General features: G+C 39.3%; 58 protein-coding genes, 1 other RNA gene and 1 pseudogene (1 of these 60 running past the window's edge). 23 read left to right on the top strand and 37 right to left on the bottom strand.

What is annotated here, in order from left to right; translation table 11 throughout:
- Positions 1–297: the start of a metalloprotease PmbA gene (gene pmbA, locus A9500_RS06645; protein ID WP_049371542.1), read on the bottom strand. Its footprint begins 1,059 nt before the window's first position; only the first 297 of its 1,356 coding nucleotides appear in the window; the start codon lies at positions 295–297; its stop codon lies beyond the left edge, outside the window.
- Positions 298–385: 88 nt separating this feature from the next.
- Between pmbA and yjgA the strand changes: the two genes are divergently transcribed.
- The 6 genes from yjgA (at position 386) to rapZ (ending at position 4,242) form a co-directional block, all read left to right on the top strand.
- Positions 386–922: a ribosome biogenesis factor YjgA gene (yjgA, locus tag A9500_RS06640; RefSeq protein WP_005696467.1), complete on the top strand. Its 537-nt coding sequence runs from the start codon at positions 386–388 to the stop codon at positions 920–922.
- Positions 923–1,003: 81 nt separating this feature from the next.
- Positions 1,004–1,612 carry an LPS export ABC transporter periplasmic protein LptC gene (gene lptC, locus A9500_RS06635; RefSeq protein WP_032822692.1) on the top strand — a complete coding sequence of 203 codons (609 nt, stop codon included), beginning with the start codon at positions 1,004–1,006 and terminating at the stop codon, positions 1,610–1,612.
- Positions 1,593–2,111 carry a lipopolysaccharide transport periplasmic protein LptA gene (gene lptA, locus A9500_RS06630; RefSeq protein WP_005696469.1) on the top strand — a complete coding sequence of 173 codons (519 nt, stop codon included), beginning with the start codon at positions 1,593–1,595 and terminating at the stop codon, positions 2,109–2,111. The genes lptC and lptA overlap by 20 nt, the downstream gene beginning before the upstream one ends.
- Positions 2,112–2,114: 3 nt before the next feature.
- Positions 2,115–2,840: an LPS export ABC transporter ATP-binding protein gene (gene lptB, locus A9500_RS06625; RefSeq protein WP_005696470.1), complete on the top strand. Its 726-nt coding sequence runs from the start codon at positions 2,115–2,117 to the stop codon at positions 2,838–2,840.
- 3 nt (positions 2,841–2,843) lie between these two features.
- The gene (ptsN, locus tag A9500_RS06620; protein ID WP_005696471.1) at positions 2,844–3,362 is read left to right on the top strand and encodes a PTS IIA-like nitrogen regulatory protein PtsN; all 519 of its coding nucleotides are present in this window, start codon (positions 2,844–2,846) and stop codon (positions 3,360–3,362) included.
- Positions 3,363–3,393: 31 nt separating this feature from the next.
- Entirely contained in the window at positions 3,394–4,242 is an 849-nt protein-coding gene (rapZ, locus tag A9500_RS06615; RefSeq protein ID WP_005696472.1) for an RNase adapter RapZ, read from the top strand.
- A 39-nt stretch (positions 4,243–4,281) separates the two neighbouring features.
- Here rapZ and A9500_RS06610 read toward each other — a convergent pair whose 3' ends face one another.
- The 10 genes from A9500_RS06610 to A9500_RS06565 all read right to left on the bottom strand — a co-directional run bounded on the left by A9500_RS06610 (position 4,282) and on the right by A9500_RS06565 (position 12,810).
- Positions 4,282–4,962 carry a M15 family metallopeptidase gene (locus tag A9500_RS06610; RefSeq protein ID WP_005696474.1) on the bottom strand — a complete coding sequence of 227 codons (681 nt, stop codon included), beginning with the start codon at positions 4,960–4,962 and terminating at the stop codon, positions 4,282–4,284.
- A 1-nt stretch (position 4,963) separates the two neighbouring features.
- Positions 4,964–6,097, bottom strand: coding sequence for a succinyl-diaminopimelate desuccinylase (dapE, locus tag A9500_RS06605; protein ID WP_005696475.1), 1,134 nt, complete (start codon positions 6,095–6,097; stop codon positions 4,964–4,966).
- Between the two features lie 119 nt (positions 6,098–6,216).
- Positions 6,217–8,172: a TonB-dependent copper receptor gene (locus tag A9500_RS06600; protein WP_065244330.1), complete on the bottom strand. Its 1,956-nt coding sequence runs from the start codon at positions 8,170–8,172 to the stop codon at positions 6,217–6,219.
- A 170-nt stretch (positions 8,173–8,342) separates the two neighbouring features.
- Entirely contained in the window at positions 8,343–8,744 is a 402-nt protein-coding gene (locus A9500_RS06595) for a hypothetical protein (protein WP_049375766.1), read from the bottom strand.
- A gap of 86 nt (positions 8,745–8,830) precedes the next feature.
- Complete coding sequence (locus A9500_RS06590) at positions 8,831–9,277, bottom strand: hypothetical protein (protein WP_032822690.1); 447 nt, start codon at positions 9,275–9,277, stop codon at positions 8,831–8,833.
- Between the two features lie 69 nt (positions 9,278–9,346).
- The gene (locus A9500_RS06585; RefSeq protein ID WP_049375765.1) at positions 9,347–9,691 is read right to left on the bottom strand and encodes an ArsC family reductase; all 345 of its coding nucleotides are present in this window, start codon (positions 9,689–9,691) and stop codon (positions 9,347–9,349) included.
- Positions 9,692–9,847: 156 nt separating this feature from the next.
- The gene (locus A9500_RS06580) at positions 9,848–10,366 is read right to left on the bottom strand and encodes an opacity family porin (protein ID WP_005696480.1); all 519 of its coding nucleotides are present in this window, start codon (positions 10,364–10,366) and stop codon (positions 9,848–9,850) included.
- Positions 10,367–10,419: 53 nt separating this feature from the next.
- Positions 10,420–10,932, bottom strand: a complete 513-nt coding sequence (locus A9500_RS06575; protein ID WP_005696481.1) for a SprT family zinc-dependent metalloprotease — start codon at positions 10,930–10,932, stop codon at positions 10,420–10,422.
- Positions 10,933–10,988: 56 nt separating this feature from the next.
- Positions 10,989–12,143: a methionine adenosyltransferase gene (gene metK / locus A9500_RS06570; protein WP_005696483.1), complete on the bottom strand. Its 1,155-nt coding sequence runs from the start codon at positions 12,141–12,143 to the stop codon at positions 10,989–10,991.
- 76 nt (positions 12,144–12,219) lie between these two features.
- Positions 12,220–12,810 carry an anthranilate synthase component II gene (locus tag A9500_RS06565; RefSeq protein ID WP_005697717.1) on the bottom strand — a complete coding sequence of 197 codons (591 nt, stop codon included), beginning with the start codon at positions 12,808–12,810 and terminating at the stop codon, positions 12,220–12,222.
- Positions 12,811–12,886: 76 nt separating this feature from the next.
- Between A9500_RS06565 and A9500_RS06560 the strand changes: the two genes are divergently transcribed.
- Both A9500_RS06560 and A9500_RS06555 read left to right on the top strand, forming a co-directional pair.
- Positions 12,887–13,861: an aminodeoxychorismate synthase component I gene (locus A9500_RS06560; protein WP_005699850.1), complete on the top strand. Its 975-nt coding sequence runs from the start codon at positions 12,887–12,889 to the stop codon at positions 13,859–13,861.
- Positions 13,861–14,427 carry an aminotransferase class IV family protein gene (locus A9500_RS06555; RefSeq protein WP_005696486.1) on the top strand — a complete coding sequence of 189 codons (567 nt, stop codon included), beginning with the start codon at positions 13,861–13,863 and terminating at the stop codon, positions 14,425–14,427. Before A9500_RS06560 ends, A9500_RS06555 begins: the two co-directional genes overlap by 1 nt.
- A gap of 23 nt (positions 14,428–14,450) precedes the next feature.
- Here the strand turns inward: A9500_RS06555 and recN are convergent, their stop codons facing one another.
- Both recN and A9500_RS06545 read right to left on the bottom strand, forming a co-directional pair.
- The gene (gene recN / locus A9500_RS06550) at positions 14,451–16,127 is read right to left on the bottom strand and encodes a DNA repair protein RecN (RefSeq protein ID WP_065244329.1); all 1,677 of its coding nucleotides are present in this window, start codon (positions 16,125–16,127) and stop codon (positions 14,451–14,453) included.
- A gap of 76 nt (positions 16,128–16,203) precedes the next feature.
- A complete protein-coding gene (locus tag A9500_RS06545) occupies positions 16,204–17,094 on the bottom strand; it encodes an NAD(+) kinase (RefSeq protein WP_065244328.1) in 891 nt (296 codons plus the stop codon).
- Positions 17,095–17,224: 130 nt separating this feature from the next.
- Between A9500_RS06545 and grpE the strand changes: the two genes are divergently transcribed.
- The 9 genes from grpE (at position 17,225) to cydC (ending at position 29,492) form a co-directional block, all read left to right on the top strand.
- Positions 17,225–17,794 (top strand): nucleotide exchange factor GrpE, encoded by a 570-nt coding sequence (grpE, locus tag A9500_RS06540; protein WP_083180361.1) that lies wholly within the window; start codon positions 17,225–17,227, stop codon positions 17,792–17,794.
- A 264-nt stretch (positions 17,795–18,058) separates the two neighbouring features.
- Positions 18,059–20,185 carry an anaerobic ribonucleoside-triphosphate reductase gene (nrdD, locus tag A9500_RS06535; protein ID WP_065244326.1) on the top strand — a complete coding sequence of 709 codons (2,127 nt, stop codon included), beginning with the start codon at positions 18,059–18,061 and terminating at the stop codon, positions 20,183–20,185.
- A 74-nt stretch (positions 20,186–20,259) separates the two neighbouring features.
- Positions 20,260–20,841, top strand: coding sequence for a uracil-DNA glycosylase family protein (locus A9500_RS06530; RefSeq protein ID WP_065244325.1), 582 nt, complete (start codon positions 20,260–20,262; stop codon positions 20,839–20,841).
- 158 nt (positions 20,842–20,999) lie between these two features.
- Positions 21,000–22,397: a DASS family sodium-coupled anion symporter gene (locus A9500_RS06525; protein ID WP_065244324.1), complete on the top strand. Its 1,398-nt coding sequence runs from the start codon at positions 21,000–21,002 to the stop codon at positions 22,395–22,397.
- 133 nt (positions 22,398–22,530) lie between these two features.
- Positions 22,531–23,841, top strand: coding sequence for a nucleobase:cation symporter-2 family protein (locus A9500_RS06520; protein WP_065244323.1), 1,311 nt, complete (start codon positions 22,531–22,533; stop codon positions 23,839–23,841).
- A 113-nt stretch (positions 23,842–23,954) separates the two neighbouring features.
- Complete coding sequence (locus tag A9500_RS06515) at positions 23,955–24,812, top strand: co-chaperone YbbN (protein ID WP_065244322.1); 858 nt, start codon at positions 23,955–23,957, stop codon at positions 24,810–24,812.
- 89 nt (positions 24,813–24,901) lie between these two features.
- Positions 24,902–25,855, top strand: a complete 954-nt coding sequence (gene trxB / locus A9500_RS06510; RefSeq protein ID WP_065244321.1) for a thioredoxin-disulfide reductase — start codon at positions 24,902–24,904, stop codon at positions 25,853–25,855.
- Positions 25,856–26,001: 146 nt separating this feature from the next.
- Positions 26,002–27,762: a cysteine/glutathione ABC transporter permease/ATP-binding protein CydD gene (gene cydD / locus A9500_RS06505; RefSeq protein WP_065244320.1), complete on the top strand. Its 1,761-nt coding sequence runs from the start codon at positions 26,002–26,004 to the stop codon at positions 27,760–27,762.
- Positions 27,762–29,492 (top strand): cysteine/glutathione ABC transporter ATP-binding protein/permease CydC, encoded by a 1,731-nt coding sequence (gene cydC, locus A9500_RS06500; RefSeq protein ID WP_065244319.1) that lies wholly within the window; start codon positions 27,762–27,764, stop codon positions 29,490–29,492. Before cydD ends, cydC begins: the two co-directional genes overlap by 1 nt.
- A gap of 26 nt (positions 29,493–29,518) precedes the next feature.
- Here the strand turns inward: cydC and ffs are convergent.
- Positions 29,519–29,617: signal recognition particle sRNA small type (gene ffs, locus A9500_RS06495), an RNA gene on the bottom strand.
- Positions 29,618–29,744: 127 nt separating this feature from the next.
- On the opposite strand from ffs, the gene nrdG reads away from it, so the two are divergent.
- A complete protein-coding gene (nrdG, locus tag A9500_RS06490) occupies positions 29,745–30,212 on the top strand; it encodes an anaerobic ribonucleoside-triphosphate reductase-activating protein (protein WP_005696501.1) in 468 nt (155 codons plus the stop codon).
- Here nrdG and A9500_RS06485 read toward each other — a convergent pair.
- Positions 30,209–30,997 (bottom strand): TatD family hydrolase, encoded by a 789-nt coding sequence (locus A9500_RS06485; protein WP_065244318.1) that lies wholly within the window; start codon positions 30,995–30,997, stop codon positions 30,209–30,211. The genes nrdG and A9500_RS06485 overlap by 4 nt on opposite strands.
- Before the next feature lie 58 nt (positions 30,998–31,055).
- Entirely contained in the window at positions 31,056–31,565 is a 510-nt protein-coding gene (locus tag A9500_RS06480) for a peptidylprolyl isomerase (protein ID WP_005699853.1), read from the bottom strand.
- 111 nt (positions 31,566–31,676) lie between these two features.
- Between A9500_RS06480 and cysS the strand changes: the two genes are divergently transcribed.
- Together cysS and A9500_RS06470 are read left to right on the top strand one after the other, a co-directional pair.
- Positions 31,677–33,056: a cysteine--tRNA ligase gene (gene cysS / locus A9500_RS06475; RefSeq protein WP_065244317.1), complete on the top strand. Its 1,380-nt coding sequence runs from the start codon at positions 31,677–31,679 to the stop codon at positions 33,054–33,056.
- 71 nt (positions 33,057–33,127) lie between these two features.
- Positions 33,128–33,595, top strand: a pseudogene (locus tag A9500_RS06470) (DALR domain-containing protein); the annotation flags it as partial.
- 62 nt (positions 33,596–33,657) lie between these two features.
- Here the strand turns inward: A9500_RS06470 and A9500_RS06465 are convergent.
- Positions 33,658–33,999 carry a hypothetical protein gene (locus A9500_RS06465; protein ID WP_065244316.1) on the bottom strand — a complete coding sequence of 114 codons (342 nt, stop codon included), beginning with the start codon at positions 33,997–33,999 and terminating at the stop codon, positions 33,658–33,660.
- A 112-nt stretch (positions 34,000–34,111) separates the two neighbouring features.
- On the opposite strand from A9500_RS06465, the gene A9500_RS06460 reads away from it, so the two are divergent.
- Both A9500_RS06460 and A9500_RS06455 read left to right on the top strand, forming a co-directional pair.
- On the top strand, positions 34,112–34,660 hold the full coding sequence (locus tag A9500_RS06460; protein ID WP_049366227.1) for a sigma-70 family RNA polymerase sigma factor: 549 nt from the start codon (positions 34,112–34,114) through the stop codon (positions 34,658–34,660).
- Between the two features lie 11 nt (positions 34,661–34,671).
- Positions 34,672–34,839 (top strand): zf-HC2 domain-containing protein, encoded by a 168-nt coding sequence (locus A9500_RS06455; protein WP_049366225.1) that lies wholly within the window; start codon positions 34,672–34,674, stop codon positions 34,837–34,839.
- A 33-nt stretch (positions 34,840–34,872) separates the two neighbouring features.
- Here the strand turns inward: A9500_RS06455 and A9500_RS06450 are convergent, their stop codons facing one another.
- Positions 34,873–35,433: a YtfJ family protein gene (locus tag A9500_RS06450; protein ID WP_049366223.1), complete on the bottom strand. Its 561-nt coding sequence runs from the start codon at positions 35,431–35,433 to the stop codon at positions 34,873–34,875.
- A gap of 110 nt (positions 35,434–35,543) precedes the next feature.
- Between A9500_RS06450 and A9500_RS06445 the strand changes: the two genes are divergently transcribed.
- A complete protein-coding gene (locus tag A9500_RS06445; protein ID WP_049371882.1) occupies positions 35,544–35,870 on the top strand; it encodes a zinc ribbon domain-containing protein YjdM in 327 nt (108 codons plus the stop codon).
- Positions 35,871–35,938: 68 nt separating this feature from the next.
- On the opposite strand, the gene pheA is transcribed toward A9500_RS06445, so the two are convergent.
- From pheA to A9500_RS10735, 19 genes are all read right to left on the bottom strand, one after another.
- Positions 35,939–37,096: a prephenate dehydratase gene (gene pheA, locus A9500_RS06440; RefSeq protein ID WP_065244315.1), complete on the bottom strand. Its 1,158-nt coding sequence runs from the start codon at positions 37,094–37,096 to the stop codon at positions 35,939–35,941.
- A gap of 8 nt (positions 37,097–37,104) precedes the next feature.
- On the bottom strand, positions 37,105–38,745 hold the full coding sequence (gene ushA / locus A9500_RS06435; RefSeq protein ID WP_065244314.1) for a bifunctional UDP-sugar hydrolase/5'-nucleotidase UshA: 1,641 nt from the start codon (positions 38,743–38,745) through the stop codon (positions 37,105–37,107).
- Positions 38,746–38,867: 122 nt separating this feature from the next.
- Positions 38,868–39,785: a UDP-3-O-acyl-N-acetylglucosamine deacetylase gene (gene lpxC, locus A9500_RS06430; RefSeq protein ID WP_065244313.1), complete on the bottom strand. Its 918-nt coding sequence runs from the start codon at positions 39,783–39,785 to the stop codon at positions 38,868–38,870.
- Positions 39,786–39,826: 41 nt separating this feature from the next.
- A complete protein-coding gene (gene ftsZ / locus A9500_RS06425) occupies positions 39,827–41,134 on the bottom strand; it encodes a cell division protein FtsZ (RefSeq protein ID WP_014065037.1) in 1,308 nt (435 codons plus the stop codon).
- A gap of 86 nt (positions 41,135–41,220) precedes the next feature.
- On the bottom strand, positions 41,221–42,495 hold the full coding sequence (gene ftsA / locus A9500_RS06420) for a cell division protein FtsA (RefSeq protein ID WP_065244312.1): 1,275 nt from the start codon (positions 42,493–42,495) through the stop codon (positions 41,221–41,223).
- Between the two features lie 27 nt (positions 42,496–42,522).
- Positions 42,523–43,308 (bottom strand): cell division protein FtsQ/DivIB, encoded by a 786-nt coding sequence (locus A9500_RS06415; protein ID WP_065244311.1) that lies wholly within the window; start codon positions 43,306–43,308, stop codon positions 42,523–42,525.
- On the bottom strand, positions 43,308–44,228 hold the full coding sequence (locus A9500_RS06410) for a D-alanine--D-alanine ligase (protein WP_065244310.1): 921 nt from the start codon (positions 44,226–44,228) through the stop codon (positions 43,308–43,310). Before A9500_RS06410 ends, A9500_RS06415 begins: the two co-directional genes overlap by 1 nt.
- Before the next feature lie 59 nt (positions 44,229–44,287).
- A complete protein-coding gene (gene murC / locus A9500_RS06405) occupies positions 44,288–45,715 on the bottom strand; it encodes a UDP-N-acetylmuramate--L-alanine ligase (RefSeq protein WP_065244309.1) in 1,428 nt (475 codons plus the stop codon).
- A 72-nt stretch (positions 45,716–45,787) separates the two neighbouring features.
- The gene (gene murG, locus A9500_RS06400) at positions 45,788–46,840 is read right to left on the bottom strand and encodes an undecaprenyldiphospho-muramoylpentapeptide beta-N-acetylglucosaminyltransferase (protein WP_065244308.1); all 1,053 of its coding nucleotides are present in this window, start codon (positions 46,838–46,840) and stop codon (positions 45,788–45,790) included.
- 8 nt (positions 46,841–46,848) lie between these two features.
- Positions 46,849–48,033, bottom strand: coding sequence for a putative lipid II flippase FtsW (ftsW, locus tag A9500_RS06395; RefSeq protein WP_065244307.1), 1,185 nt, complete (start codon positions 48,031–48,033; stop codon positions 46,849–46,851).
- Positions 48,034–48,048: 15 nt separating this feature from the next.
- Positions 48,049–49,362: a UDP-N-acetylmuramoyl-L-alanine--D-glutamate ligase gene (gene murD / locus A9500_RS06390; protein WP_065244306.1), complete on the bottom strand. Its 1,314-nt coding sequence runs from the start codon at positions 49,360–49,362 to the stop codon at positions 48,049–48,051.
- Positions 49,363–49,423: 61 nt separating this feature from the next.
- Complete coding sequence (gene mraY / locus A9500_RS06385; RefSeq protein ID WP_065244305.1) at positions 49,424–50,506, bottom strand: phospho-N-acetylmuramoyl-pentapeptide-transferase; 1,083 nt, start codon at positions 50,504–50,506, stop codon at positions 49,424–49,426.
- Positions 50,500–51,870 (bottom strand): UDP-N-acetylmuramoyl-tripeptide--D-alanyl-D-alanine ligase, encoded by a 1,371-nt coding sequence (gene murF, locus A9500_RS06380; RefSeq protein WP_065244304.1) that lies wholly within the window; start codon positions 51,868–51,870, stop codon positions 50,500–50,502. The genes mraY and murF overlap by 7 nt, the downstream gene beginning before the upstream one ends.
- Before the next feature lie 8 nt (positions 51,871–51,878).
- Positions 51,879–53,348 carry a UDP-N-acetylmuramoyl-L-alanyl-D-glutamate--2,6-diaminopimelate ligase gene (murE, locus tag A9500_RS06375; protein WP_065244303.1) on the bottom strand — a complete coding sequence of 490 codons (1,470 nt, stop codon included), beginning with the start codon at positions 53,346–53,348 and terminating at the stop codon, positions 51,879–51,881.
- Positions 53,349–53,362: 14 nt separating this feature from the next.
- On the bottom strand, positions 53,363–55,183 hold the full coding sequence (locus A9500_RS06370; RefSeq protein ID WP_014065026.1) for a penicillin-binding transpeptidase domain-containing protein: 1,821 nt from the start codon (positions 55,181–55,183) through the stop codon (positions 53,363–53,365).
- 14 nt (positions 55,184–55,197) lie between these two features.
- On the bottom strand, positions 55,198–55,518 hold the full coding sequence (gene ftsL / locus A9500_RS06365) for a cell division protein FtsL (RefSeq protein WP_005696538.1): 321 nt from the start codon (positions 55,516–55,518) through the stop codon (positions 55,198–55,200).
- A 1-nt stretch (position 55,519) separates the two neighbouring features.
- A complete protein-coding gene (gene rsmH / locus A9500_RS06360; RefSeq protein WP_065244302.1) occupies positions 55,520–56,488 on the bottom strand; it encodes a 16S rRNA (cytosine(1402)-N(4))-methyltransferase RsmH in 969 nt (322 codons plus the stop codon).
- 37 nt (positions 56,489–56,525) lie between these two features.
- Positions 56,526–56,981, bottom strand: a complete 456-nt coding sequence (gene mraZ, locus A9500_RS06355; protein ID WP_005630337.1) for a division/cell wall cluster transcriptional repressor MraZ — start codon at positions 56,979–56,981, stop codon at positions 56,526–56,528.
- 219 nt (positions 56,982–57,200) lie between these two features.
- Positions 57,201–57,671: YadA C-terminal domain-containing protein (locus tag A9500_RS10735; RefSeq protein ID WP_179854561.1), on the bottom strand; the 471-nt coding region annotated here is incomplete at its 5' end.

Genomic DNA, 57,671 nt, shown 5'->3' with positions numbered 1-57,671 from the left:
AATAGCGAGCGCGGCTTCAACGGTGTTTTTAATCGCTTCTTCACTTAAATCTGAAGTAGAGGCATTACCTTTTTGTTGGCCTAAATAAACGGAAATACCTAATGCCCCATCGTTAGTAAATTCAACATTTTCAATCTCTTGCAGACGGGTTGAAACCGATAAACCACTCACTTTTGTAACGCCAACTTCTGCGGTGGCTCCCGCTTTCTGGGCGGTTTCAATCGCAAAACTGACTGCATCACGCAATGTTTGCTCTTGAGATTTTAAAAGTGCGGTTAAATTTTCTGCTGTTTTCATGGTGATAATCCTATTAAAAATTTGCGCCATTTTATCTTATTTTGAAAGTTTATGCTAAAATGCACCAAATTTTTCATAAGGTAACAGAATGGCAAAACGGAAGAAAAAAGAAGCCTTTGATTGGGAAGATGAAGACCAAGAAGAGATTATTTGGGTAAGCAAAAGTGAAATCAAACGCGATGCTGAGGATTTAAAACAGCTCGGCGAGAAATTGGTGAACTTAACCAAAGCAAATCTGACTAAGGTTCCACTAGACGATAGCTTGAAAGATGCCATTGAATTAGCACAACGCCTGCAAAAAGAGGCGCGTCGTCGCCAATTGCAATACATCGGTAAGCTCTTACGCTCAATTGATGCAGAGCCTATTCGTGAAGCTTTAGAAAAAATTGAAAACAAACATAATCAGCAACAAGCTATGCTGCATAAGTTGGAAATCTTACGTGATGAATTGATTGCAAAAGGTGATGCGGCTCTGACTGATTTGTTAAATGAACATCCTTCTGCAGATCGCCAACAATTACGTAATTTGATTCGTGCAGCACAAAAAGAGAAGGAACAAAATAAGCCGTCAAAAGCTTATCGCGAGATTTATCAGATCTTAAAAACACTCATTTTAGAAGACTAAAATACCGCTATTTTTGACCGCACATTGTGTCAAAAAAGTGCTATGATTGGCTACCCTTTTAGAAAGGAAAAAACGTTATTTATGAATATTCGTTGGAATATTATTTTAGGTGTCATCGCCCTCGCTTTATTAGGCTGGTATTATTCGCTTAATCAAGATCATAGCGATTTACAAAGCCTCATTAAAAAGCCTGATAGCCCAGAATACGTCGGTAATAAAATGGAAACCACTGTATTCTCACCTGAAGGTAAAAAACAGTATCTCGCGATTTCCGACAAAGTGGAATATTACACGCAAGACGGCCATACGGATTTTATTTCGCCGTTAGTCTATCTTTTTGATGTCTCTTTGGACAATAAAGATAAAGAAGCGAAAACCGATAAAATTCAATTAGAAAAACAAAATTGGAAACTTAGCGCGAAAAAGGCAAAATTAACGAAAGATCAAATGCTCTATCTTGAAGGTGGCGTGATTGCCGAGAGCCTTGATCCGTTATCTCGCCTACAACGTGTTGAGACTGAAGCCGCAGTAATTAATTTAAAAACACAAGACATTACTTCCAATACACAAGTAAAAATTAACGGATTAAACTTTAACTCGAGTGGATTGAACCTCGTCGGAAATTTACGTCAGCAAGTTGCAACTCTAAAGGAACAGGTAAAAACATATTATGAAATCAACAAACAATAAAATTCTGCTTTTAACGGCGTTAATGATGACTTCTTTGTCTGCTTTTGCGTTAAAAGACGATACCAATAAACCGATTAATATTGTCTCAGATAATCAATCTTTAGATATGGAGAACAGCGTAGTAACCTTTACGGATAACGTTGTGATTACGCAAGGTTCCATTTTGATTAAAGCCAATAAAGTAGTCATTACTCGCCCACCAGAAAATTCAGGTAAAAAAGAAACTGTTGAAGCATTTGGTAGCCCTGTTACCTTCCACCAACAACTTGATGATGGTAAGCCTGTTGACGGTAGAGCGAATAAAGTTCACTACGATTTAGGCACTGAATTCTTAACATTGACCGGTAATGCTGAATTAAAACAATTAGATAGCAAAATTAACGGTGAACGCATCACTTATGATGTGAAAAAACAACAGTTAAAAGCCAATGGTAATGGAAAATCACGTGTGCAAACCGTCTTAATTCCGACCCAATTACAACAAAAAGGTAAAAAATAACCGATGTCTGTATTACAAGCTGAATTTCTCGCAAAAAGTTATAAGAGCCGAAAAGTGGTTTCTGATGTGAGTTTGACCGTAAACTCCAATGAAATTGTTGGCCTACTTGGTCCAAATGGTGCAGGTAAAACCACTACTTTCTACATGGTCGTCGGTTTAGTGCGTCATGATCAGGGAAAAATCACCATTGATGGCGATGATATTAGCGTATTACCTATGCATGAACGTGCTCGTCGAGGAATTGGCTATTTACCACAAGAAGCCTCTATTTTCCGTCGTTTAACGGTGTATGAAAATCTTATGGCGGTATTAGAAATTCGCAAAGATCTCACTGCAGAACAACGCAGAGAGAGAGCGGATGAGTTAATTGATGAATTCAACATTGGACATATTCGTGATAGCCTGGGACAATCGCTTTCTGGTGGTGAACGTCGTCGTGTGGAAATTGCACGCGCCTTAGCGGCAAATCCTAAATTCATTTTACTAGATGAACCTTTTGCGGGTGTTGACCCTATTTCGGTGACGGATATTAAGAAAATCATCACGGATCTCCGTAATCGTGGCTTAGGCGTGTTAATTACCGACCATAACGTACGCGAAACCCTTGATGTTTGTGAACGCGCTTACATTGTTGGTGAAGGGAAAATTATCGCGACCGGCACACCGGAAGAAGTCATGAATGATGAGCACGTCAAACGTGTCTATTTAGGCGAACAATTTAAACTATAACCGATGAAATTTACAACATTGCTCTCCCCTGATGATATTCGTCAGGGGGTTGCTTTTTCTAGCAAGAAACGATTATTTGAATCTATTGCCGCTTTCGTTGTTGAAAAACTTCAATGCGAAAATGGTGAACAGGCCTGTTTTGAATGTTTATTTGAGCGGGAAAAATTAGGTAATTCAGGATTGGGCAATGGTGTTGCCATGCCTAAAGCCAAGTTACCTGCTACTGTGTCAGATAAAATCCTAACGGTATTTATGCAATTAGAAACGCCTGTTGAATATGATGCGGCTGATAATAAACCGGTGGATATCGTTTTTGCTGTGCTTGTACCTGAAAATCTCTGCCAAGAATATATTCCTGTTCTCGCAGAACTCAATGAAAAATTAACGGATAAAAACTTAATTAAACAACTTCGTTCAGCACAAAGTGCGGATGAAATTTGGCAAATTTTTGAATGTGCCGATCATTCAGAGGAATCTGAAGACGACACAAATTTAGATAATATTGAACCTCAAGAGGTATAACCTAACCGACTAACCATAAGGAATCACGCAGATGGAAATTATTATTATCAGCGGTCGCTCTGGTGCGGGGAAATCTGTCGCATTACGAGCTTTGGAAGATATGGGCTATTATTGCGTGGATAATCTCCCTCTCGATTTACTTCCTCAACTCACCAATATTCTCGCCAAAACTCAAACAGCTGTTGCCATCAGTCTTGATATTCGAAATCTTCCTCATTCAAGTGCTGATTTAGACAAGATTCTGACAGATATTCAAGCCACTTATTCTGTCAAAATCATCTTTCTGGACAGCGATCGTAGTACACTTATTCGTCGTTACAGCGATTCACGTCGTCTTCATCCACTTTCAGCACAAGATCTCCCACTTGAATCAGCGATTGATTTAGAATATCAGCAACTTGAACCGTTAATTCAACATGCTAATTTTATTATTGATACCGCACCTCTTTCTACTCATTCGTTATCTGAACGTTTAAGAGAGGTTTTACGGGGTAATACAGATAAAGAGCTTAAAATCGTGGTTGAATCGTTTGGCTTTAAATATGGCATTCCGCTTGATGCCGATTATGTCTTTGATGTGCGTTTTCTACCTAACCCGCACTGGGATCCAGAACTTCGTCCAATGACAGGGCTTGATGAACCCGTTGCACAATTTTTACTTGCACATGATGAAGTGAATAATTTTATCTACCAAACGCGTAATTACATTGAAACGTGGTTACCGATGTTAGAGCAAAATAATCGAAGCTATTTAACCATTGCCATTGGTTGTACGGGTGGCAAACATCGTTCTGTTTACATCGCTCAACAAATTGGTGAATATTTCCAAGCCAAAGGCAAGAATGTGAAAATTCAACATAAATCCTTGGAAAAGAATTAATCAAACCATAAAAAAACGCAGCGACTTGCTGCGTTTTTATTAAACCACATACTGCTCAAAAATCTCAGGCAAATGTGCAATTAACGTTTCTTTTCCAGCCACGGTTTCATGCTGCCAAACCTGCAATAGCACATCTGGCGTAAATAATCGTGATGCCTGCTCTGCCAACGGTAAATAGCTAATATGCCAAGGCTCTCGGCCAATTTTTTTACCTTCTGGCTGACTGATAAATGGCAAAGCAAAATCAAAGTGCGGTAGATTTTCAGTAAGAAATTCACTAAGTTCAAAAAAATAACCACCCTTTTCATATTCCCAAGGTTCAAGTTGTAAAGATTGACCTTGAAGCAAAAGATCAGGATCAAAAATATCGATTTCTGTTCCCCAATGATGACGACTTCCCCCTGGGAGCGCTGACCAACGTAAAATGGCCTGTGCTTTTTGCCAATCATCTAACAACGCTAAATCTAATGGATTTCCCGCATCATCATGAACCTTGCGTTCACCGTTAAATTTACCGTTCCAAATGAGTTGTTGACGTTCAAAATCACGAAAGCTACTCGCGGGTTGCAAATTAAAGCCATTTTTGACCGCACTTTGCTGCAATCCTTGAAACGCTTTCATTGCCTCTGCTTGCAAAAAATGATTCGGAGAATGAGGTGTAGGCAAATTAATCAAATGTTCACGAGATTTGCCAGTTAACATTTCAGGCGTTAATTTCATCTTACTTGTCCAATAAATTCACTAACATTTGATGATAAATCTGACCGCACTTGGCAAGATCATCAACGTTTACACATTCATTCACTTTATGAATCGTCGCATTAAGCGGCCCAAACTCCACCACTTCAGCGCCCATTAACGCAATAAAACGCCCATCAGAGGTGCCACCGCCTGTTTCTGCTTGTGGTGCAATACCGGTTGTTTGCTCAATAGCCGTCGTTAATGCATCTAATAATTTGCCTGGTTTCGTTAAAAATGGTTTACCCGATAAATTCCAATCAATACGGTATTTCAAATCATGTTTTTCAAGCATTTCCGCCACTTTCTGCTTAATGCCTTCATCGGTCACTTCCGTACAATAACGTAAATTGAATTGCACATAAAGCTCACCAGGGATGACATTATTACTCCCTGTTCCTGCATGAATATTCGCAATTTGTAAACTAGTTGGCGGGAAAAATTCATTACCATTATCCCATTGATAGGTGGTTAATTCCTGCAAGAAAGGTGCGGCTTTGTGAATTGGATTTTCCGCTAAATGAGGATAAGCCACATGGCCTTGAATACCTTGAATGTAGAGGTTACCAGTAATCGAACCGCGACGGCCATTTTTGACTACATCGCCTAATGTTTTTGAACTAGATGGCTCGCCTACCATGCAATAAGTGATTTTCTCACCGCGCGCCATTAAGGTTTCGACAACACGTACCGTGCCATCTTTCGCGGCAGCCTCTTCGTCAGAAGTAATCAACAAAGCAATCGTTCCTTTATGATTCAGATTAGCTTTCACATATTCTTCTGCCGCCACAATCATTGCTGCTAATGAGCCTTTCATATCTGCCGCACCACGACCATAAAGCACATCATCTACAATTTCGGCAGAAAACGGCGGATAAGTCCAGTGCGCTTCATCTCCTGTCGGCACCACATCGGTATGCCCTGCAAAGGCAATAACAGGCTCACCAGCACCATGCTTCGCCCATAAATTTAACGTATCGTTGAAAGGCATCCATTCAATTTGAAAGCCGAGTTTTTCCAAACGCTCAGCAATCAATTGCTGACAGCCCTCATCATTTGGGCTAATAGAGGGACGACGAATTAATGCTTGTGCAAGCTCAATAGTTTTTTGTTTCATAATATTTGTTTATGACTAAAAGTGCGGTCTAATTTAACAAAATTTTCCTTTAATTTAAATCTGTTCAAATAAAAAACGGACAACCTCGTTATCCGTTTTTTATTAGTTTATGAAGAATCCTAGAATTGAACTTGCAAACGTAACCAATATTGACGTCCTGGCTCATTCACTCGAACAGTTTGAAGCCCCGCTGAAGGATCTGCGCCTTTACTTACAAATTCTGCATAGGATTTATTAAATAAGTTATCAATTCCGCCCTGCAAAGTGGCATATTTATTAATTTTCCACCCAGTATTAAAGGATAACGTTCCAAAGCCAGCGGAAGCACCGATGTCCTGCCCAATAATGTTGCCTTGTCCCGTTGCATAGCGTTTTTGGGCCGAAACCAATCGCCATAAAACTCCTGCACTCAAGGTTTCATTATCCCAAGTTAATGAGTTTTTCCATTCTAATGGTGGAGTTTGAGCGAGTGGACGGTCGTCCGTGCGATTTTTACCATAAGTATAAGCAAGACTACTACCGATTTCCCAGTGACGAGCAAATCTCCATTTGCCTTCAATTTCGCCGCCTAATCGAGTTGCCTTGATGTTACGAGCTGAGACATTTTTACCTACCCGTTCTAACATGATAAAATCGTGAATATCACTACCAAATAACGATACAGAAAAATCAAAGGCATCATTTTTCCAAATTAATCCCGTATCAATTTGACGGTTTTGTTCTTTATTCAACACTTGACTTGCACGGCGCTCCCAATAATCCGGTGCACGCTCTGCAACACCAAGACCAGCATAATATTTAATGCCATTAATCTCTTCTTCCCAACGGAAGAAGCCCGCATGTAAATCATAAGTACGTTTTTTATTCGGATGATTTGTCATTAAGGTGTCATATTCAGCCTTTACTTCATCATAACGATAACCTGCAATGAATTTACGGCTATCATTTATCGTCCATGCTCCTTCTGCAAATCCGCCCCATTGGGTGAAGTTTTGTTGCGGTTGATAAGGTTTATGCGTGTAACCTTCCCCTTTCATTTCCATACGCGCAAGGTGTTTGTCACGCATATAATCAATGCCAATCTGTAAATTAATATCCGGCCAATCAAAAGTTGCCTTTAAGTGTCCCGTATTTGTTTCACGTTTTGGGTTCATGGCTTTTTTAACTTGATTTCCCATCATGCTTAAATAACGCATACTATAAGTATCCATCACGTGATCTATCTTACTTTGACCGTAGCGTAATTCAAGTTCAGTGAACCATGGTGTAATATTTCGTTGTACAAATCGAACATTCCACGCATCACGATCAAACTTACTCCCATCCATCATTCGATCTGCATAAGCTGCTTCGCCTCTACTCCGTTCATAAGTTTCTGTCAATAAGGTATTTTCTGTCGGTGTGAAACCAAGCTGTAACATTTGATTACGGCGTTCAAAAGAGGAATGAACTCGATTGCCATCGCCATCTTTGTAATTTCCTGCCTCATTGTGTGACATACTCGTACGTAAATAACCATATTTACCACCAGCCATCGCATCAAAATAAGCATCACGGCGTTTATTTCCACCAAGGGTTACACTGCCATTTAAATAAGTGTTTTGCGTATCAAATTCAGGTTCTTTACGAACAAAATGTACTGCTCCAGCCACTAGACCCGTGCCTTGTGTGACTGTTTGAGGTCCTTTAGTAACAACTACTTCATCATAAGCGGATGGGAAAATATAAGCAGTTGGAGGATCCATACGATTGCTACATCCTCCATAAATAAATTGATCATCCGCTTGAATACTTAAACGAGATCCCCCCAATCCTCTAAAGAGCGGATCTCCAGAACTTCCCCCTTTGCGAATCACGCTCATATTTGCTACTGATTGTAGTAAATCGGCTCCATCACCAGCAGGTAAAGGTTGAAGCGTTGTTTTAGGATTAAGTTTGACTGAATTAGCATTCGTCTGAGTAACACCGGTGACCACAATAGGATCCAACAATGTTACAGGCTGTGCATCTTCAGCAAAAGCATTAGATAAGAAAAATGGAAGTGGAAGGAGAGCAAAATAAGATTTGTTATGCATAATCAATCCTTTGTTTGGCAATTAATTAAGAAAAGTTACAATTCAATCACATAAACAATTCCAAACAAATAACCAACTGCTATGAAATATTTATCACATCAGTGATTGAATTTGCAATAACACTGTAATGAATCTTATTCTTATTAAAAACAAAATGCAAGGTGAAAAGATTACACTTTACGATGCATTTCTGGCAAACATACGACAGCTAACACCAATTGAACTATCCCTAAAATAGCGCAAGGAAGACCTAATAAAAAATAAGCACCTATAATGGTGTCAACAGTGCTATTCCAATCTAAATCAACAAAATGCAAAGATAATCCGACGATAATAGGGATTAAAAAAGGCATAAAAAATGCCACCAATAAATACCGCCCATAGTAGCGACTTGCTTTTTCCCGAGTAACAAAAAAGATAAGTGTTGTCATCACCCCTGGTATAAATGAAATAAGAAAAGAAAGAAAAAATGCATCTCCAACAAACTCAGAAATAATGACTGCACATAATAATGCAATAAAAAAACTCCCAATAAAAAAACGTGGTATAGTCTTTTGTAATGCATTATTCATCTTTATATTTCCTTTCAAATAAAATTAATAACTCTAATAAGCAGATAAGAAAGCCTCCAGCTTTAATAAAGAACAAGGTTAAGAGGTTACTGTGTGTCCCATATTTTTATAAAACACGCTTGTGCTAACACCAGTTGAGCTACTCCCAATATACAAGCCAAAATACCGTGCGTTAGATAATACTCTACAAGCGTATCAATAGCATCATGCCAACTGTTTAAATAAATCAAATCGAATAATGTGGTCAGGATCGGAATTAAAAAGGGTGGCATCAAAAATGCCAGTAACAAATACCGCGAATAGTAGCTACTTGCTTTTTCCTGAGTGATGTAAAAAACAAACGTTGTAATCGCACTAGGTATAAATACGATAAAAAAAGTATAAAAAAATACCCATACCACGTCATCTGAGCCGTGATCCATTGAAGCAAGAAATAAATCAACGACAGCAGCGCACAATAATGCAATAAAAAAACTCCCAATAAAAAAACGTCGTATAGCTTTTTGCTGTTCACTTTGTTGTTCATTATTCATTTTTATATTTTCTTTTTTAATCAAAATTAGTAGTTCTAATAAGTAGATAAACAGTAAAAATAAATCCTTCTACTTAAATGCTGCGATATATTCTTTTTCGTTAAAGCCAATCAATGCCTTTTCATCTTGTAAAATAATCGGGCGTTTAATTAACGTTGGATTTTTAGCTAATACGGAAAGTGCGGTAGATTTTGATAGCGTATTTTTCACTTTTTCATCAAGATTACGCCACGTTGTGCTACGTTTATTGACTAAATTGTCCCAACCAAATTGTGCTTCTGCTTGTTGCAAGAACTGAGCATCTAATCCATCAACTCGGTAATCATGTAATTTATGTTCAATATTATGTTCAGTTAACCACTTCAACGCTTTTTTCACTGTATCGCAGTTTTTAATACCATAAACGATAATCATATTCTCACCTCTAAAAATAAAAAATCCTCGATTTCATTTAGAACGAGGATTTTAACTGCTACATGAATTAATCACAAATAGATTAACACGATACAAACTTTTATACCCAAAAGAAAAAAGTACGGTGAAAATCAACCGCACTTTTCAAAAGGGAAATTAGAATTCGTAACCTACACCTACTTTAGCGCCATAGTTATTCACTTTAGTATCATCAAAGCTACCTAAACGGTTATATTCTAAACCACCGTTTGCATACACTTTGTCTGCTAATTTATATTTAGCACCCGCAACTACACCATAACCCACTTTGGTTTCAGAAGAGCTTTTATAACGTTGTTCTGCGCGGTCTTCAAATTTGAAACGGTTAGCCGCAAGACGAGCACCAACATAAGGTTCAATTTGAGAGTTGGTATCGAAGTCATAGAATACTGTCGCGCCTAAACCTTGAACTTTAGTGCCTTGGAAGTTACCGTGATGAGTATAATCACCTGCTACACGTACATTACCTAATTTGTAACCTACTGCAACACGTGGCTCAATTTTAGTTTTGCTTGAACCACCATTGGTTAATTTAGTTCTTGAAAGACCAAGATCGCCTTCTGCATATAAACCTGCATTTGCAGTTGAAGCAACCGCTAATGCTCCGACAACGATAGCTAATAATGATTTTTTCATTGGATAACCCCTGTTATTTGATTGAAAACACTAAAAATATACCATACTGCTTATTAATTTTCACTATGAAAAACCAATTTTTCGTAACATTTTCGGCATAAATAAGCAATTTTATCGCGTTGAATACGATTATGCCGCCGAATCGTTAAGTAATGAGTCTGACATTCACATTGATAAGCAAACATTTTGCCTTGTACATTCTCTACATCAAATTGATGGCAAGTATCAGCCGGGAGATTAAATAACTGTGTCATCACCGATTGCCATTCCTGTCCATGCGGTTTCACCTGACCAAATACTTGATACACAATAAGATGAGCTAATTCGTGTGGAACTACCTGACGAATAAATTCATCTGAATTCTCAAGTAGCAAAGTGCGGTTAAATTTAATCTCATTTTTCTGTAAATAGGCAACACCAGCCTTAACTCCTCGCAATTCATAACTAATTGTCGGAACAGAAAATGTTCGTTGAAAGTGATTTTCAGCCAATTGTAATGTCTCTGCAAGTTTGCGCTGCACCTGCATTTTTAAATGCCGAAACTGAGTTTGAGATGACATCATCATGTTCAGTAAACAAAAACCGCTAAATTAGCGGTTTTTATCATATACATTTAATTTACTTATTTTAGACCAGCTGCTGCACGTAATTCTTCTGCACGATCTACTTTTTCCCATGGGAATTGTTCACGACCGAAGTGTCCATACGCGGCAGTTTGGCGATAGATTGGTTGAATTAAATTTAACATTTTAATTAAACCATAAGGACGTAAATCAAAGAATTCACGCACTAATTTAACCAATACTTCGTTTGATACTTTTCCTGTACCAAAGGTTTCTACCATGATCGACGTTGGCTCTGCCACACCAATTGCATAAGAAAGTTGAATTTCACAACGATCTGCAAGACCTGCTGCAACAATATTTTTGGCCACATAACGCGCGGCATAAGCGGCTGAACGGTCTACTTTTGATGGATCTTTACCCGAGAAGGCACCACCACCATGACGAGCTGCACCGCCGTATGTATCAACAATGATTTTACGACCCGTTAAACCACAGTCACCCATTGGACCACCAATCACAAAACGACCGGTTGGGTTAATGAAATATTTTGTTTGTTGAGATAACCATTCGCTTGGCAGAATTGGCTTGATGATTTCTTCCATCACGCCTTCATAAATTTCTTTTTGTGAGACTTCTTCACTATGTTGTGTAGAAAGCACTACTGCATCCACACCCACAATTTTGTTATCTTCATATTTTAAAGTCACTTGGCTTTTCGCATCTGGGCGTAACCAGGCCAGTTTTCCGCTTTTACGTACTTCTGCTTGTTTTTCCATTAAACGATGCGCATAAGTAATCGCCGCAGGCATCAAGACTTCGGTTTCATTTGTCGCATAACCAAACATGATCCCTTGGTCACCCGCACCTTGATCTAATGGATTCTCACGATCCACACCTTGGTTAATATCAGATGATTGCTTACCAATCGCATTTAATACCGCACAAGAATTACCATCAAACCCCATCTCTGAGTGTTTGTAACCAATATCACAAATCACTTGGCGAGTGAGATTTTCAATATCAACCCATGCTGATGTCGTAATTTCACCACCGACTAACGCCATCCCTGTTTTTACATAGGTTTCGCAAGCCACACGAGCTTTAGGATCTTGTTTTAAAATTTCATCAAGTACCGCATCAGAAATTTGATCGGCAATCTTATCTGGATGTCCTTCTGAAACCGATTCAGAAGTAAATAAATAGCTAGACATAAGTTCTCTTCTTTTGGATGTATTGACGTATAGACGGCTATAATACGCTTTTTTGACTAATAAGCAAGCATTCCTATCAAGTATTTTTGAAATTTAACCAATTTTGTAACACTTGTTCGCCGAATTCTGACATGTAAGACTCAGGATGAAATTGCACAGAAAAAATAGGTAAATTTTTGTGCTGTGTTGCCATCACGATTTCATCATCACAAACGGCTGTAATTTCTAATGTCTCTGGCATACTTTCTGTTTGTACTGCCCAGGAATGATAAAGACCTATTTCAAATTCGGCTGGAAGCCCTAAAAATAAGCCTGAATTTGACCGCACTTTTAAGCGGCGTTTCTGTCCATGGCGCACACTTGGCAAATTATAGATTTCTCCGCCAAAGAATTCACAAAGGGTTTGATGTCCTAAGCAAACCCCTAGAATGGACTTTGTTTGATAAAATCGTTCTAACATCGCAAATAATTGTGGATACATGCTTGGAACATCTGGTCCTGGAGAAATTAAAATATGTGTATAACCTTCTACACAATCTAATGATAAATCTTCAACACTTACAACATCAAAACGCACCTGTAATTGGCGAATGAGATCCACTAAATTATAAGTAAAAGAATCATGGTTATTGATAACTAAAATTTTTTTCATACGGGCTAGTGCCATAATTCGGTGACTAAATTCATTTCAACATTATAGCGATTCTGCGTTAAAATCCTTTTTATTTTTTTATCTACAAGCCATGCAAACATTTATTCAGCAAGCTAATACTTATGGTGCATTACGCCAACCTTTTTTCTTCTTAATTGATTTTGAACAGAAGAAACCGCTTATTTGTTCTTTTGATGAAAGCACTGAAAAAGGGCTGATTTGGGATATTCAAGGCGTAAAAAATATCACTGAAAATCAACCGCACTTTGCTTTGTCTATCATTGATAAAAAACCCATTACATTACATCAATATGAACAAGGATTTCATCTTGTTCAACACGAATTACAAAAAGGTAATTCCTATTTACTCAATCTCACTTATCCTACCGAAATCAAATTAAATGGGGATTTAATCCAAATTTTCCATTCAGTTGAGGCGCCTTATAAATTACTTTTTAAGGAGCAATTTGTCTGCTTTTCACCTGAATCCTTTGTGCAAATTCGACAAAACAAAATTTACACCTATCCTATGAAAGGAACGATTGATGCGAGCCAGCCTAATGCCAAAGCTAATTTGTTAAAGGATGAAAAAGAGCAACGAGAACATTACACCATTGTCGATTTAATGCGTAATGATCTTGCAATGGTTGCCCAAAATATCAAAGTATCTCGTTTTCGCTACATCGATAGTATTTACACAGAACAAGGCGAAATACTACAAACCAGTTCAGAAATTTACGGTGAATTAGAAGATAATTGGCAAAATAAAATTGGCTCAATATTAGCCACACTTTTACCTGCAGGCTCAATCAGCGGAGCGCCTAAAGAAAAAACGGTTTCCATTATACAACAAGCTGAAAAGCAAGAACGAGGTTATTACACAGGAATTTTCGGTATTTTTGATGGCGAAAACCTAAATAGTGCCGTCGCAATTCGCTTTATTGAACAAAGAGGTGATAAATTTTATTTTCGTAGTGGTGGTGGCATTACCATTCAAAGCCAACTTGAAGACGAATATCAAGAGCTGATTGCCAAAGTTTACCTTCCAATCCAAAAGGAAAAGTAATGTTCCCTTTATTTGAAACCATCGCCATTGAAAATGGCAAAATTAAAAATATTGCTCTGCATCAAGCACGCTATGAGCATAGCCTTATCACTTATTATGGAAAAAGTGCGATCACTTTTTTTAATCTTTTAGATCTAATTCAAGTACCTAAGAAGCTACATAATAAGCTTGTTCGCTGTCGAATTGACTACAACGCTCATCAAACCAAAATTTTATACGTTGAATATACACCTAAAACACATCGTGTATTCAAGTCCATAGTCTGTAATGAAATTGATTATTCGCTCAAATATGCTGACCGTGAACTTATCAATACCTTATTTGCACAAAAGGGAGAGGCTGATGAAATCATTATTATTAAAGAGGGATTTGTCACAGACTGCTCTATTGGTAATCTCGCCTTTAGAAACGGAACTCAATGGTTCACACCGAATACCCCTTTATTAAAAGGCACACAAAGGGAATATTTACTACAATCCGGTCAACTTCAAGAAATTGAAATTAGACAAGAACAACTTGAGCAGTTTGACGAAATTCGAGTTATTAATGCATTGAATGAACTATAAAACGCCCATTCATTTGCCTCATTTTACTTGACTAAATCCAACATCTCTTGTGCATTCGCTAAAGCAAGATCCGTAATTTCACTGCCACCGAGTAATCTTGCAAGAGCAGGAACGCGTTCTTCTTGAGAAAGTGCGGTCATTTTGGTTTCTGTTTTATCATCAACAGTAAATTTTTCAACATTAAATTGATGATGCCCATGACACGCCACTTGTGGTAAATGGGTCACACACAGTACTTGGCACTTATCGCCTAATTGACGCAACAATTTACCCACTACACTCGCGGTTTTACCGCTAATACCGACATCAACTTCATCAAAGATCAGCGTTGGAATTGCCGATTGATCGGACGTTAATACTTGGATCGCTAATGAAATACGAGAAAGCTCACCACCTGATGCCACTTTTGCTAGCGGTTGTGCCTGCTGTCCTAGATTACTGCGTAAAGTAAAGACGATATTATCTGCCCCATTTGCCGTCACTTTAGTTAAATCTGAATTCACTTCAATGAAAAACTCGGCATTCTCCATTGCAAGCCCTTTGATAGAATGTGTAACCTGCTGTGCTAATTTCCCTGCAGCTTGGCAACGGCTTTCATGTAATTGTTTTGCCGTATGTTGCATTTTCTCAAAGGCGGCTTTTTCTTCTAAAATCAGGCGCTCTTCACTTTCTGAAAAATCTAAAAGTGCGGTCAATTCTGCTTTTAATTTTTGATGCCACTCCACCAATTCTTCTGGTTTCACATTGTGCTTACGTGCAAGTTGTAAAGCTTGCCCTAAACGTTGCTCAATCTCTTGTAATAACATCGGATCTTGCTCAATATGAGAAGCAAGATGCTGCACTTCACTTGTCGCCTCTTGCACTTGAATAAGTGCATCATTCAACATTGTTTGGACGGAAGCATAGCGAGGATCTAACTCACTTAATTCATCAATATACTGTGTCGCACGATAAAGCATAGAATCGATACTCACGGTCTCATTTTCACTGAGTAGCTGTAAGGCTGATTGTGATAACTGTGTCAGCTGTTCGCTATTTGATAGACGACGTTGATCTTCTTCTAATTCTAAATATTCATTTGGACGAAGTGCAAACTCATCCAATTCCTCTACCTGATATTGTAAAAGTTGTTTCTTCGCTTCATTTTCGGCAACTTTTTGTTGGAAATTTTTAACTTGCGTTTGAAGATTTTTCCATGCTCGATAATCTTCTCGCATTTGTGCGAGTAAATCATTGTGATGCGCAAATGTATCCACCAACTGAAGCTGATAATCATTTTTCAATAATAATTGTGAAGCGTGCTGCCCATTAATATGAATAAGATATTGTCCTATTTCTTTTAATTGGGAAGCCGATACGGGCGTGCTATTGATAAAGGCTTTAGAACGCCCATCTGCATTAATGACGCGGCGTAGAATACAATCGGAGGGATTATCTGGATCTTGTAATTCTTGCTCTTGCAACCATTGATAAGCAGGATTGGTTGGTTCAATAAAAAACGTGGCACAGATTTCAGCTCTTTCCTGCCCTTCTCGAACCATAGAAGTTTCAATACGCTGCCCCAAGCATAATCCCAACGCATCAATAGCAATAGATTTTCCTGCGCCGGTTTCCCCCGTGATCACAGACATTCCTTTCGCCAATTCAATCTCTAATTGACGAACAATTGCAAAATTATTGATGGTAAGTTGGGTTAGCATAAAAAATCTCCTTAACTGTATATCCATATATTATAACTGATATAATATACAGTAAAGAGATTTTTAACTTTTTGGATTAGAAATTTTTAAGCCAGCCTAATTTTGTGCTTAATACATTGTAATAATTATAATTTTTCAGGTGTAATAAACGCAATTTATGCGGGCTTTTTTCAATATGCACCACATCATCTGGGCAAAAATCGAGTGCAATTTGACTATCACAGCCTAATTCCAACTGTGAAGTGTTATGTTCTGCAAAGCGAATTGAAATTTTACTGTCTCCATCAATTACTAATGGTCGAGAAGAAAGTGTGTGTGGGAACATCGGCACAAGAGCAATCGCATTTAAATTTGGCGTTAAAATCGGGCCACCAGCGGAAAGCGAATAAGCCGTTGAACCTGTTGGAGTGGAAACAATCAAGCCATCTGAACGTTGAGAAAAGGCAAATTTATCATTGATATAAACATGGAAATCAATCATGTGCGCAATTTTAGCCGGGTGAATCACCGCCTCATTTACAGCATTACCGCTAGAAATAATTTCGCCATTGCGTTCAATTTTTGCTTCCAACAAGAAACGCTCTTCGACAAAAAACTCGCCGCGTTCCAAACAAGCTTCAAGCTGTGCATAAGCATTTTTCGGGTCAATATCAGTCAAAAAGCCCAAGTTACCTCGGTTAATACCAATCATTGGAATATGATATTTAGCCAAAATGCGAGCTCGCCCTAGCATATTGCCATCACCACCAATCACAATCACAAGTTGTGCTTTCTCACCGATTTGTTCAACTGTCGCTAAAACCTCTTCTGGTAAACCAAATTTTTCACCAACGTCTTTTTCCACTAAAACTTGATACCCTCGCTCTTTCAGCCATTGATACAAGTTTTTATGCATTTGCAAATTAATATCGCGACGTGGTTTTCCCATTAAAGCGATGGTTTTAAATGATTTAACTAATTCATCCATAACTATGATTACTCCCAAGTGCAAACTCACCGATTTCTGACCGCACTTGAATTTAAAATTTTAGCCATTATATTACATAGCAATTCAGTTTTGCTAAAATAGCACTAATTTTTGATAAATGGAGAAAAAGATGTCAGAACAAGCACAAAACTTAAATGAAGAACTTGTTGAAGAAGTGCAGCAAGAAACCACTTCAACGGAAGATCCGTTAGAAGAAGCTATCGCTCGTGTACAAGAGCTTGAAGAACAATTAAAAGCACAAGTAGAAGAAACCTCTAAAAAAGAACAAGATTTATTGCTTCGTACTCGTGCAGAAATTGACAATATGCGTCGCCGTAGCGAACAAGATATTGAAAAAGCGCATAAATTTGCATTAGAAAAATTTTCAAAAGACATTTTAAATACCATTGATAACTTAGAGCGCGCGCTTTCAACACCTGCTAATAAGGAAGATGAAAGCATCAAAGCGTTATTCGATGGAGTGGAACTAACCTTAAAAGAGTTACTCTCAACGGTGGCTCGCTTTGGTGTTGAACCTGTTGGTGCAGTGGGTGAAACCTTTAACCCGGATCTCCACCAAGCCATCTCTATGCAATCAGCTGAAGGGTTTGAAAGCAACCAAATCACCACCGTTTTACAAAAAGGCTATACCTTAAATGGTCGTGTGATTCGCCCAGCTATGGTAATGGTTGCAGCTTAATTTCTTTTCTATGACTTAAAGAGCGGACGATTTTTCGTCCGTTTTTTATTGCCAAAAAACTTGATTCAGGTCAAATTTATTAAAAAATAATTTGAGAATAATTCTCAACAAAAACACTCTTGCTTTCCAGATTTATCAAGGTTTCAACTCAATTTTAACCATCAAAAAACATAAAATAACACTACATATTGTGCGTTGATCTATTAAGTAAAACTATATATAGTGCTTTCAATTTTTTCATAGCTACCTTACAGGAGTCGTAAAATGAACGCTTTCTTCGTGATTAAGCGTGATGGTTCACGAATTGGGTTTGACCTACAACGTATTACTAATGCAATCAAAAAAGCAGCAAGTGCGGTCAATATTGTTGATGAAATTTATATCCATGATCTGAGCCAGCAGATTAATACTGAAATTTTTAGTCATTATCAGCATGAAATTGATATCAACCAGATTCAAAAAATCGTTGAAGATCACTTAATGACAAGCAAGTATCCACAAATTGCACGTGCTTATATTGAATATCGTCACGATCGTGATCTTGCACGTGAAAAACGCAGCCAATTAACCAAAGAAATTGAAGGACTGATTGAGCAAAGCAATGTGGAATTGCTTAATGAAAACGCAAATAAAGATGCGAAAGTTATCCCTACCCAACGTGATTTACTGGCGGGTATTGTGGCAAAACATTATGCCAAACGTCATATTCTGCCAAGAGATGTCGTTGAAGCCCATGAAAAAGGGGAAATCCACTATCACGACTTAGATTACGCACCATTTTTCCCGATGTTTAACTGCATGCTCGTTGATCTAAAAGGCATGCTTTCGCATGGCTTTAAAATGGGTAATGCCGAAATTGAACCACCGAAATCTATCGGCACAGCAACAGCGGTTACCGCACAAATTATTGCTCAAGTAGCCAGCCATATTTATGGCGGTACAACCATTAATCGCATTGATGAAGTGCTTGCACCTTATGTTCAACTCAGCTTTGAAAAACATTTGAAAAATGCCGCCCAATGGCAAATTCCGGATGCTGAAGGTTATGCAAAAGCGTTGATTGAAAAAGAATGTTTTGATGCGTTTCAATCCCTTGAATATGAAGTTAATACGCTCCATACGTCCAATGGTCAAACGCCGTTTGTTACCTTTGGTTTTGGCTTAGGCACAAGTTGGCAAGAACGTTTAATTCAGCAATCAATCTTGAAAAACCGTATTCGTGGCTTGGGTAAAAATCATAAAACACCGGTCTTCCCTAAACTGGTCTTTACCATTAAAAAAGGTGTGAACCAAAACGAACGAGATCCGAACTATGACATTAAAAAACTGGCATTAGAATGCGCTTCAAAACGCATGTATCCAGATATTTTAAACTATGATCAAGTGGTTAAAGTCACAGGCTCATTCAAAGCCCCAATGGGTTGTCGTAGCTTCTTAGGTGCCTATGAAGAAAACGAGCATGAAGTGCATGATGGTCGCAATAATTTAGGCGTCGTAAGTCTGAATCTGCCTCGCATTGCCCTTGAAGCACAAGGAAATGAAGAAAAATTCTACCGCACTTTAGATGAACGCTTAGCCCTCGCGAAGAAAGCCTTACTTACCCGTATTGCGCGCTTAGAAAATACCAAAGCGCGTGTCGCGCCAATTCTCTATATGGAAGGCGCTTGCGGCGTTCGACTAAAAGCCGATGATAATGTTGCGGATATTTTCAAAAATGGACGAGCATCAATTTCTTTAGGCTATATTGGTATTCACGAAACCATCAATGCACTGTATAAAAAAGGGCATATTTTTGACGATGAACAACTGCGTGAAAAAGGCATCGCGATTGTGCGTCGTTTAAATGAAGCGGTAAAACAATGGCAGAAAGAAACGGGTTATGCATTTAGCCTTTATTCCACACCAAGTGAAAACTTGTGCGATCGTTTCTGCCGTTTAGATACCAAACAATTTGGTGTCATTGACGGCGTTACCGATAAAGGCTACTACACTAACAGCTATCACTTAGATGTAGAGAAAAAAGTGAATCCATACGATAAATTAGACTTTGAAATGCCTTATCCTGAATTAGCGAGTGGCGGCTTTATCTGTTATGGCGAATACCCAAATATTCAACATAACCTGAAAGCACTCGAAGATGTATGGGATTATAGCTACGATCGCGTGCCTTATTACGGCACTAATACGCCAATTGATGAATGTTATGAATGTGGTTTTACAGGAGAGTTTAATTGCACAAGTAAAGGCTTTGTCTGTCCGAAATGCGGTAATCATGACAGTGCAAAAGTCTCCGTAACCCGACGGGTTTGTGGTTATCTCGGCAGCCCTGACGCTCGTCCATTCAATGCGGGCAAGCAAGAAGAAGTAAAACGTCGAGTAAAACACCTATAATGTCGCGATATTAATTATGATAAAATAGCTCATCAAAAGTGAGCTATTTTTATTTCAATAAATAAGGAAGTACTATGCCAACACTTATACAAATCACTCAATCCATCATGCAAGATCCCGATAATCGATCGTTCACCGAAAAAGGCATTGAACCGCTTTTTGCTGCACCAACGACAGCTCGTATTAATATCGTCGGACAAGCCCCAGGAATTAAAGCTCAAGAAAGTCGTTTATATTGGAATGATAAAAGCGGTGATCGCCTACGTGAATGGCTGGGTGTGGATCGTGATACCTTTTACCATTCAGGTATGTTTGCTGTCATTCCGATGGATTTTTATTACCCAGGCAAAGGAAAATCGGGTGATTTACCACCACGCAAAGATTTTGCGGAAAAATGGCATCCAGCAATTCTCGCTAATTTACCAAATATCGAGCTGACGATTCTCATTGGACAATATGCACAAAAATACTATTTGCCAGAAAATAACCTTAATGTAACCGAGACTGTTTACCATTTCCGTGATTTTCTCCCTCACTTTCTCCCGCTCGTTCACCCTTCTCCACGCAACCAAATTTGGCTCAAGAAAAATCCATGGTTTGAACAAGAGATAGTTCCAACATTACAAAAACAAGTGAAAGCGATTTTATCTCGTTAATTTATCTCACTAAATTGATATTTAATTATGAAGTGCGGTCAAAAAGCATCCAGTTTTGACTGCACTTTCTTTTATTATAATCAATTTTTAGTATGCATTATTTCCTGACTGAGGCCTGTTATGCTAAAATCGCCGGCCTTAAAAATATAGGAAAAAATATGCAAGTAATATCTGTCACAAACTCTCAACGAAAAGCATGGAATAAACAAACTATTATATTCCTTTCTGATGTAGCTCTCTTTTTTATTCTACTCAATACACTTCCTTTTGCCCCTGCTGAGAATAAAGGATTATCTTTACTCGCATTTGTGGCCATTCTATGGCTCACCGAAGCAGTTAGTGTAACCATCACTGCATTATTCGTTCCAATTCTATCTGTTCTATTAGGATTAGCTGATAGTCGCGAAGCCCTCGTAGCCTTTGCAGATCCAACTATCTTTTTATTCTTCGGTGGTTTTGCACTTGCAACAGCATTAAATGTGCAAAAGATCGACCAAATGATCGCTAATAAAATCATGCAGTTAGCGCGGGGTCGGTTATCTGTTGCTGTACTCTATTTATTCGTCGCAACAGCATTTTTGTCCATGTGGATGAGCAATACCGCTACTGCTGCAATGATGATTCCACTTTCAATGACTATTTTAAGTCAGTTAGACCGTAATAAAGATCACAATACTTATGTATTCGTATTATTAGGCATTGCTTATAGTGCTACCATCGGTGGTATGGGAACCCTTGTAGGTAGCCCACCGAATGCCATTGCAGCATCTCAACTTCATCTAGGTTTTGCAGACTGGTTAATGTATGGCACTCCAGTCATGCTGATTTTATTCCCTGTAATTATTGGTTGGTTATACCTTGTTTTTAAACCCAAACTTGGCCTTCGTTTTGATGCGGAATTTGCCAAAATTCACATGACGAAAAAACGTATTTTAACCTTAACTATCTTTGTGACCGTGGCAATTCTTTGGATTTTTGGTGGTTACATCAATCCAATTCTTTCTCAATTATTAGGGCTACCAAAACCCATTGGCAGTTTTGACAGTATGGTTGCTCTATCGGCTGCAATCATCATTTGTGTAACTGGTATCACAAGCTGGAAAGAAGTACAAGACAATACGGAATGGGGAGTGTTATTCCTTTTTGGTGGCGGCTTAACCTTAAGTTCTGTGCTTACCCATTCTGGTGCAAGCAAAATCATGTCGGATGGTATCGTCTTCATCATTGAAGGCGGACACTACTATGTGATGGCATTAATTGTTGCAGCCTTTATTGTCTGCTTGACTGAATTTACGTCAAACACAGCAAGTGCGGCCTTACTTGTCCCAATCTTTATTTCCATCGCACAAGCACTGAATATGCCACCACTTGGCTTTGCGATGATTATCGGCCTAGGTGCATCTTGTGCCTTTATGATGCCGGTTGGTACACCACCGAATGCAATTGTGTACTCCACTGGTTTCGTTAAACAATCCGAAATGATCCGCGTGGGTAAATTTATTGATTTAACTTGTATGGTCATTATCGCAACCATTGCTTATCTATTCTGGATGTAGCCTTTAAATCAAACAAGTGCGGTTGAAAATCACGTAATTTTTAACCGCACTTTTTTATTTTCTTTACGCAAACGTTTGCGGTAAATAAAAATTAACGTATAATTCGCACAATTTTTTTACTTAGGGAAACCAAATGAATAACAACCTGCTTTATACGGTGGAAGGCAAACCACCTTTCGGATTGAGTTTACTCCTTGCGGCACAACATTTACTTGCTGCTCTTGGGGGAATTATTGCTGTACCATTGGTCATTGGTAACGTTTTAAAATTACCTACCGAAGACACCATTACGCTAGTAAATGCTGCACTCTTGATTTCTGGTGTAGTCACGGTTATCCAGTGTAAAGGCTTAGGACCTGTGGGCATTCGTTTACCAAGTGTGATGGGAACCAGTTTTACTTTCGTTGCCGCAGCACTTGCCATTGGTTTTAGTGAATATGGTATTGCCGGTATTTTAGGGGCTTCTCTTGTTGGTTCACTAGTGATGATTATCGGCAGTTTCTTTATGCCGTATATTCGTAAATTGTTCCCACCGATTGTGACTGGTACTGTCGTTATGATGATCGGTTTAAGCCTGATTCCTGTTGCTGTTGACTGGTTCGCGGGTGGTCAACGTGGTGATGCGAATTATGCTACGCCAGAAAACTTAATAATGGCGAGCTTTGTGTTGGTGATCGTGGTTGCGCTCGTTCAATGGGGAAAGGGTATTTTCTCCGCTGCTGCGATCGTTATTGGGATGATGACAGGTTATATTGTTTGTTTGGCGATGGGCTGGGTGAGCTTTGAAGGCGTAAAACAAGCGCAAACTTTCGCAATTCCACAACCACTACACTTTGGCTTAGCCTTCCCAATTTCAGGCATTATCGGCATGTCCATTGCGTATTTAGTCACAATCGTTGAATCAAGCGGTAACTTCTTAGCACTGGGTAATGCGACTCAAACAGAAATAACCGGTAAACATTTACGCGGTGGAGTTTTAGCCGACGGCTTAGGATCTGCCCTAGCTGCCATTATGTCCACCACACCATTCTCTTCATTCTCACAAAACATTGGTGTCATTTCACTAACGGGCGTGGCAAGCCGTCACGTGGTTGCGCTAACCGGTGTACTTCTAGCGCTAGCGGGCTTATTCCCTGTATTTGGTGCATTAATTGTATCAATTCCATTACCAGTATTAGGCGGTGCAGGCTTAATGATGTTCGCGATGATTATCGCTGCAGGTATCCAAATGTTGGATAAAGTGGCACGTAGCAAACGTAATGGTTTAATTATCGCGATTTCCATTGGCTGTGGCTTAGCCGTGACGACTCGTCCAGAATTGCTTGATAAATTACCCCACTTTTTCAAAGAAGTACTCGGTTCAGGCATTACCGTAGGCTCATTACTTGCCTTAATTCTTAATCTCGTGCTTCCTGAAGATAAAGTGGAAGAAACAAAAGAATAGATAGTAAATAAGGGCAGATTAACACTGCCCTTTTCTTTTCCTGTAAAACATTTCTAAAACTGACCGCACTTTGTTAAAATCATGCATCATTTTCCATTTATCAAGGAATAAAAATGGCAGATTTACCTTTTTTAGTTGAACTCAACGAACAAAACCTTACCGAAACGTTGCAACGTTCGGTGGAAACCCCGCTTGTCATTAACTTTTATGCACCAAGCCATAAAGAATCGGCTGATTTTGCCAATGTATTACAACGCGTAGCAGAACAACACCAAGGACAATTTATTCTCGGCTTAGTCAATTGTGAAACGGAGCAAATGATTGCTGCACAATTTCGTATTCAAGCGTTGCCTACAACTTATCTTTTTAAAGCGGCACAAGCATTAGATGCGTTTCCAGGTGCATTAGATGAAACCAGCTTATTACAACGTTTAAGCGCCATTTTGCCAAAAGAAGAAGATTTAAAATTCCAAAAAGCCTTGGATTTTTTACAAGTGGAAGATTACGACTCTGCCCTTCCATTACTGAAAGAAGCCTGGGAGCTTTCAGATAAGAAAAACAGCGATGTGGCATTACTTTATGCGGAAACCTATATTGCCATGAAGAAAACGGAGCCAGCGACGGATATTTTGGCACAAATTCCAATTCAGGATCGCGACAGCCGTTGGCATGGCTTACAAGCGCAGATTGAGCTTTTAATTAAAGCGGCTGATACACCAGAAATTCAGCAATTACAAGCAGATTATGCGAAAAATCCAACGCCTGAAATTGCGTTGAAATTGGCAGTTCAGCTACATCAAGCCAATCGAAACGAAGAAGCATTAGACTTATTATTTAGCATTCTTAAACAAGATCTTTCTGCAGAAAATGGTGAAGTGAAACAACAGTTTTTATCTATTTTATCAGCCATTGGCAATGCAGATCCTATCACCAATAAATATCGCCGATTGCTGTATTCATTGCTTTACTAATACGATCAACTATTTTTTTATGCATGAAGGCTTTATAATGAACGAATTCCAAAAGCCTCATGCTTTATTTTATAAACAAAGGATTCTTTATGTCAGACGTTAAACACAGCAAATTATTAATTTTAGGTTCAGGCCCTGCAGGCTATACCGCCGCTATTTATGCCGCACGTGCAAACTTAAAACCTGTTTTAGTGACCGGTCTTCAACAGGGCGGGCAACTTACCACTACTGATGAAATTGAAAACTGGCCGGGTGATTTTGAAATGACCACTGGTCCAGGTTTAATGCAACGTATGTTGCAACATGCCGAAAAATTTGAAACGGAAATCGTGTTTGATCATATCAATAAAGTCGATTTATCTTCTCGCCCATTCAAACTTTATGGTGATATGCAAACTTTCACATGTGATGCATTAATCATCGCAACAGGGGCATCAGCACGTTATATCGGATTAGAATCTGAAACCGCTTATAAAGGCCGTGGCGTTTCAGCTTGCGCAACCTGTGATGGTTTCTTCTATCGTAATAAACCAGTTGCCGTTGTCGGTGGCGGAAATACCGCCGTTGAAGAAGCACTTTACTTGGCTAATATTGCTTCTGAAGTACATTTAATCCACCGTCGCGATAGTTTCCGCGCAGAAAAAATCTTAATCGATCGCTTATACAAAAAAGTCGAAGAAGGCAAAATCGTGCTTCATACTGACCGCACTTTGAATGAAGTGTTAGGCGATAACATGGGCGTAACTGGTGTACGTTTAGAAAACGTGAAAACCGGCAAAAAAGAGGACATCAAATTAGACGGTTTATTTATTGCCATCGGTCATGCGCCAAACACTGAAATCTTCCAAGGTCAGCTTGAACTTAACAACGGTTATATCGTTGTTAAATCTGGTCTTGAAGGCAATGCAACAGCGACCTCTGTGCAAGGCGTATTTGCTGCGGGAGATGTGATGGATCACAACTATCGCCAAGCCATTACTTCAGCGGGTACCGGCTGTATGGCTGCATTAGATGCTGAACGTTATTTAGATGCACAAGAATAAATAAATTTCCTTATTTATTTTCCCCCTCTTTAGCCAAGAGGGGTTAAGGGAGATTTTAAAGAATCAATTTTGTATCAATAAACTCGCCCTTCAAGCTCCCTCTCAATAGAGAGGGAGAACTTTTTAAATACTAACTCTACAAATCTATGGACAAACTTCGCCAAAAATATTTACAAAAATGGCTTCGTGCGCAGCAACAACCTGTTAAAAAATTAATGCGCACCAATATTGCCCTTGCCACACTTTCTTCCTTAATTCTTGTGGCTCAAACCTATTTTCTTGCGACATTGCTCGACAAGCTGATTATGCAAAATGTCGATCGCACTGAACTGGCTCCATATTTTATTGCATTAATCATTACTTTTGCTTTGCGTGCGGTTATTTTATGGCTACGCGAAAAAATTGGCTTTAAAGCAGGTCGATTACTGCGCAACCATATGCGCCAAAAGATCTTAGACAAAATCCATCAAGTTGGTCCCGCAACCATCAATAACAAACCCGCCGGAAGCTGGGCAAGTATCATGCTTGAACAAGTGGAAAATCTGCATAACTTCTATGCGCGTTTCTTACCACAGCAAAGTTTGTCTGCCATTGTACCAATGGTGATTTTAATTGCCGTATTCCCGCTCAACTGGGCGGCAGGACTGATTTTGATGGTGACCGCACCACTTGTGCCAATTTTTATGATTCTGGTAGGGATTGCGGCAGCAGATAGCAGCCAAAAAAATATGGCGACCCTTTCTCGCTTAAGTGCACAATTCTTGGATCGCTTACGCGGTTTAGAAACCTTGCGTCTTTTCAATCGCACTTCAGAACAAACTCAACATATTGAAAATACAACGGAAGACTTCCGTGAAACAACCATGACTGTACTTAAAATGGCGTTTCTCTCTTCTGCTGTATTAGAGTTTTTCACCTCCATTTCCATTGCTTTAATGGCGGTGTATTTTGGTTTTAGCTATTTAGGCCAAGTCGAATTTGGCACTTATGGCACCACGCTGACCTTATTTACTGGCTTTTTCTGCTTAATTCTGGCACCAGAGTTTTATCAACCATTGCGTGATCTCGGGACTTATTATCACGATCGTGCAGCCGGTATTGGCGCCGCTGATGCCATTGTCGATTTCTTAGAAGCTGATTATTTAATTGCACATCAAGGCAATGAACAAATTCCAGTACAAAGTGCGGTCGAAATTCAGGCTGAAAATTTAGTAGCGCTTTCGCCACAAGGCCAACCATTAACGAAGCCTCTTTCATTCCATATTCCGAAAGAAAGCCATATTGCCCTTGTGGGCCAAAGTGGTGCAGGAAAAACCTCTTTAATCAATGTATTACTCGGTTTCTTACCTTATGAAGGCAGCTTAAAAATTAATGGTGTTGAACTGAATCAAAGCCGTTTAAGCGACTGGCGCAAACAAATTGCGTGGGTAGGTCAAAACCCATTACTACTACAAGGTAGCATCAAAGAAAATCTACTTTTAGGTGATATTCAAGCAACTGATGCTCAAATTGAGCAAGACTTGATTTCCGCTCAAGCGAAAGAATTTACCGATAAATTAGGCTTGGATAGCGAAATTAAAGATGGTGGGATAGGGGTATCCGTAGGCCAAGCGCAACGCTTAGCGATCGCTCGCGCTTTACTACGCAAAGGCAATTTATTATTACTCGATGAGCCAACGGCTAGCCTGGATGCTCAGTCTGAAAATCTGGTACTTGCTGCCCTTGCAGAAATGAGCCATAACCAAACGACCTTAATGATCACACACCGTATTGAAGATCTAAAACAATGTGACAATATTTTTGTGATGCAAGAAGGTGAAATTGTTCAACAAGGGCATTTCAACCAATTAAAAGATCAAGGCTTCTTTGCCGAATTATTGGCTCAACGAAAAGAGGATATTCAATAATGCGTGCTTTACTTCCCTTTTTACGTTTATTTAAATTCGCCAAGTTGCCTTTATTTTTAGGCTTGATTTTAATGATTACAGGCCTTGCATCTAGCATTGGCTTGCTGACCACATCGGGTTGGTTTTTAGCCGCAACAGCTATTGCTGGTCTTGGCACGTTATTTAATTTCTTCTATCCATCTGCTTCTGTGCGTGGGCTTGCTATTAGCCGCACTCTTTTCCGCTATTTTGAAAAGTTGGTGACGCACGATGCGACTTTCCGCATTTTGGCTAAATTACGGGTACAAGTTTTTGAGAAAATTATTCCATTAAGCCCTGCGGTGTTAAATCGCTACCGTAACAGCGATTTGCTAAACCGCTTAGTGTCTGATGTAGATACCCTTGATAGCCTTTATCTTCGCTTAATTGCGCCATTTATTACGGCTATTTTTGTGATTCTAGCTATGTGTATTGGCCTCAGTTTCGTCAATGCCACTTTAGCCTTAGGTCTAGGTGCGAGCCTGCTTTTATTAGTATTCGTCATTCCAACCGTTTTTTACCAACTGGGTAAAAAATTTGGTGATAAACTCGTGCATTCACGTGCACTTTACCGCACACAATTCTTAGAATTTATCCAAGCACAAGCTGAATTATTACTCTTTAATGCTGAAGATAAATTAAAAGATAACATGGCAAAAACCGAAGCTAACTGGCAAGCAGACCAGCAAAAAGAAGCTAATTTAAGCGGATTTTCAACCGCCCTTTCACTCTTTTTAAATGGTTTGATTATTGCCGCAATGTTGTGGTTTAGCTCACAAGCGGAGTTTGGTAACGATGAATATCGTATGGCGTTTATTGCGCTCTTCACTTTTGCCGCTTTAGGCTCATTTGAAATCTTAATGCCATTAGGTTCAGCATTCTTACATATCGGGCAAGTGATTGCGTCAGCTGAACGCGTGACAGATATTATCGAACAACAACCATTAGTAGCTTTTAATGGCAAAGCGGAGTTCGATCAAAACGCGACTACATTAATTGAAGCAGAAGATCTTTCTTTTACTTATCCTGAACGTCAAAATCGTGCTTTAGAAAACCTGAATTTAACCATTCAAAAAGGCCAAAAAGTTGCGATTCTAGGTAAAACAGGTAGCGGAAAATCCACGTTATTACAGCTTTTAGTGCGTAATTATGATGCTAATCAAGGAGATTTATTCCTTGCTGGCAAGCCAATTGCTGATTATGCAGAAGACACATTACGCAGCCAATTCTGCTTTTTAACACAACGTGTTCATGTATTTAGCGATACACTTCGTCAAAATCTGCAATTTGCAAGTGCGGTCAATATTTCAGATGAAAAAATGATCGAGGTGTTAAATCAAGTGGGTTTAGGAAAGTTGTTGGAACAAGAACAAGGTTTAGATATTTGGCTAGGTGATGGTGGTCGTCCACTTTCTGGTGGAGAACAACGTCGTTTGGGCTTAGCGCGTATTTTGCTTAATGATGCGCCAATTTTATTATTAGATGAGCCAACTGAAGGTTTAGATCGCGAAACTGAACGACAAATTCTGCGTTTAATTCTTGCCCATGCTGAAAATAAAACCTTAATTATGGTAACTCACCGCTTAACGGCGATTGAGCAATTTGATGAGCTTTGTGTGATTGATGAAGCGAAGCTAATTGAAAAAGGCACTTATTCAGAATTATTGCAATTAGAAAAAGGGTTCTTCAAACAATTAGTGGAGCGTGTGTAAAACAAGGAAGGATAAGTTGGGTGGAAATCTTCCCAGCTTATTCTCGGCACACAGAAATTCCGACTTTGGCTGCTTTCTTCCGAACCTGACCGAGTAAACCGGACACCGTTGCGAGAGACCGAGAAGATTTCCATTGATATCGCAATGCGATTAGGTGGGCTATTATGCAAGAATTGCCCCTGTATTGCAAAGGTTAATTTATCAATTCAGTGAATTTGACGAGAAAATCAACCGCACTTTTAAGGTAAAACCATGAACTATCTCCAATACTACCCTACCGATGTTGTAAATGGCGAAGGTACACGTTGTACCCTTTTCGTTAGCGGTTGTACGCATGGTTGCCGTGGTTGCTACAACCAAAAGAGTTGGTCTTTTGATAATGGCGTATTATTTGATGAAGCGATGGAACAACAAATCATCAATGATTTAAAAGATACGCGCATTAAACGTCAAGGGCTCACGCTTTCTGGTGGGGATCCGATGCATCCTCGTAATGTTGAAGCCCTACTTCCTTTTGTACAACGTGTAAAAAAAGAATGTCCAGATAAGGATATTTGGGTATGGACGGGATATAAACTGGATGAACTTGATGATTATCAACGTCAAATGTTGCCTTATATTGACGTGCTCATTGATGGAAAATTTATACAAGAACAGGCTGACCCAAGCTTGGTTTGGCGTGGTTCAGCCAATCAAGTGATTTATCGTTTTAAGGTTTAACCAAATAAGGTTAAGCTATTCTGCCAAGCCGTTTCTTTGATCACTTCAGCATTTTCACTTCTTAAACTACATAAAGCGTCAAAGGTGTGAACAATCCGCTCTGGTCGGTTAGGTTGCCCTTGAAAGCCAAATACGGGCATATCTGGTGTATCCGTTTCTAACACCAATGCCTCTAATGGTAACTTGGCAATCGCTTGACGCGTTTTATTCGCGCGTTCATAAGTAATTGTGCCGCCTACGCCAATTTTATAGCCTAAATCCACAAATCTTTTTGCTTGCTCATAACTTCCTGAAAAACCATGCACGACACCACATTTTGGCAAATTGGCTTGTTTTAAAAAGCGGAATAATTGCTCGTGGGATTTTCGACTATGTAAATTAACCGACAGATTGTACTTCTTCGCTAAATAAAGCTGGCTCTCCAAAAAGAGCTGTTGCTTTTGCCATAATTCATCCATCAATAACTCTGGAATCGCACACTCTAAACCAATTTCTGCTACGGCTGTACAATTTTGATCACGTACAGATAGCTCCGCATCCAATATCTCTAAATCATGCTCTTGATGTTCTTTGATATAAAGAGGGTGTAACCCAAGTCCACAATAAAGATGCTCAGAGAAAAGTGCGGTCATATTTTGGATTGTTTTAAAATCCGATTCTTTTACCGCCACAATCAAGATTTTCTGCACATCAGCTTGCTTAGCGTTCTCTACGAGCTGAGCTAATGGCTCTCCCGTGTCATGATGAAGATAATCGAGGTGGGTATGAGTATCGAAGAAAGGCATAACGTTATTTCACTTAAGAAAAAAGGTGTGTAGATTACGCATCCACACACCGAATTAATTATTCAACAGAAACGGATGTAATCACCACATCTTCGGTCGGAACATCTTGGTGGAAGCCTTTATTACCGGTTTTTACTTTTTTGATTTTATCAACCACATCCATGCCTTCAACCACTTCACCGAATACGGCATAGCCCCATTCTTGTACCACTTCACGGCCAAACATCTCTTTTGAACGGTAGTTTAAGAAGTCATTATCTGCCACGTTAATGAAGAATTGTGCCGTTGCAGAATGTGGATCAGAGGTACGCGCCATGGCGATTGTGCCACGTTTGTTACTTAAACGATTGTTAGCTTCATTTTGGATCGGTGCGTTTGTTGCTTTTTCACGCATTCCGCTTTCCATACCACCGCCTTGAATCATAAATCCATCAATAACACGATGAAAAATTGTGTTATTATAGAAACCGTTTTTACAATAGTTTAAAAAGTTTTCTGCAGTGATTGGCGCTTTATCAAAATCAAGTTTAATTTTAATATCGCCAAAATTTGTGTGTAATGTAACCATTTTGTTTTCCTCTTGAAAATTAAGGCATTCATTATTCCACAAATGGCGAGAAAGTGCCACAAGGAGCAGAAAAAGTACGGTCGTTTTCCAACTAGTTTTAAGAGAAAAAATATGTTAAAGATTTTTAATACCCTCACTCGTGAAAAAGAAGTGTTCAAACCTATCCATAAAGGAAAAGTGGGTATGTATGTGTGCGGCGTGACCGTTTACGATTTATGCCATATTGGCCATGGTCGTACCTTTGTATGTTTTGATGTGATTGCCCGCTATTTACGTTCTTTAGGTTACGATTTAACTTATGTGCGTAATATCACTGATGTGGACGATAAAATCATTAAACGTGCATTAGAAAACAAAGAAACCTGCGATCAACTTGTAGATCGCATGGTGCAAGAAATGTATAAAGATTTTGATGCGTTAAACGTACTACGTCCAGATTTTGAGCCTCGTGCGACGCATCATATCCCTGAAATTATTGAGATTGTGGAAAAACTGATTGCACGTGGTCATGCTTATGTTGCAGACAATGGTGATGTCATGTTTGACGTGGAAAGCTTTAAAGAATACGGCAAATTATCGCGCCAAGATCTTGACCAATTACAAGCCGGTGCACGTATTGAAATTAATGAAATCAAGAAAAATCCAATGGATTTCGTGCTTTGGAAAATGTCGAAAGAAAACGAACCAAGCTGGCCATCGCCATGGGGTGCTGGTCGTCCAGGTTGGCACATTGAATGTTCAGCGATGAACTGTAAACAACTTGGTGAACATTTTGATATTCACGGCGGTGGTTCTGATTTAATGTTCCCGCACCACGAAAATGAAATTGCGCAATCTTGCTGTGCTCATGGTGGTCAATATGTGAATTATTGGATCCATTCTGGCATGATCATGGTAGATAAAGAAAAAATGTCGAAATCCCTCGGCAACTTCTTCACTATTCGTGATGTATTAAACCACTACAATGCAGAAGCGGTGCGTTATTTCTTACTAACAGCACACTATCGCAGCCAGCTCAACTACAGTGAAGAAAACCTGAATTTAGCACAAGGTGCATTAGAACGTTTGTACACCGCTTTACGTGGCACCGATCAAAGTGCGGTTGCTTTTGGTGGTGAAAATTTTGTGGAAGCCTTCCGTGAGGCAATGGATGATGATTTCAATACACCGAATGCCCTTTCTGTCTTATTTGAAATGGCGCGTGAAATCAATAAATTGAAAACTGAAGATGCAGAAAAAGCCAATGGTCTTGCTGCTCGTTTACGTGAATTAGCGGGTATCTTAGGTTTACTTCAACAAGATCCAGAAAAATTCTTACAAGCTGGTTCTGACGATGATGAAGTCGCAAAAATTGAAGCGCTTATCAAACAACGAAACGAAGCCCGTGCCGCTAAAGATTGGACTGCAGCAGATGCGGCACGTAATGAACTTACGGCAATGGGTATCGTGTTAGAAGATGGCGCCAACGGCACGACGTGGCGTAAACAATAATCTCGCAATTTTTCACATCAATTTTCCATTTTTTCAAACTCAAGGTGTAGCTATTCCGCTCAACCTTCATTCAGGTAACTCAAAGTATGAGTCGCCTAGGTAACTGTTGGGATAATGCTCCAATGGAGCGTTGGTTCCGCAGCTTTAAATATGAATGGATGCAAGAGGGCGACTATATAACCTTGGGGCAAGCGATGGACGATGATTTCAATACGCCGAACGCTCTTTCTGTCTTATTTGAAATGGCTCGTGAAATCAATAAATTGAAAACTGAAGATACAGAAAAAGCCAATGGTCTTGCTGCTCGTTTACGTGAATTAGCGGGTATCTTAGGTTTACTTCAACAAGATCCAGAAAAATTCTTACAAGCGGGCTCTGACGATGATGAAGTCGCAAAAATTGAAGCGCTCATCAAACAACGCAACGAAGCGCGTGCTGCTAAAGATTGGGCTGCTGCAGATGCGGCTCGTAATGAACTCACTGCAATGGGAATTGTGTTAGAAGACGGCCCTAACGGCACGACGTGGCGTAAACAATAATCTCACTTTGATACAAAAACTGCGGTCAAATTGACCGCAGTTTTTCTTTTAAGAAGAAAGCATTACATTTTCGGTTTTTCCATTGTTTTTGCTTTTTTCTTCATTTCTTTTGCTTTCATTTCTTTTGTTTTCATATCATCAGATTTCATTCCTTCTGATTTCATATTATCCATTTTCATGTCGTGAGATTTCATATCATGAGATTTCATCATCCCATCAGATGCCATTTTGTCATTTTGCATTGGCATAGCGTCTTTTGTCATCGACATGGAATCTTTTGTCATCGGCATGGAATCTTTTGCCATCGACATTTCATTAGATTTCATATCGGTCGCATAAAGACTGGTTGCGAAGAAAAGTGCAGCAATAGCAGTAAAGGTTGTTTTTGAAGTAATATTTTTCATTTTGAATCTTCCTTAATTTGTGAATAATTAGCATTGGATGGAAAGGTTTCCCCTTTCATTATCATTAGACGAATGAGAAATCTATTTCTTACACTTTTTTCAAGGAAAAAATATGGAAACTGGAATTTCCAATAAAGACTTGGCTCAAATTAGAGAGCAAATGCTGAAATTTGCCACATTACAGGTGGGCGATTCTGTATTAGCTGAAGATTTGGTGCAAGAGAGTTTTTTAAGTGCATTTAACCATCTTGAGCAATTTAAACGACAAGCGGCATTTAAGACCTGGGTCTTTGCTATCTTAAAAAATAAAATCATTGATTTTCTTCGCCAGAAAGGCAAATTAGTGCTAGAAACCGAAATTGAAGATGAAGAACAAACTAATCATTTCTTTGATGAAGGGGGCCACTGGAAAGCTGAACATTCTCCACTCGATCTCGAACTGAGCGAAAGTGCGGTCTATTCTGAAGAATTCTGGCTGATTTTTGAAACTTGCTTAACTTGCCTGCCAGCCAAACAAGCCAAGATTTTTATGATGAGAGAGTTTTTGGAATTATCTTCCGAAGAAATTTGCCAAGAAAATCAACTAAGCATAAGTAACTTGCACACGACACTCTATCGTGCTCGCTTACAACTTCAAAACTGCTTATCTCATAAACTTTAAGGAGTGATTTTATGAAATGTCGCCAAGCGACTCGACTCATTTCAGATGCGCAAGAACGCTCATTAATGACTAAAGAAAAAATTGGGCTCAATTTGCATCTTGCCATCTGTACACATTGCCGTAAATTTCAACGAAATTGTGGCACATTGAGAAAATTAATGAAGGATTTCAAAGGATAAAAAAGCGGAAGAGAACTTCCGCTTATTACTCTATTACTTCGCCATTAATGCTGTTGCACGTGAAATCACTTCTTTGACTTCATCATCCGTCAATTTACCTTCTTTCACAAATTGCACCTTGCCGGTTTTATCAAGCAAAATAATCACGCTGTCTTTTTCACGTAATCCCCACGCATTTTTAACCGCACTTTTATCATCTAAAATCACTTGGCTATGGGCATTTTCTTTTTTGCCTTTTTCTGCGCTACTTTTCACAAACATACCCGTGCCCACAACGGCATCATCAGCATTAATAATGGTCGTGGTTTGATATTTGGCTTGGTTAAAATGAGCTGCTTTGATGGCTTCGATCATCGCTTGATTTTTCTCTTTTGCCGCACTTCTGCCTGCAATATGCTGAATCACACGGACTTTGCCAGGTAATGCCGTTGAGCTCCACGATTTATACGCTACATCATTGCCATTTAAAGTGATTTCGCCTTTATCCGAAACCGTTACATTGGCTAAAAGTTGATTAGGTTGAATATTGTGAGCGAATGTATTGGCTGAGATTAAACTCCCCATCACAGCGCTCAAAAGCATGATTTTTTTCATAAATACCTCATAAATTCCGTGAAATGCCCATTTTTTGGCGAATAGTCACTTTTTTGTTATACTCCGTGCGCATTATACTTTGCTTAAATCAGATAAAGAAGGAAAAAGAAATGGATCAAATGCCAGCTTGCCCAAAATGTAAAGGTGAATATGTTTATCACGATTCTGTGAATTTTGTTTGCCCTGATTGCGGTAATGAATGGAATGGTAACGAAGCAGTTGAAGCCGATGAAGATCAACTGATTGTTAAAGACAGCAACGGTAATTTATTAGCCGATGGTGATGATGTACTTTTGATTAAAGATTTGAAATTAAAAGGTTCATCTGAAGTGTTGAAGAAAGGCACGAAATTCAAAAATATCCGTTTAGTTAACGGAGATCACAATGTCGATTGTGGCAAAATCATGTTGAAATCAGAGTTCTTGAAAAAAGCTTAAGAATTCTCAATAAAAAGAGCGGTCGATTTTAACGTTGTTTTAAATCGACCGCTCTTTTTTTATTTTCGTTATACCTTCGCAGGCTTCACTATTTCACTTGGATAACAACCAAGCACTTTCAGATAATTACTGAATTGCTTAAGCTCTTCCAAGGCAATTTGGGTATCTGGATGATGAATATTTCCTTCAATCTCCAAATAAAACATTTCCTCCCAAGGCTTGCCATAAATAGGACGAGATTCAAGCTTGGTCATATTAATACCGTGCTTTTTAAACACAAGTAAAGCATCCACCAAAGAACCCGCTTGTTGCGATGTTGTCATCAACAATAAAGTTTTCGTGTGAATTTGCGGTGAAACTTCTCGAGCTTGTTTTGCCACTACAATAAAACGAGTAATATTGTTTTCTTGATTCGCAATATTATGTTTTAACACATGTAAGCCGTAAAGCTTGCCGCCATCTTCATTGCCCAGTGCCGCAATATTCGGTTTATTCAAGCTTGATACAAGCTGCATTGCATGAGAGCTACTTTCGCAAAACTCAATATGAACACGCTCAAGGCTTTGAATAAATTGACTACACTGCTGGATTACCTGTGGATGGCTATAAAGCGTATCAATTTTGCTTAAATCATCTTGCTCATTCACTAAAACACAGTGCTTGATAGGATAAGCCAACTCGCCCACCAAAGATAAAGTGGTATGTTGAAGCAAATCATAAACTTCATTAATTGCACCTGACGTAGTGTTTTCTAAAGGAAGTACGCCATAATCAGCTTCCCCAATTTCAACCTTTTCAAAAATTTGAGCAAAAGAATCGCAACTGATTTCAGCAAATTGTTGATGGTAGCGAGCCGCATAATTACGCGCAGCCAAATTAGAGTAAGAACCACGCTTGCCTAAAAAAGCGATATGTAACGTTTCTTCTCGTTGCTCATTGAGTTTTTTCTGCAAATACACTTGTTGTGTTAACACTGAATCTTCAATGATTTTTTGGAAGACTGATGTAATATACTGTGGTTCAAGCTGATAATTTTGACTTTCAGCAAATTGCACAAGCTCTTGTAAGAGCTGTTGTTCACGCTCTAAATCACGCAACGCTTTTTGCGTTACTTCTTTGCTTCTCACTACATCATATGCCAGACGATGACGCTCTGAAAGCAGCTTTAACAAGCTGCGATCAATTTGCGTAATTTGCTGACGAATTTCTGATAAATCTAATGCCATTTCATTCCTTATTTAAAGGTTACTTCATTGTGAGGGATGTATTTCTCCGCATTAATAGGTGAATTTTTCTCAAAAAATTCTTTTAAAACATCCGCATCAATAAAACCAGTATTAACAAAAGTTGGATTTTTGGTCATAACCGGATAACCATCTCCACCTGCAGCATTATAACTTGGTACAGAAATACGGTAAGTTTTATTTAAATCCAATGGTTTGCCTTGAATCTTCACATTTTCAACTTTCTTATCTGCACGATTCACTGTCATGCTGATACCTGAATATTGTGCATAAGCACCAGAATCCACTTCTTTCAATGCCACCACATTTAAATAATCCAATAATTCTTTACCGGTTAATTCAAAATAGCTCACAATGTTACCAAATGGATGGATTTTTAAAATGTCTTTATAAGTCACATCACCTTCTTGGATAGAATCACGAATACCACCTGAGTTCATGATACCAATGTCTGCTTTCGCTTTTTGACGTTGTGCTTCTGCAATTAAGTGACCAAGGTTAGTTTGTTCAAAACGAATAATGGTACGATCACCTTCTAACTTACCGTTTAATTTCCCCACTTTTTGGCTTAATAAAGCATCACCTTTATCTTGGTAAGATTTTAAAAGTTTTTCCATTTCTGGATCTTGTGGAATCTCTTCCGCATAGTTCACATATTCTGTTTTACCGTCTTCTTTTTTCACTTTTTTCTTCAAGTTCACTGGAATTAATTGATAATTCACTAATTTTAATTCACCATTTTTGAACTCAAAGTCAGCTCGACCAACGTATTTACCCCATTCAAATGCTTGCATAATCCAAGTACCATTTTGGAAATCTGGTTTACATGGCTGAGTTGGTTGATAATCTTTAATCCATACACCTTTGTCATCCACACAAATCGGATCATGGCTGTGGCCACCGATAATCATATCGAATGCGCCTTTATCTAAATTACGCGCAAGACTTACATCGCCTGGTGCATTTGACCCATGTTTCGCATCATAGTAATAGCCCATATGTGTTAAAGCGATTTTTACATCAGGCTTAACTTTTTCATTTAGCTCTTTTAATGTGGCTTTTGCTACTGTTGTTGGGTCTTCAAACTTCACATTGTGAAGATATTCTGGGTTACCTAATTTTGCGGTATCCTCTGTGGTTAAACCGACCACGGCAATTTTAAGATCTTGTTTATTTAAAATGGTATAAGGTTTAACTAAAGTTTTACCTGTTTTGGTGTTAATAACGTTTGCAGATAAGAATGGGAAGTTCGCCCATTTTTCTTGCATGTCAAGGATTTGTAATGGATTATCAAACTCGTGATTACCTAATACGGTTGCTTCATAGCCCATCGCATTCATTGCTTTAATGTCAGGTTCTGCTGTTTGCATATCTGACTCAGGTACACCAGTATTAAAATCACCTGCATTTAATAAAACGAGTGAGCCACCTTTTTGCTCGACTTCCGCTTTTACGCGATTAACAATTGTTTTGTGTGCAGGAAAGCCATATTCACCTTTAGCATTCGGCCAAAAATGTCCGTGCGTATCATTGGTGTGCAATATGGTAAATTGATAGGTTTTATCTTGTTCATATGCCATTGCCGCAGAAGTTGCTAGCACAAGAGGAAGCACGGTAAATAATTTTTTCATAATAAAAAACACCTCTATTTTTGACCGCTCTTTACCTTCGCAGAAAACAAAAATAACAGAGCAAGATGGGAAATAAAAAAGCTATACTCCCGAAAGAAGTATAGCTTTTCAACAAAACATTGTTAGATGAGTACCTGCGCAGGCGCAACATAACCTTGTGGAACTTGTTTCTTATCTTCAAAAGTAACAAATTCCCACGCGTCCTGATCGGCAAGTACAGCACGGAGTAGCTTGTTATTTAAACCGTGACCAGATTTATAAGCTTTGAAATCACCGATGATGTTATAGCCACACATATAAAGATCGCCAATCGCATCAAGCATTTTATGACGAACTAATTCATCTCTGAAGCGTAATCCGTCTTCATTTAAGATACGGTAATCATCTAATACGATGGCATTATCTAGGCTACCGCCTAATGCAAGACCTTGAGATTGAAGATACTCAATATCTTTCATGAAACCAAAGGTTCTTGCACGGCTAATTTGATGTACGAATGCTTGTGCTGAGAAATCCATCACGTAATTACGTACATTTTTACTAATCGCAGGATGATCAAAGTCGATTGTGAAATCTAAACGGAAACCATTATAAGGTTTGAATTCTGCCCATTTGTCACCGTCTTCTACTCGTACATTTTTCTTAATACGAATAAATTTCTTCGGTACATTTTGTTCTTCAATACCTGCGTCTAAAAGCAAGTAAATGAATGGGCTTGCACTACCGTCCATGATTGGAATTTCAGGTGCATCAACTTCGATAATGATATTATCTATACCTAAACCTGCTAATGCTGCGTTTAAGTGTTCTACGGTTGAAACACGCACACCTTGTTCATTCACAAGTGCAGTACAAAGCATTGTATCGCGCACTGAATCCGCATTCGCAGGGAAAGTCACCGGCGGATTAAGATCAGTACGGCAGTAAATCACGCCAGTATTCGGCATAGCCGGGCGCAACGTTAATGTTACTTTTTTACCGCTATGTAAGCCTACACCTGTGACTTTAATGCTTTGTTTTAATGTTCTTTGTTTAATCATCTCTTTTACCTTATTGCTTTACAACAAGATTACTTTTACTCTTATTTCTCATCACGACCAAATGATGCCGGATTGAAGAAATTAGGATTGTTTCTTAACTGTTCTAAACGGCTTGGATCAAGCGGTTTATTTAAGTTACCGTATTGCGAATTTTGTTCCTGTGCTGGTTCTGGTTGTGGATTATGTCTTAATGCATCTAAACCATGTAAACCAACTGGCGGTTGTGGTTGAATCGTTTCTTGCGCTACAGGTTGTTGAACTTGAGCTTGTTGCACTGTCGCTTGAGGACGAGCAATCACTACAGGCTCTGCTGAAACTACATCACCTAAACCTGTCGCAACGATCGTTACACGAATTTCATTGCTCATTTCAGGAACTAAACTAGTACCTACTACGATAGTGGCGTCTTCAGATGCAAAACTACCAACTGTATCACCTACCACGTTAAATTCGTCAAAGCCAAGATCCATGCCTGAGGTAATATTAACAAGGATACCTTTAGCATTAGACAGATCGACTTTTTCTAATAAATCATTTTTAATCGCAAGACGCGCTGCTTCTTCTGCTCGACCCGCACCTGGTTCACTTTGCGCTGAACCAAAACCAATCATGGCTTGGCCCATTTCAGACATAACGGTTCTTACGTCAGCAAAGTCCACGTTGATTAAACCTGGAGAGGTAATCATATCGGAGATGCCCATAACAGAGTTACGTAATACGTCATTTGCAGCAGCAAAAGCATCAATTAATGTTGCATTTTTCGGGAGAACTTTTTGAATTTGTTGGTTAGGAATGATGATCATTGAATCCACATATTGTGAAAGATCTTTAATCCCTAATTCAGCAAATTGCATACGTTTTTTGCCTTCAAAGCTAAATGGCTTAGTAACAACAGCAACAGTTAAAATGCCTAATTCTTTCGCTACTTTAGCAACGATTGGTGCTGCACCAGTACCTGTACCACCGCCCATACCGGCTGCGATAAAGACCATGTCTGCACCCTCAAGCATTTTACGGATTTCTTCTTGGTCATCTTCAGCCGCTTTACGACCTACATTTGGGTTTGCGCCTGCACCAAGACCTTTCGTTGTTGCCCCACCAATTTGTACAGTTTGTTGAACTTGGCTTTTGCGTAATGCTTGTGCATCGGTATTCACCGCATAGAATACGATCTTACCGTGTTCATCGCTATCAATTGCACTTTCGCCCAAGAAATTACCATTGAATTCTTGTTGCACCATGTTAGCAACCATGTGGTTAACTGCGTTACCGCCGCCTCCACCAACACCGACAACCTTAATCAGTGCACCTGTTTGCTCTTCAAAATCACCATACTCTGGGTATAACATTTGCTGTTCTCCGTTACTGCTAATACTCTGCTAGCATATTAATAAAATTTAAATCTTTCTCATTGTAAATGAAAAAGTCAAAATTATCAAAATTCTGATTTCACTTTGTTGAAAATATTTTTAAGGCCTTTCCAGAATTTTCTACCAACACCTTCATCACCATAGTTACTATCTACAGGATCATTATCACTATTTTGATGATGATATTGTAGTAATCCAACTACAGTTGAATATTGTGGACGGTTTACATAATCCGTTAAACCCGTAATATTCAATGGACTACCAATACGCACTTGGCAACCAAATACATTTGAAGCACAATCTTTTAAGTCTTCAATTTGTGCACCACCACCGGTAATAACGACACCAGCAATTAATTCAAATTTAATATGTTTGCTTTCTAAATCTGCTTTGAGCTTATCTAATTCGTCCTTAACAACGCCTAATAGTTCAATATATCTTGCTGAAGTGATTAAAGATAAATCACTTTTTGTTAAAGCGCGTGGTGCTCGCCCACCAATACTTGCCACTTCAATTTTTTTATCGCCATGTAGACGCGCTGGATACAATGCACTTGCATAATTCACTTTAATACGTTCGGCTTCTGCACGAGAAACGGTGCATGCATGAGCAATATCATTCGTGACAATATTGCCTGCATAAGGAATAACCTTGCTAAAGCGTAATGAACCATTGGTATAAACCATCACATTCATAGTACCCGCGCCAAAATCGATTAAGCACACGCCTAAGTCTTTTTCATCTTCGGTTAAAACAGAATGCGTTGCTGCAAAGCCGGAGAACACGACTTTATCAACTTGTAATCCGCAACGTTCAACTGCTTTTTTCAAGTTATTTTGCCAGTCTTGGTGACAAGCAATTAGGTGCACATTTGCTTTTAAACGGACGCCATGTAGACCTAATGGATTTTTAATATTAACTTGTTTATCTACCGCGTATTCTTGAGGAATAATGTGTAATAAAGAAAGACCTTCAGGTAATTTTACTGAGCTTGCTGTATGTAAAGCATCATCAATCTCTTCTTGAGTCACTTCATTTTCAGAAATAGCAACAAAACCGCTCTCATTCAGGCTTTGAATATGTTCACCCGTAATTGCAAGAGTCACACTCATAATTTGGCAATCAGCCATTGATTCAGCCGCTTCAATAGCACGTTGGATAGAGTTAACAACGGCATCTAAATCAGTAATACTGCCACGATCAATCCCTTTCGATGGACAGCTACCCACGCCAAGTACATTTACGACGCCATCAGGAAGCACTTCCCCAACAACAGCAACAACTTTTGATGTACCAACTTCAAGACCTACAATGACTTTCGGTTCCAACTCTTTTCCCATTTTCTTATTACACCCAATGAATTATTTTTATTTCTCTGTCAATCCAACCGCTGCTGATGCAGATGCATAGCGCAAATCTACATAATCAATTCGTTTACCTTCAGGCACTTCAATTTGTGGGTAAATCGTTACAAATCGATCTAATTTTGGTTTCCAATCTCCGCGCCCAAGTTTCAATACTATATCATTATCTAGCGTAACTTGCCACGCACCGCGATCATCAATTCGAACACCTTTAACCACTAAATTTTTGGCTTTAAAATCAGCGAAAATTTGATTCCAAGCTTCTAATACTTTCAAGCTTTGATAATCTGGGCCACCTAAATAAGGTAAAGCTTTTTCTTTTAACTTATCCATCGGTAATTGGAAAACAGTTCCCTCTTTTGTGATGAACTCTGTTTTATTCCAAATTGCAACTGGCTGATATTCTGACAGCCAAATACTTAAACGATTTGGCCAAATTTTACGAACCACTGCACCTTTTACCCAAGGAATCGTTTCAAGTTGCTCTTGAATTTGCTTAACGTCTTGTCCCCAGAAGCCCTTGAGAGAGCCCATTTTGAGCAACACATCCTGCACATCCGGATAAGTGGTAAATTCATTTTGACCTACTAAGGCATAGGCAGTAATTTTTCTATCACCGTCTAAGCTTTCAAGCCAATTCTGCCAGTTTGAATAAACGAAATACCCTAGCCCCGCACAAAGTAACACCAAAGCAAGTTTAATCTGCAACATAAAACGGAATTTACCTTCTCCGTTAGATGAGCGACCAAATTGCGTTGGCGGTGTATTTTTGCGCTTAATTACATTCATTACGCACTCAACTCCAAAATTTTCACGACGAGTTGTTCAAATGAAATACCGACTGTTGATGCAGATTTAGGGAATAAACTGTGACTTGTCATCCCTGGGTTCGTGTTTACTTCGACTAAACGGAAATTACCTTGTGCATCAGTCATCACATCAATGCGGCTCCAGCCACGACAACCCACAACGTCATAAGCACGTTTAACTAATTTCGCTAATTCTTGCTCTCGTTCAGCTGAAAGGCCAGCAGGGCAAAAATATTGAGTGTTATCTGAAATATATTTCGCATCGTAATCATAAAACTCACCTTCTGGCACAATGCGAACAGCTGGCAATACTTCGCCACCTAAAACAGGCACAGTTAATTCATCACCAGCCAACCATTCTTCAATCAAAATGGTGTTATCAAATTTAAGTGCATAATCGACCGCACTTTTTAATTCTTCGACTGCTTTTACTTTCGTTAAACCCACACTTGAACCTTCAAGAGATGGCTTAACCATCAAAGGTAAACCTAACTTTTCGACCACAGCTTGTGGGTTTAGTTCGTGAGCGTTTTCTTTGGTCACGATCTCCATATCAGCAACAGGTAAGCCGAAGGCTTTCCATAACATTTTAGTACGCATTTTATCCATGGTTAACGCTGAAGCCATCACACCACAACCCGTATAAGGCAAACCGATTTGTTCTAATAAACCTTGCATGGTGCCATCTTCACCACCGCGACCATGTAAAATGTTAAAGACACGATCAAAACCATCAGCCTTTAAATTCGCGACATTATATTCTTTAGGATCGATACCATGTGCATTATAACCTTGGCTCAGTAATGCGTTTAACACGGCCGCGCCAGAATTAAGAGAAACTTCACGTTCAGCTGATGTGCCGCCTAACAACACAGCAATTTTTTCTTGTTTTAAATTCATTGTTTTATCCTGTTTTCTTTTTATTCTTCATCGAAAAGTGCGGTTATTTTTCAGTGTTTTTATTCTTTCCAACGTTCGGCTAATCCACGAGAAATTTTGCTTACACTTCCCGCACCTTGGGCAAGAATTAAATCACCATCTTGAATAATTTGATCTAATACATCGCCAAGTTGTTCCGTATCAGAAACTAAAATTGGATCGACTTTTCCTAGATTACGAATAGAACGACAAAGTGCTTTACTATCTGCACCGACAATTGGCGCTTCACCTGCCGCATAAACGTCTAACATAATCAATGCATCCACTTGGGATAATACTTGCACGAATTCATCAAATAAATCGCGAGTACGTGAATAACGGTGAGGCTGGAAGATCATGACAATACGTTTATCTCCCCAGCCTTCACGGGCTGCTTTGATTGTTACATCAACTTCTGTTGGGTGATGGCCATAATCATCCACTAAGCGTACTTTACCATTTGGACGAATAAACTCGCCTAATTGGTCAAAACGTCTGCCCGCACCTTGGAAATCAGCAAGCGCTTCTAAAATCGCTTCATTGCCAATGCCTTCTTCTTTTGCTACTGCAAGTGCCGCCGTCGCATTTAACGCATTATGTTTACCTGGCACATTCAATAATACATTGATGCGTTCACCACTTGGGCAAACTACAGTGTAGTGACCTTGGAAACCGGTTTGTTCATAATCTTCGATACGATAGTCAGCATGCTCGCTGAAACCATAAGTTAAGACTTGACGTCCAACTTGCGGAACAAGTTCCATTAACACCGCATCATCTGCGCACATCACCGCTAAACCGTAGAATGGTAAGTTATGTAAGAACTTCACGTAAGTGGCTTTCATCTTTTCAAAGTCACCGCCATACGTATCCATATGATCCGGTTCAATATTGGTCACTACTGAAACCATAGGTTGCAAGTGTAGGAAAGATGCATCACTTTCATCTGCCTCTGCAATTAAATAACGGCTTGCACCTAAATGTGCATTTTTACCAGCTGATTTAACTAAACCACCATTAACGAAAGTTGGATCCAGTTTTGCTTGAGTATAAATCATCGAAATCATGGCTGTCGTTGTGGTTTTACCATGAGTACCCGCAACCGCTATACCATGACGGAAACGCATAATTTCAGCTAACATTTGTGCTCGCTGAATCACAGGAATACGATTTTGTTTAGCTGCGATTAATTCTGGGTTGTCTTCATGGATCGCGCTTGATACAACAACGACACTTGCCCCTTTCACATTTTCAGCTTGGTGACCAATGAAAATTTTTGCGCCAGCTTGAGCAAGACGCTGAGTCACGGCACCATCTGCAATATCAGAACCAGAGATATCATAACCTTCATTTAATAAAATTTCGGCAATCCCACTCATACCGGCGCCGCCGATACCAATGAAATGAATTTGTTGAACCCGACGCATCTCAGGGATAATCTTTCTAATTTCATCCGAAATATGTTTCATATTATTTCACCTTTATTTTTAACCGCACTTTTAGGTTAAGGGGTTATTTACTATCCCTCAACTTCTCTGTTCTTATTTCGCGTTCTCTACGATGACATCAGCTACACGTTTAGCGGCTAATGGTGCTGACATTTCTTTTGCTTTAATCGCCATCGCTAGCAAAGTTTCACGATCTGTTTTTTCTAAGAAATCGACCAACACATCCGCATTTAATTCATTCTGCTGAACAATTTTTGCTGCACCTACATCGGCAAGATATTTCGCATTTAAATATTGTTGTTGATCTTTATGCTGGAATGGTACAAAAATTGCTGGTGTCCCCACTGCTGCTAATTCACATACCGTTAAAGCTCCAGAGCGACAAATCACCACATCCGCCCACGCGTAGGCATCTGCCATATCATCAATAAATTCTGTAATTTTGACCGAATCTGCATGTTCACCATAAAGTGCGGTCACACTTTCAACAGAACCTTTACCCACTTGATGACGCACTTCTAGTTTATCTGCCAAACGCGCTACTACTTGTGGAATTGTTTGATTGAGTACACGAGCCCCTTGGCTTCCACCCACGACAAGTACTCTCAGTTTTCCACTTCTTTCTGAAAAACGAGCTTGTGGTGATGGCATTTCAAATAAATCTTGGCGAACTGGATTTCCTACAACTTCGGCATCTTTAAACGCAGTTGGAAAAGCTTGTAATACACGTGTCGCAATTTTAGCCAACCATTCATTGGTTAAGCCTGCTACAGCATTTTGTTCATGTAAAATTACCGGCACGCCGCAAAGTTTTGCAGCAATACCTCCAGGGCCTGACACATAACCACCCATGCCTAATACTGCATTAGGTTGATATTCTTGAATAATTTTACGAGCTTGCAATACCGCTCTTAAAATAGCAAAAGGCGCGCCAAGTAATGCTTTAATGCCTTTTCCACGCAACCCTGAAATTTGAATAAAACGAATCGGAATACCATGCTTTGGTACAAGCTGTGCTTCCATGCGATCTTTGGTGCCTAACCAGCAAATTTCCCAACCTTCTTTTTGTAAGGTTTGAGCAACAGCGATGGCGGGGAAAACATGTCCCCCCGTACCTCCGGCCATAACTAATAATTTTTTACTCATAAATATCCCTAATCATCTCTCAAACGTGCCTGACCACCACGTTGTAATCTATTTTCATGGTCAATACGCAATAAAATTCCCACGGTTGCCGACATAATAATGATACTTGAACCACCGTAGCTCACTAACGGGAAAGTTAAACCTTTTGTTGGTAACATCCCTAAGGCCATGCCTAGATTGACGAAACCTTGGAAGAAAATCCAGAAACTAATGCCTAAAGCAAAAAAGCCACGGAAACGTTGCTCTAACATGAGGGATTCACGTCCAATTTTCATCGCACGGAAAATCAATAAACCTAAAAGAATGACAACAACAAAAATACCAATAAAACCGAATTCTTCACCAATAATCGCCATGATAAAGTCAGTATGTGCTTCAGGAAGATAATCGAGTTTTTGAATGGAGTTACCGAGCCCTTCCCCACTAATTTCACCACGACCAAAGGCCATCAAAGAGTTAGTCAGCTGGAATCCTGTTCCGTAAGGATCTTTAAACGGTTCTAAGAAACCGGTAAACCGTTTTAAACGATAAGAGGCAGAAAGGACTAACCAAATAAAGAGAAGTATGCCTGTACCAATTAGCAAAATAAATTGCCAAAAATTTGCACCGACAATAAAAAGCATACCGAAAGTGATCACAAATAGTACCACTGTACTCCCTAAGTCAGGTTGAGCGAGTAAGAATACACCTAATATCCCCATCACAATGAAAGGCTTAACCGCACTGAATTTTTTACCTCTAACCTCATCATAACGACGCGTAAAATAACTCGCGAGGAAACAAGTTAAAGCTAGCTTAGCAAATTCTGCCGGCTGGAAATTTAAAATACCTAAAGAAATCCAACGTTTTGCCCCATTAACAGAGGTTCCAACCATAAGAACTAGTATCAATAATACAATTGCCAATAAGAAAATTTTGGCGTGCCGCTTTTCCCATTGAGAAGAAGAAATTTGGAGAGTTAAATAGCAGGTTGCTAAAGAAAGCAAGACATAAACGGCATCACGTTTAGCAAAATAGAATGTATCATTAAATACGCGTGCACTGTAAGGCATTGAAGCAGAAGTTACCGCTACTAAACCAATCAGCAATAGCACGACAAAAAGCCAAAACAATGCGCGATCGTAAAGTAATCCTTGCGGCGTCACTCTCGCCCATTGTTCATAATTTTGTTTAATTTTATTGATAAATTCCATTACTCCCCTAATTCTTTAAGCTAATTTTGCTAAACGAGTAAACTCTTCGCCACGTTTTTCAAAAGAGGCAAATTGATCCAAACTTGCACAAGCAGGAGATAATAACACCATATCACCTGATTTTAAATGTGGACGTAAAAATGAAATGGCTTGCTCCATGGTTTCAAACAAATGACTTTGGCTTGAAAGTGCCGCAAGTTGTTTGCCATCACGACCAAAACAATACGTTGAAATATGAGGTTGATTGATTAAATCAGCGAGTTCAGAAAAATCTGCGCCTTTACCATCACCACCTAATAAAAGGTGTAACGTTCCCTCAACATATAAACCCGCTAATGCTGCAACGGTGCTACCTACATTGGTGGCTTTAGAATCATTAATCCAACGAATGCCATTCGCTTGATGGGCTAATTGGAAACGATGATCTAAGCCTTTAAATTGACGAAGTGCGGTACGAATTGGCTCTAAATTTATGCCTACTGCTTGTGCTAATGCTGTTGCAGCTAAAATATTCATGTAATTATGACGACCAACTAAAGTCGCTTCATCACAAGGTAAAATTACTTCCTCTTTCGCCATTAAGTACTGTTTACCGTTTTCGGTTTTTAGCCAGTAATCAGCTTGATTTTCAGCAAAAGACACAACCTTCCTAGCTTGATTTTCACCTTCGCCAAACGTGAGTTCGTCTTCTAAGTTCACTACTGCTGTTTCTGCATTGTGGTAAATGCGTAATTTTGCTTGGCGATAATCTTCTAAATCCACATAGCGATCCATGTGATCTTCAGTCACATTAAGCACAGTCGCTGCATCCGCTTTCAAACTATAAGTGGTTTCAAGTTGGAAACTGGAAAGTTCTAAGACATAAAGATCGCAATCTTCATTTAATAATGACAACGCAGGGATACCAATGTTTCCCCCCATTCCCACTTTTATTCCGGCCGCTTTTGCCATTTCATAGACTAATGTTGTCACGGTGCTTTTACCGTTAGAACCAGTAATTCCTACAATTGGCTTCGTTGCTGCTCGGCAGAATAATTCGATATCTCCAATCACTTCTACGCCAGCTGAAAGTGCGGTCTGAATTTCAGGTGTTTTTACCGCGAGCCCTGGGCTAATGACAATAATATCGCTTTCAAGTAACCATTGTTGATTTAGGCTACCTGTATGTAAGAGAACATTTTTAGGTAATTTATCCGCACCTGCTGGATATTGGCGTGTATCAATCACACGAATATTAGCTTGTTGAGATTGCAGATATTCAACGCAAGAAAGGCCTGTTTTTCCAAGGCCTATAATGGTGATAGTTTTATTTTGATATAGAGTTGTCATGTTGTTTTTCTTCTCTCGTATTCTGGGATCACGCAGGGTGCAACAAGTGCACCCTACAAAATTATCTTAGTTTGAGCGTTACAAGCCCCATCAACACCAACATCAAGGAAATAATCCAAAACCGGATAATCACTCTAGGTTCTGGCCAACCTTTTAATTCAAAGTGGTGATGAATTGGTGCCATTCTGAAAATACGTTGTTTTCTTAACTTGTAAGAACCTACTTGCAAAATCACAGACAAGGCTTCAACAACAAATACACCGCCCATAATCACTAATAAGAATTCTTGACGAACAAGGATGGCAACAACACCGAGTGCGCCACCAAGTGCAAGGGAGCCTACATCGCCCATAAAGACTTGAGCCGGATAAGTATTAAACCATAAGAAACCTAAGCCCGCGCCTACGATTGCGGTACAGAACACCACCACTTCAGAACTATATTTGATATAAGGAATATGTAAGTATTCTGCAAAATTAACGTTACCGGTCGCCCATGCGATTAAAGCAAATGCACCTGCGACTAACGCTGTTGGCATAATTGCAAGACCATCTAAACCGTCGGTTAAGTTTACCGCATTACCTGTGCCCACAATCACAAAGTAAGACAACACAATATAGAATAAACCTAATTGCGGCATGATATCTTTAAAGAATGGAATCACTAAACGCGTTGCATCGGTATCATGACCTAACCAATACAACCAAATGATCGCCACTAATGCGACTACTGACATCCAGAAATATTTCCAACGCGCAATTAAACCATCGGTATTTTTACGTGTGATTTTACGGAAATCATCCACAAAGCCAATTGCACCGTAACCAAACAGCACAAATAAGCAAATCCAAACATAAAGATTCGCTAAGTTGGCCCACAATAAAGTACTCACACCAATGGAGAATAAAATCATCACACCGCCCATGGTTGGGGTGCCTTTTTTCGCAAAGTGGCTTTCAGGACCGTCATTACGCACTTCTTGGCCAAATTTTAAAATTTGAAGGCGTTTGATTACTTTAGGACCAATCCATAAAGAAATGAAAAGTGCGGTCAATAATGCCAAAATCGCACGTACGGTAATATAGGAAATGGCATTGAATGCCGTTTCATAGCGAACTAAATATTCAGCAAGCCAAACTAACATAAGCTATCCTTTAATGAATAAATCGTCTCTTCCATTTTCATTGAGCGCGAGCCTTTCGCTAATACGACGACTTTTTGGTTTTCTTGTAATTTCTGTTTAATAATATCTAACGCATAAGCTGTCAATTCAGCTTTATCTGTAAAATGTTTTCCCAAAACAGCTTCAGAAATGACCGCACTTTCCGTTCCGTAAGAAAGCACTAAATCTAATTTAGCTTGTTTAGCGTGCTCACCCACTTGTTGATGGCATTTTAGGCTATCCTCGCCTAATTCTTTCATATCGCCCACGAGTAGAATACGGAAAGCATCATAACCTTTTAAAACATCGATCGACGCTTGCAAGGAATCGACATTCGCATTGTAAGTATCATCTAATAAAAGGAGATTTTCATTCACTTGAATCGGGAATAATCGTCCTTTTACTTGAGAACGATGTTCAAGACCTACTTTTACATCAGCAAGACTCGCGCCCACATTCATAGCAAGTGCGGTCGCTGCCAACGCATTTTTTACATTATGCTCACCTAAATAAGGCAAATTAATTTCAATGCGACCTTTTGGTGAAACTAACGTAAAGGTTGAGCCATTAGGTGAATGTTTTACATTTTCAGCTTTGTAATCACGACCATTAAAATATTGAATAGCATGGGAACCTATTTCTTTTTGCCACAATTCAATATAATCATGTTCACTGTTAATAATGGCTACACCATTTGGGGTTAAACCACGATAGATTTCCCCTTTCGCACGTGCTACACCTTCAATTGAACCAAATCCTTCTAAATGTGCAGCCGCTACATTATTCACTAATGCGGCTTCAGGCTGAGCAAGATGCGTGGTGTAATCAATTTCACCTTGATGATTGGCACCTAATTCAATAACGGCAAATTTATGTTGTTCGGTTAAGCGTAATAACGTTAATGGTACGCCAATATCGTTGTTGAAATTACCATTAGTGAATAACACAGCTTCAGGATTGCCCGCTGTTTGTTGCAGAATGGATGCTGTCATCTCTTTCACCGTAGTTTTACCCGATGAACCTGTCATCGCCACAGTACGAGGATTAATTTTTTCACGTAACCATTTTGCTAATTGACCAAGGGCTAAGCGCGTATCTGCAACAACCAATTGTGGCGTTGCTATTTCAGTGTTGGCTTGTTGCACAACTAAGGCTGTCGCACCTTGCTCAACGGCTTTATCTAAGTATTGATGTGCATCAAAATGCTCACCTTTTAATGCAAAGAAAAGTGAGTTAGATACCGATTTACGCGTATCCGTATTGATATTTTCAACAACGGCCTGCTCATCTCCAATAAGATTAGCATTTAAAATTTGAGCAAGCTGTTGGGTAGTTAATTTAATCATTCTATTTTTTATTTTTTCGTTAAATAAGCTTCAGCCACTTCTTGATCGGAGAAATGAAGTGTTTTATCTCCAATGATTTGATAGTTTTCATGACCTTTACCGGCAATCACAATCACATCATTTTCAACCGCATTCTCAATGGTAAATTTGATGGCTTCTTCGCGATCCGGAATCACTCCAACATCTTCCATTCGACTAAAACCCGTAAGGATATCGGCTTCAATTTTATTTGGGTCTTCTGTGCGCGGATTATCTTGGGTTACGATCACTAAATCTGCAAACTGCTCAGCCACTTTTGCCATCAACGGACGCTTGCCTGCATCACGATCACCGCCACAACCAAAAATGCACCAAAGTTTGCCTTTACAATGTTCACGCGCGGCATTTAATGCTTTTTCTAATGCGTCTGGAGTATGGGCATAATCAACGATAACTGTTGGTTTTCCTACTTTTTTAATCAATTCCATTCTTCCATTTACCCCTTTTAGCTGTGAAACAGTACGGATAAGATCATCGAAAGAATAACCTAAAGCCAATAAAACAGCCGTGGCTAACAGCAGATTACTCACGTTAAAAGCGCCAATTAATGGGCTATGTAATGTGCCATTACCCCAACTTGAAGCAACATCAATCACCGCACCTTCGTGAGTAAAACGAATCTGTGTTGCATAAAGCCATTGTTTAGAAGTTGGTTGAAAATCTGAGCGACAGCTGACTGCAATACCATTTGGTAATTCACTTAACCACGCAGCCCCAATAGGATCGTCAGCATTGAGAATTTGTAATTCGGGTGCTAAATCAATGAAAAAGCGTTTTTTAGCTTCAGCATACTTTTCCATTGTATCGTGATAATCCAAATGATCACGACTTAAATTGGTAAAAATAGCGGCTTTAAATTTAAGGGCTTCAACACGGTGTTGAACTAAACCATGCGAAGACACTTCAATAGAAGCAAAATCAGCCCCTTTCTCTACAAAATCAGCGAGGTTTTCTTGAACTTCAACGGCTGAACCTGTGGTGTTTTTTGCCTCTTTAATTTGACCCAATAAACCATTGCCAATGGTGCCCATGACGGCTGCTTTACGGCCGAATAGCGTTACCCATTGAGCTAATAATTGAGAAACGGTGGTTTTACCGTTTGTTCCAGTTACACCAACTAGCGTCAGTTTTTCGGAAGGATGCTCATAGAATTGACCTGCCAATGCAGAAAGATTGGCAGATAAATGATAATAATAAATCACAGGCACATTATTTTGCCATTGGATGCTCAAATGCTCGTTTTCTAAATCTGTTTCTAAAACGACCGCACTTGCGCCAGAAGAGATGGCTTGAGGAACAAATTGACTCGCATCAAAACGATGCCCTTTTACTGCCACAAACAAATCACCTTGGGTCACTTTGCGGCTGTCTAACACCATCGCCTTCACATTAATGTCTGAAAGCACCGGAAGATCAAAAAGTGCGGTCAATTTTTTCATTGTTTTGCCTTTTCTTAATTCATTTTTTCAAATTTTTGATCGCTTAAGCGAACGGTACGTCTTGCTGTTTTTTCTGTTGGTTCTGCATCTGGTGCAATACCATTAGCACGTAAGGTATAACCCATAATGCTCGAGAATACCGGTGCAGATACCGCACCACCATAGTACTGCCCTGCTTTCGGATCGTTAATCAAAATAACTAATGCATAACGTGGATCGCTAATTGGTGCAATACCTGCTGTAAATGCTACATATTTATTAACATAGTGACCATTCTCAATTTTACGCGCTGTACCTGTTTTCACACCAACACGATAACCTTCAACCATCGCACGTTTATTTTTGATTGCCACTTTCTCTAACATACCCACGACGTCTTTCGTAATTTTTTCAGAGAAGACACGTTGACCAATGACTGGCGGATCGACTTTTGTGATAGAAAGCGGACGATAAATCCCGAAGCTACCTAAAGTTGCATAAGCGCGTGCAATTTGTAATGGTGTTGAAGTGATACCATAACCATAAGCCACAGTAGCACGTTCGATATCTGCCCAACGTTTACGGTTTGCATTTAATACACCACGTTGTTCACCAATTAAGCCTAACTCTGTATCTTTACCTAAGCCCGCATTTTGGTAAGTTTCCATTAATGCAGAAGGTGGCATACGTAACGCAAGACGACTCACACCACGGTTACTGGAGTTAATCAAAATTTCATCTAAGGTTTGTTGTGGGCGAGGTGCCACGTCCACGATTTCTTTACCACTCACAGTAAATGAACCTGTATTAATTACTTCATCACGTCTCGCGGCACCACGTTGAAGTGCGGTCAAAACAACGAAAGGTTTTACTGTCGAACCTGGCTCAAAGGTATCCGTAATCGCACGGTTACGTTTTAATTCATCTTTCACATTAGCCAAGTTATTTGGATTGTAAGAAGGCGCCGTCGCCATTGCTAATACTTCACCCGTACGCACATCTACCAGTACCGCAGTACCAGATTCAGCTTTGTTCTCAGTTACCGCTTTTTTGATTTCGCGATACACCATGGATTGCAATTTTTCATCGATACTTAAGGTTACATCTTGTGCATCGTATTTTTTCTCATCTGCAATATGCTCAACCACGTTACCACGTTTGTCTTTACGTACAACACGCGCACCGTCTTTCCCCACTAACATTGAGTTGAAACTTGCCTCAACGCCTTCAATCCCTTTACCATCAATGTTGGTAAAGCCGATTAATTGAGCCGCTTCTTCTACACGTGGATAAAAACGACGTGGTTCAGTTTCTAATGAAATACCTTTAATTTTGAGGTCACGGATATAATTTGCTTTGCCCGCTTCTACTTGACGTGCTAAATACAAGAAACCTGATTTTGGATTTTTCTCAATTTTTTTCACCAACTCAGCAGGTGTCATATTTAATTCGTTAGCAAGGGCTTTGATACGTTCTTTATCCTCTAATGCATTTTCTTTTAACATTAAACGAGGTTCAGCTACGATCGCGCTCATCGGCACACTCACCGATAACAATTGGCCATTACGATCTAAAATTGAACCACGAACAGAAAGCACATCATCTTTACGTAATGAACGTTTGTCCGCTTCACCAGATAGGGTTTCAGAATTAACAGATTGCACATAAGCAGCACGAGCCACTAATGCGCCTAAGCCTAAGAAAATAAAACTTGTCGCGATGAGATAACGACCACGAAGGAAGCATTTCTCAAACACCATTTTCGGTTTGTTCGGTTTTACTGACGCAGGTTGAGCCAATTTTCTAATTGTTTTCTTTGGCTTTCCTGGTTTCTTAGAGGAATTAAATCTAACCATTTTATTCAAAATCCCTATTCAAAAATAACCACTTCTTGTTCACTTTGAACACGTTGCATTTTTAATGTACCGATTGCAATGGATTCAACTCTTGTATTATCACTTTCGGTTGCTTCTTGTAATTGCAAATTGCGATATTCGTTTTCAAGGGCTTGGTGTTGTAATACCAACTGCCCGTTTTCAGAAATTAGGCCCCGTGTTTGATGCGTCATCCAAATTGTGCCCATTGCAGAAGCTAAAATTAATAAAAGTAAGACGACAATTAATTTATTAGAAGAAAAAATATCTTCAACGAGAATATGTTGTAAAGGATAACGTTCGCTATTTTCTAACATCTTATTTCACCCTTTCCGCAATACGTAAAACCGCACTTCTTGAGCGTGGATTTGCCGAAATTTCTGCCTCACTCGGCTGAATCGCTTTACCAATGATTTTTAACTTTTGATTACGTTGAATTTGATCTTCACGTAGTGGTAAACCTCTTGGAATATCCTCGCCTTTGCTTTGCTTACGCATGAAATGTTTTACCATTCTGTCTTCAAGTGAATGGAAACTGATAATCGATAAACGCCCTTCTGGGGCCAACATATCTAATGCAGAATTTAATACACTTTCTAACTCATCTAATTCTGCATTAATATAAATTCGAATGGCTTGGAAACTACGAGTCGCTGGATGCTTATGTTTATCTTTAAACGGAACAGATTGAGCAATTAATTCAGCGAGCTGAGAAGTACGACTTAAACATTCTGTGCCATTTTTGACCGCACTTTTATTAAATTCTACGATGGCAGTGGCAATTCGTTTTGCAAAACGCTCTTCGCCGAAGGTTTTTAACACCCAAGTTAAATCATCAACGGATACTTGTTTTAGCCACTCTGCCGCTGATAAACCTTGTGTGGTATCCATACGCATATCTAACGGGCCATCTTTCATAAAACTGAAACCACGCTCGGCTTCATCAAGCTGTGGAGATGACACGCCTAAATCCAGCAAAATACCGTCAATTTTACCAACTAAATCGAGTTTTTGACAGATGCCTGGAATGTGTGAAAAGCTATTATGTTCAATATGAAAACGAGGGTCTTGAATTTTTTCAGCTTCAGCAATCGCACGCGGATCACGATCAACCGCAATTAAACGACCATTTTTAGAAAGCTGGGAGAGAATTAGACGAGAATGACCACCACGGCCAAAAGTACCGTCAATATAAATTCCATTTTCCTTCAATACCAAGCCATTCACGGCTTCGTGAAGTAAAACTGTGATATGTTCAGGTGAAGAAAAGGAATTTTCGGTATCCATAAATACAATATAAAAGTAAAAAACGGTGAATCATTTTCTATAATGAGAAATCTTTCAAAGCCTCAGACACAAAATCTGCACTTGAACCAATTTCCATATCTTCTTCAATTTGGGCATGCCATTCTACAGCACTCCAAATTTCAAATTTATTAAGTTGCCCAACCAACATTAAACCTTTTTCTAATTTTGCATGTTGACGTAATGGTCCACTAAGTAAAATACGGCCCTGAGCATCCATCTCACATTCAGTAGCGTGACCAAGCATTACTCGTTGCAAACGGCGTTGGGTAGGATCAAAGTTAGAAAGTGCGAGAAGTTTTTGTTCTATTTTTTCCCATTCATCAAGGGGATAAAGTAAAAGGCAGGGTTGTCGAATATCCACAGTACAAACCATTTGCCCTTGATTCTTTTCAAGAATCTCAGAGCGATAGCGGGTTGGGATCGCTACGCGTCCCTTAGAATCTAAATTAACCGCTGTTGCACCACGAAACATATTACGCCTTAAAAATTGAACTTATTTTGAGAAATTTTTCTAAAAATCCCCACAAAACACCACTTTTCTCCACACTAGTGTAAGTTTATAATTTGTTTGCTTAAGTTGCAAGCGATTAATAGAGGAAGATTTAATAAGATCAAGAGTTATCTTAGAGAATAAAAAAATAGCCTGTGAATTTTCATTCACAGGCTAGATTTTTTACAGAGTTAGAGTGTATTACCAAGTATAACCAATACTTGCCCCAGCTCCGGCATCTCCGCTTGAGTTAATAGAAAGATTGGCTTTCACACCAACTCGTCCATTATCAGATAAACGAGAATACCCTACTGCAACGGCATTTTGTCCTTTAAAAGAACCAACCCCAGCAGAAATCGTTTCTTTACCTGGAATGGTATTTTGATACAAACTACCAATTGCAATCGCACCCGCAATACCTGCACGCAATTCTTTATTCATTTTTTGCATATCACGATTGACTTGCGCAATTGCATTACGGTTTTGCTGGATTTCACGGCTATGGTTATGTACGGTGTTCTCAATGGTATCAACACGCTCTTTTAACTTCGTATTAGCATTAAGACTACCCACAAATTGTTGTTCTGTTTTGCCAGTGTTGCCATTGTCTCTCCAGATCTCATAAGCAGATTTTCCAGCATCACCTTTATCGCCTTTTTCGCCTTTAATTGC

This window comes from Haemophilus sp. CCUG 60358, from assembly GCF_001679485.1.
GTDB lineage: Bacteria > Pseudomonadota > Gammaproteobacteria > Enterobacterales > Pasteurellaceae > Haemophilus_D.
Note: the sequence above shows the minus strand (reverse complement) of the source record. Positions and strands in the feature narration are given on the sequence as shown.

Bases quoted from the DNA above. Each gene is read 5' to 3' on its own strand.
- yjgA (WP_005696467.1), top strand. From the start codon at position 386: ATGGCAAAACGGAAGAAAAAAGAAGCCTTTGATTGGGAAGATGAAGAC.
- lptC (WP_032822692.1), top strand. From the start codon at position 1,004: ATGAATATTCGTTGGAATATTATTTTAGGTGTCATCGCCCTCGCTTTA.
- lptA (WP_005696469.1), top strand. From the start codon at position 1,593: ATGAAATCAACAAACAATAAAATTCTGCTTTTAACGGCGTTAATGATG.
- lptB (WP_005696470.1), top strand. From the start codon at position 2,115: ATGTCTGTATTACAAGCTGAATTTCTCGCAAAAAGTTATAAGAGCCGA.
- ptsN (WP_005696471.1), top strand. From the start codon at position 2,844: ATGAAATTTACAACATTGCTCTCCCCTGATGATATTCGTCAGGGGGTT.
- rapZ (WP_005696472.1), top strand. From the start codon at position 3,394: ATGGAAATTATTATTATCAGCGGTCGCTCTGGTGCGGGGAAATCTGTC.
- A9500_RS06610 (WP_005696474.1), bottom strand. From the start codon at position 4,962: ATGAAATTAACGCCTGAAATGTTAACTGGCAAATCTCGTGAACATTTG.
- dapE (WP_005696475.1), bottom strand. From the start codon at position 6,097: ATGAAACAAAAAACTATTGAGCTTGCACAAGCATTAATTCGTCGTCCC.
- A9500_RS06600 (WP_065244330.1), bottom strand. From the start codon at position 8,172: ATGCATAACAAATCTTATTTTGCTCTCCTTCCACTTCCATTTTTCTTA.
- A9500_RS06595 (WP_049375766.1), bottom strand. From the start codon at position 8,744: ATGAATAATGCATTACAAAAGACTATACCACGTTTTTTTATTGGGAGT.
- A9500_RS06590 (WP_032822690.1), bottom strand. From the start codon at position 9,277: ATGAATAATGAACAACAAAGTGAACAGCAAAAAGCTATACGACGTTTT.
- A9500_RS06585 (WP_049375765.1), bottom strand. From the start codon at position 9,691: ATGATTATCGTTTATGGTATTAAAAACTGCGATACAGTGAAAAAAGCG.
- A9500_RS06580 (WP_005696480.1), bottom strand. From the start codon at position 10,366: ATGAAAAAATCATTATTAGCTATCGTTGTCGGAGCATTAGCGGTTGCT.
- A9500_RS06575 (WP_005696481.1), bottom strand. From the start codon at position 10,932: ATGATGATGTCATCTCAAACTCAGTTTCGGCATTTAAAAATGCAGGTG.
- metK (WP_005696483.1), bottom strand. From the start codon at position 12,143: ATGTCTAGCTATTTATTTACTTCTGAATCGGTTTCAGAAGGACATCCA.
- A9500_RS06565 (WP_005697717.1), bottom strand. From the start codon at position 12,810: ATGGCACTAGCCCGTATGAAAAAAATTTTAGTTATCAATAACCATGAT.
- A9500_RS06560 (WP_005699850.1), top strand. From the start codon at position 12,887: ATGCAAACATTTATTCAGCAAGCTAATACTTATGGTGCATTACGCCAA.
- A9500_RS06555 (WP_005696486.1), top strand. From the start codon at position 13,861: ATGTTCCCTTTATTTGAAACCATCGCCATTGAAAATGGCAAAATTAAA.
- recN (WP_065244329.1), bottom strand. From the start codon at position 16,127: ATGCTAACCCAACTTACCATCAATAATTTTGCAATTGTTCGTCAATTA.
- A9500_RS06545 (WP_065244328.1), bottom strand. From the start codon at position 17,094: ATGGATGAATTAGTTAAATCATTTAAAACCATCGCTTTAATGGGAAAA.
- grpE (WP_083180361.1), top strand. From the start codon at position 17,225: ATGTCAGAACAAGCACAAAACTTAAATGAAGAACTTGTTGAAGAAGTG.
- nrdD (WP_065244326.1), top strand. From the start codon at position 18,059: ATGAACGCTTTCTTCGTGATTAAGCGTGATGGTTCACGAATTGGGTTT.
- A9500_RS06530 (WP_065244325.1), top strand. From the start codon at position 20,260: ATGCCAACACTTATACAAATCACTCAATCCATCATGCAAGATCCCGAT.
- A9500_RS06525 (WP_065244324.1), top strand. From the start codon at position 21,000: ATGCAAGTAATATCTGTCACAAACTCTCAACGAAAAGCATGGAATAAA.
- A9500_RS06520 (WP_065244323.1), top strand. From the start codon at position 22,531: ATGAATAACAACCTGCTTTATACGGTGGAAGGCAAACCACCTTTCGGA.
- A9500_RS06515 (WP_065244322.1), top strand. From the start codon at position 23,955: ATGGCAGATTTACCTTTTTTAGTTGAACTCAACGAACAAAACCTTACC.
- trxB (WP_065244321.1), top strand. From the start codon at position 24,902: ATGTCAGACGTTAAACACAGCAAATTATTAATTTTAGGTTCAGGCCCT.
- cydD (WP_065244320.1), top strand. From the start codon at position 26,002: ATGGACAAACTTCGCCAAAAATATTTACAAAAATGGCTTCGTGCGCAG.
- cydC (WP_065244319.1), top strand. From the start codon at position 27,762: ATGCGTGCTTTACTTCCCTTTTTACGTTTATTTAAATTCGCCAAGTTG.
- nrdG (WP_005696501.1), top strand. From the start codon at position 29,745: ATGAACTATCTCCAATACTACCCTACCGATGTTGTAAATGGCGAAGGT.
- A9500_RS06485 (WP_065244318.1), bottom strand. From the start codon at position 30,997: ATGCCTTTCTTCGATACTCATACCCACCTCGATTATCTTCATCATGAC.
- A9500_RS06480 (WP_005699853.1), bottom strand. From the start codon at position 31,565: ATGGTTACATTACACACAAATTTTGGCGATATTAAAATTAAACTTGAT.
- cysS (WP_065244317.1), top strand. From the start codon at position 31,677: ATGTTAAAGATTTTTAATACCCTCACTCGTGAAAAAGAAGTGTTCAAA.
- A9500_RS06465 (WP_065244316.1), bottom strand. From the start codon at position 33,999: ATGAAAAATATTACTTCAAAAACAACCTTTACTGCTATTGCTGCACTT.
- A9500_RS06460 (WP_049366227.1), top strand. From the start codon at position 34,112: ATGGAAACTGGAATTTCCAATAAAGACTTGGCTCAAATTAGAGAGCAA.
- A9500_RS06455 (WP_049366225.1), top strand. From the start codon at position 34,672: ATGAAATGTCGCCAAGCGACTCGACTCATTTCAGATGCGCAAGAACGC.
- A9500_RS06450 (WP_049366223.1), bottom strand. From the start codon at position 35,433: ATGAAAAAAATCATGCTTTTGAGCGCTGTGATGGGGAGTTTAATCTCA.
- A9500_RS06445 (WP_049371882.1), top strand. From the start codon at position 35,544: ATGGATCAAATGCCAGCTTGCCCAAAATGTAAAGGTGAATATGTTTAT.
- pheA (WP_065244315.1), bottom strand. From the start codon at position 37,096: ATGGCATTAGATTTATCAGAAATTCGTCAGCAAATTACGCAAATTGAT.
- ushA (WP_065244314.1), bottom strand. From the start codon at position 38,745: ATGAAAAAATTATTTACCGTGCTTCCTCTTGTGCTAGCAACTTCTGCG.
- lpxC (WP_065244313.1), bottom strand. From the start codon at position 39,785: ATGATTAAACAAAGAACATTAAAACAAAGCATTAAAGTCACAGGTGTA.
- ftsZ (WP_014065037.1), bottom strand. From the start codon at position 41,134: ATGTTATACCCAGAGTATGGTGATTTTGAAGAGCAAACAGGTGCACTG.
- ftsA (WP_065244312.1), bottom strand. From the start codon at position 42,495: ATGGGAAAAGAGTTGGAACCGAAAGTCATTGTAGGTCTTGAAGTTGGT.
- A9500_RS06415 (WP_065244311.1), bottom strand. From the start codon at position 43,308: ATGAATGTAATTAAGCGCAAAAATACACCGCCAACGCAATTTGGTCGC.
- A9500_RS06410 (WP_065244310.1), bottom strand. From the start codon at position 44,228: ATGAATTTAAAACAAGAAAAAATTGCTGTGTTGTTAGGCGGCACATCA.
- murC (WP_065244309.1), bottom strand. From the start codon at position 45,715: ATGAAACATATTTCGGATGAAATTAGAAAGATTATCCCTGAGATGCGT.
- murG (WP_065244308.1), bottom strand. From the start codon at position 46,840: ATGAGTAAAAAATTATTAGTTATGGCCGGAGGTACGGGGGGACATGTT.
- ftsW (WP_065244307.1), bottom strand. From the start codon at position 48,033: ATGGAATTTATCAATAAAATTAAACAAAATTATGAACAATGGGCGAGA.
- murD (WP_065244306.1), bottom strand. From the start codon at position 49,362: ATGACAACTCTATATCAAAATAAAACTATCACCATTATAGGCCTTGGA.
- mraY (WP_065244305.1), bottom strand. From the start codon at position 50,506: ATGTTAGTTTGGCTTGCTGAATATTTAGTTCGCTATGAAACGGCATTC.
- murF (WP_065244304.1), bottom strand. From the start codon at position 51,870: ATGATTAAATTAACTACCCAACAGCTTGCTCAAATTTTAAATGCTAAT.
- murE (WP_065244303.1), bottom strand. From the start codon at position 53,348: ATGAAAAAATTGACCGCACTTTTTGATCTTCCGGTGCTTTCAGACATT.
- A9500_RS06370 (WP_014065026.1), bottom strand. From the start codon at position 55,183: ATGGTTAGATTTAATTCCTCTAAGAAACCAGGAAAGCCAAAGAAAACA.
- ftsL (WP_005696538.1), bottom strand. From the start codon at position 55,518: ATGTTAGAAAATAGCGAACGTTATCCTTTACAACATATTCTCGTTGAA.
- rsmH (WP_065244302.1), bottom strand. From the start codon at position 56,488: ATGGATACCGAAAATTCCTTTTCTTCACCTGAACATATCACAGTTTTA.
- mraZ (WP_005630337.1), bottom strand. From the start codon at position 56,981: ATGTTTCGTGGTGCAACAGCGGTTAATTTAGATTCTAAGGGACGCGTA.